Raw genomic sequence first — 47,517 nt, forward strand, 5'->3', positions numbered from 1 at the left:
TGCTTCCAATGTGCTTCCAAATCGAAAACTGAGCTAAGTCCCAAAAAGAAAAACCCCCGAAAACCTTTCGGTTTTCAGGGGCTTATTTGGGTGCGGGAAGGCGCACCCGTCAAAAAAGTACGGAAATAATTCCTTTTATTACAACAGCATAGCAAGCATCCGGCCAAGGACGCGGTCACCTGCGATTGGCTTTGTGGATGTGGATGAGGTTTCTGAGGTTTTCGACACCGAACTAAGACAATGACGCCCGCAGCGCGCCGGTCGCTCGTGCATGTTGGGGGCCTCGCTCCCGACGCGCTCGCCACACCTCAAACCATGGGCATCGGGGGCATCACCCCCGCCATGAAACTGAAACTTGCCGCTTGAAGTCCAGAAATCCGGCCGCTTAAAAATGGGATGATTACCCTCTCTCTGCGCCTGCGCAACGAATGCCGCGGCGGCCGGCCCTTATTGGCCCTTCAGAAGAACTGGGAAGGGTATGCCGGGTGAACCGGACCTCACAGCATATGAAGGAGTACTGGGGGCTTTGAGTGTGACATCGTATCAGGACCATCACAGCCCAGCCATAAGGTTATCGCCGCTGGCTTTTCCTTCGACATAAGGGAAGATGGCCCACAACCAGAAGTGCTCTTGTGGCATGGACCGAAAGGACGCGTCCGGCCCGAAATTTATAAAGTTTAAATTAAGCCCCTGGTTACCCGCAGAACTGACCAAATGCGAATTGCACAGCTCAACGATCACTTCGTCAATCTGAGGATTTTCAGAGCATATGCTCAACCGCAAAGCTTCGCAGAGGCGGCTTACATTCGAAGCCCCCAAATCGCTCAAGAACACTTTCGACACCATTTTTTCACCAAGAACAGGCCTCAGGACACCTAAAGTCTTTTTGTGCTTCGTATCGCCAGCAATACCTATGAAGCCAGCGGCCCAGTCCGCAATGAAATGCAGAGGGCGGCCAAATTCGTTCATCCTCTGTGCTCGGTATTCCCCGTCTCTTATTGTTTTGGCGATTATGGAGAGGATGTTCTTCGATCGAAGGGAGCGGCCGCGACCCCATGAACGCAACCATCCCCTGACTAGTGGAAAGGCCGATGCTTTATCATACGATTCCACGGTCCCATCTTCAGCCCCATTATTTACATATGAACTTAGCCCGAACCTTTGGAAATAGGCTCCTCTAAGTCTGTTAAGCGTTGGCTCGTACATCGTCCTTGTGGCGAGATGAATAGAAATGGAGGCATCTTCAGACAAGAAATTTGTGTATACGAACACAACGAAACAAACATTGTGGTAGATTGCTTCGTCAAGTCGACTGTCTCTAAAGGTCTTGAGGCTGAGTTCTGCAATGTCTAGCGGCTCCTCGGATTCGCACTTCAAACTGACAATGTCGATTTGCAAATCCTGTCCGAGCGCTTCGCTTAGGATCCGAAGATCACCTTCTAAGCTGGCTTGGCTCAGTGCGTTAGATTTTCTGATTGTTAGTTGGCGTTCAACAAAGAGCGCATTCATTTTGTCGGCGGCTGCATCCGCCTCTTCGATACTATTGAACGACGCGATCGCGGCAGTGGAGCACAGTTTTTCACTACCGCTCTCATCGAAAAATATCTCGAAGTGCTTTTGGACGCGATCTTTGGGGCGGGACGCTTCCAATCGCTTGGCTTCAGTCTGTACATAGGCCAACTGCAACCGCCGCTGGAGCATTGGCATTGCCCGATCCATAGCGCTGCCGAGCGCCGTTATTGCAATTTCTATCGAGGCCGGATTGCCCAGCGGGTTGGGTTTCTGAAAGCCGGTGAAGATGTTGCGATAAGGCTTGAGCTGCTCGCGAATGCGCGCCTGTGATGTGGATGAAAACAGGATGATCGGCGTCAACGGGAGGGCAAGCGCGAGCAGCCGCGGAAGCAGCAGCAAGGACTGGTCGTCCCAATGCTCTGCTTCGGGTGCGCCCCGACTCAACCAGTCTTTAAGGCCGTCGATCTCGGACTGCTTTATCGCGTCCCACGCCAAAGTTTTGAATTCGGTAAACCGCTCTGCGAGTTTGAGAAGCGTCTTGGTATCATTCAGAAAAGCCGCCCGCTTCGCACGAGGGTAGAGCCTGAAATCAAGAAAAATGATCTCGGGATGCCCATTCTTTTTTACAGAGACATTTTGGATGAAGTCGCGCTTATCGAAGACTGCCCGCTCGGACAGAAAAGATAGAAGCTTACCTGGTGTGGACTCCTCGCTTATGCTCGGATTGAGCTTGCTCAAGAAGGCAAAAAGGAAACTCCCCCACCCGGTAGCGTGCATGTCATCATAGAGGGTGACGAAGACCTTCTTGTTGAAGGGGTATTCTTTTTTGCTCTCGTTTGGCCATATTTCCCACCCAGTGCGCTCCGATGTCGCCTTTTGGCACCAAGCGACCTTCTGCAGGAAAGCAAGCGCGGTTGGAGACGCAGCCTTGTCGCTCGAACCCGAACGCTCGGATGCATCTTGCGCCAGACCGTCAGGCGCCGCAGCGAGCAGCATGCGCGCGCCGACGATGTTGTTGATATCGTGATGCTCATCACTCTCTTTCAGCGAAGCCGCCCAGAGCCGCCAGAGCATTCGGAGTGCACGATATTCTCTGTCTGCGATGCGGCGCGCAGTCCAGTCCATCGCCAGTGACCACTGATCTACGGACCGGACGAGTAGCCCGCCGGGGCTCGCATCGGGCAATACCAGCACAGGACGATGGAGGTAGCTGGCTCCATCGGGTCGAATCACCGTCGCGGCGAGCACGACCCAGGGCATGTCGGCGAGCAGCTGGCGCCGCACCTGCCAGGACCACCCCCCGCCCCAGTCATCGATCCTCGCATCGATGATTGCTATGGCAGGAATGTTCTGTGCTGACTCAGCGCGCCTCAACGACCATGCAAGCGCCCAATCAAGCGGTGTGACATGTGGCTCAAGCAAGCGATCGTCGGGGTCGGAGGACACCCCGGAGGCCCCGCGCTCCCATACGATGACCACTGGCCCGTCTCCTGGGTCGAACGCGTCAGACCACAACAGATCGAAGTCCGACGCGTAGTGACACACGCGGACAGCTTCACCAAGCGCCGTACGAATTCCATCGACGTAAGTCACTGTTTTCCAACCCCCATTTGTGAGCTCTACCTGTTTAGGGGCCAAGCCTTGTTCTGACTTACGTAGCCTCTAACACGGTCCCACGTCTGTGCAGTATTGCGGTCGCCAAACAAATATTGGCCCAACTCAATCTGTTGCAATCTGACGTTACCCAAGCGCTCGCGCAATACTGAAAATATCTTCTCGTTGACTGGGCGAAGCATGTACTTCGGAAGATCCTTGTAAAATTCGTAGCGTTCAGGTCCTTGTTCCATACTGTCAAGCTTCGCGAAGAGCCCATCGACAACAAGGCGTGCCTCAAGTTCGATCGTGGTTTGGGGTTCATTCCTTTCGTCGATCGCGTTGTTCGAGACTGGCTTCGGGTAAGGGATGACTTCAAAGTCGATATCTTCCGGCATCAGGATTTCGTTTTGTGTCCACATCAGCGCACTGGTCAGCACGTTCCTGAACTCGCGGATGTTCCCGGGCCAGTCGTGGGCGGACAGCTTCGCTAGCGTTTCTGGCCGCAATTGCGGGCTCACTGGCATCGGCGCCGATGAATTGAACTCCTCGACTATCTGGGAAAAGAGTGCGGGGATGTCCTGCAACCGATGACGAAGCGGCGGCAGCGAAAGTTCGAATTCCGCAAGACGATCTTTCAGATCGCGTCTGAACCCGCCGGTGGCGAACTGCTCGTTTAGGTCATGCTGGGTGCCCGACACTATCCTTGCATCGCTAGGCTTCGCACCTTGATTGCTTGAATCCTGCTCAGTTTGTTGATCGAGGCAAGCAATCAAGGCCGCCTGCGCTTCGATGGTGAGGTCGCCGACTTCATCGATGAACAATGTGCCGTTGCGGGCTGTATTAAGCAGGCCGGAGCCGGCAACGCTGACACTACGCATAGCACCCGCAGGATGACCGAAAAGTGAGGCCAGCATGAGATCCTTAGGCAACGCGGCGATGCGGGCAACAACGAACTCGCCGGATCGACCACTCGCTCTGTGTATCGCCCGAGCAGCAATTTCCTTTCCTGTCCCGGTTTCTCCTCGCAGCAATATGCTCTTATGCGACGGCGCTGCGAGACTGAGCCGGCGGGCAAATTCTAACATTGCTTCGGTTTGTCCAACTGGGAAACCGAGTTGGTGGGTGTAATCGTCGGCTTTGCGCCCAAACTCGGCGATGGCGCGATCAAGCCTCCGAGCGAATTCCGGCGCCCAGTTTTCGGATTCGAGATCAGGCTTGCTGACGATTGCCAAAGGCCTCAGCTCGAATGTCTCTGCCGGGATCTCGTTATTCGCCGGTCGGGTTGAAAATATCAGAACCGGGATATGGGGGAAGCGCTGCCTGAGCACAGTATGGAAGGCGCCTCCTGTGGTGCGCCTTGCACCGACCTCGTCGTCGTCGAAATGAAGGTCGAGGAGTATGAGGTCGGGGTCGAACTCCTCGACCTTCCTCTCGGCCCCTTCCGTCTTTGTCACCTGCTCGATCTCAAAGCCGAAGGGCGCGAGATAGGGTTCCATTTGTGCCGAGACCGGCACATCGTCGACAACCAGTATCTTCTTGCCCATATTTCTAACCCGTTGGTTCCGAAAGCTTTGCTTCGAGGCCTATCATAGTCTCGTATAGTTCTGCGCAGGCAGACTCCAGCCTTCGTGAAATCAATGCTAATTCCCTCAGCTCGTTGACCTCCGGATGGCGTGGAGCATTAAGCAATCGCGCTTTGCGTTCCTCGAGCGCTGCGCTGGCACAATTTAGATCCTCTAGCTGCTTGTGCAGGAGTTCCGCACGCATTTCTTCCGCTTGTTCCTGCCCAAGTTGGTGCAACGCAAGGGACAAGTTTTTGATAGAAAAGCTCTGCCTGTCGGAAAGGCACTCGGCAGGCCTGAGAATACGATCGGTCAGGACCAGACGGCCCCGTTCTACATCCGAGAAGATCCGCGCCGTCCCTGACTGCCCCTGCTTTACACGCTCGAACCAGTGAAGGACCTTTCCGATGTGGCCGAGCAATTCAGCGGCGCTCCGGCGAGGGATGGGGGTGAAACGCCCCATCAGGACACGCGCCGCAGCGGCGCGCAGGTCGTCCACAGAGCTAGGCATCTTGAGATAGGCCATGCCCGGCCAGTCTAAAATCCAGGCTGCTTCTGCATAAGATTGCACCAATTGTTCAAACTGGCCCGGGTCGTGTAGCCCGAAGAGTACGATCCCCGGAACTGGCGTTCCCGCCCCTGACCTCGAATTCACCTCATTGATGCCAGCCAAGAGGCCAGAAAATCGCTCGAACTTGCCATGCGCGTCGAAATCCACCGCAAGCAGAACGATCGAGCGCCAGTCGACTTCCGGCGCGGCGTGCCTTGCAGCGGCGCTTAGCGCTTCGAGCGTTCCAGAGACCATAGGAGCTTAATCCTGGGATCGTGACAGCCTTGCGACTTCATTTGAAATGGCTGCTTGAATTCCACCGGCCGCACCTCCTTGGCCTAGGAGGAAATCGCCCAATTCTGTGGTGCGGATTTCGGCTTCCCAAGCCCCCAGAACGGCCTCCGGGTTAAGGATTCTTGTCTGCTCAAGCATCGCGACATTATTGATGATCATCCATTCCGCGTCGGCGAATATCCCACTTTTCAGACTTTCAATTGCACTGGCTATCTCGTGGGCGTGGCTATTGCGATGCAGTATTATCTTGAGTTTCTCATAGATTTCGGCACCTGGAACATGGCTGAATATCTTTGCTCGCCTTTGGTTCGGCCATTGCCGGATTACCGTATACTGTTCATCACTTGGCGGCTTGCTACCATGCTCGACCCACAGAACCGGATGGGCGCCGTCGAAGTGCGTCGGCATTAGTTCTCTGGTGATCGTGTCCCTCATGACGATGAGTGAGCCCCTTTCGAAATCGTTTTCGAGCCGTCGTCCGTCGGCATCGAAAGCGGAGATTTGTAGATTAAGCCAAGCACCGCCAAGGGGATCATTGGGTCTGGCAAAAATTACAAGCGGGTTGGCCATGATCTAATCCTTTATCGAGCTAATCAAATTCGGGACGCGATGCGCTCCACAAGGTGCGCATGAGCCCGAGCTTACTCGGTCGCCTTACCAGATATTCGAGGAATGCGGAAACAGGCAGATAGCGAAGCACCTCGCCCTCTGCGTCCTTTTCTTGACGCGCGACCGAGCGACCGAAAGTTGCAACCCCGCGTCCCGTTACGACTGCAACAACGCAGTCTTCGAAACAGGGATTTCCCCGGATCAGTTGATGAACGGCTGCCGCAGCATCCTCCAATTTTTCATCCTTGGACAGTTGTTCCAGAATGGTCAGGTGGACGATTAGAAAATCCTGATTTTTGCTCAACCCTTCTAGCCAGTCCTTGCACGACTTCATGGTCGGATGGTCGAGGTTACAAACAGCTTTTTCAGGCACTTGCACACGCATTCCTTCCCAGTATTTTTTTAGCGCAAGCGACCGGAATTCTGTAGCTGCTTGCGCCTGAACCCGCTCATCAAGCACGACCACGCGAGGAATGCTGGCGGCTAGCAACTCCCAACCCTGTCCGCGCTTCAAAGCTTCAATCACGTGGGTCGCAGGAAGGCCCGAAAAACAACCTTCCCAGCCAATAAATCCTACGTGGTGACTCCCCTCCCCTACGATTTCATTGTGCCTGTTCAAAGCGGCCATTAGATTATCGAGGTAGGACTGCCCTACATGATCTACCCAGAAAGCCGCCTGCAGACCTGTCTGGTGGTTCAGCCAAGTCGGAAGCCTGCCTTTTTGTGCACATGACAGTGGATCCGGCCAGTTATTCCGTGCATCCTGCCCAAGCGCGACTTCCCCATTCGGCAATTCGCCAGCAGCGATTGCGAAACCTGCAAGCCGGCGTTCTGGAGGCAAGGCAGCGAGCAAATTTGCATAGGCCCTATGGAGGGGTTCCAGCAGCGCAAATGTATCCGTGTCGTCGTCGTCGGGGGCATCAAAGTGTACAGCTGACTTCGGCAGACAGCGGATCGGCAGATAATGCTTGTACCGTTTGACCCATCTGACCACCCTTTCGTTATTGTCGTCATACACGACAAAGCCGTAGCCACTCAGGTTCCGCAGGTCTGCCTTAAAGGATTGTCTATTCGGCTCTTCATCGGGTTCCGAGGGAAGTCTGAGCTCGGTGAAACCTGAGTTCGAGCCCTGCAGCCATCCGGACTTCTCCTCATCTCCGGCACTTATCGTCGCACACAACTTCGCTTTCGGCACATGCAGCACATAGGAAAGACAATATTTCCCTTCTGCGAACTCGTAGGGTTCCGCCTGCAGCACAGGATATTGCTTCAGGCTCGTGCGTATCGCATCACTGCCGCCTAGATGGAATTGGTTTTCGAGGTCGGACAGGGACACCTGCCGCAGATATTGCGCACAGATCTGGATCTCACGCAGCCCCCAGTACTCCGGCTTGGGTGCGCCGTCTTGATCGAGAAACGGCTCATGCTGAATGATCCAATTGATACGATCGGGGAGCGCCTTGAATGCCAGCTTGGTCTTTTCTTCAGTCGTCAAGCTTGCCCAGATTTTTGCCAGTTCCGCCCTTGATCGGCGCGTCCAGACTTCGTCGCCTTCCGGAGTATGCCCGCCTTGCCGAGTACCATCTTTGCGCAAGAGAGACCGGGTGTCGACGATCCGCAACTCGATCAGGTCGGCATCTGGACGGTCAGTCGGAATAACGTCGATGTTCACCATGTCTGCCTGCTCGCTATTATGACGGGCACTGTTGCGGATGATGTTCTCGAGGATGACATAAAGCGCGTGGACCCCGACCTCGCCGCCGGGGCACGAGAAGACGAAGTCGCCGACATAGCCATCGGCTAGATGGCCCTGCTCATCCAAGCGAGAGAGCCTTACCGTGGCTTTCATTTGGTCCTTGCCGGTAATGTATTCGAGAAGCGGGGGGAAACGTCCCGCTGCGTTCCCGAATATCTGGATTTGCTGGTCGTAGTTGAGTCGACCGAGCTGCTGCTTCAATGACAGCGGCTGAGCCCAGTAGGCCTTATCGGTTGTAGAGACCTCAGCCAGGAAATCCATGCGGCGCTGCAGGTAGGACAGGAAGTCGGCGCGCGGGTCGAGACGCTCAGTATCTATAGCGGTTTCCTTGTGCGATGCATAGCGAGCCAGCACGTGCGATCCGATATTATGCGACATGTTGCGACCCATGATCGCTGATACTGCATTGCGGAGTGCGGCGCGACGGGCTCGCACTTTGGGGATCAGCGCACGCATCAGATCAAGCTGTTGGCGCTGGTAGCTCTCGACCAGGAAATCCCGCGAATTCTGCTGCCCCTCCCGGGGTATCCGGCACGCTTTGGGGAACTTGAACCGGATGGATACATCCTGATACATGCCGCGTTCCTCGCCGGTGAGTTCAGGCAGATAGTAATCTGACCACAGATCAAAGCTTGGCCGCGAGCCACCTCCCTCCCGCTGACGCTCGCAGGTCCACCACATGAAGGAGTCACCATACTCGTCGACAGCGATGCTGCCACTCGGCTTATCGGATTCGCCAAGGGGGCCCCCATCCATGCTTTCGTCCAGTTTCCAAGGAACTCGAACGCGAAGATAGGACTCTGCCGGTTTGTTTCGCTCCGGCGTTGGCGCGGAATCGCGAAAATACCGATAACAGGGAACACCCGCACGATAAACGACCGCCTCTTCCCAGTCCTGAATTTCAGCCAGAACTTTGAGAAAATGGCTCAGGAGATCATGGGGCGGAGATACAGGCGTCGACAGCGCACGACGGAGCGAAATAGTTGCCAGTTCGTGGGCGAAGCTTTCGCACCTGCTTAGTATCTTGTCTTTGTAGACATCCTCCCAGCGACTGTGCCCGACAACACCGAACATTTCTTGTTCGTTGGGAGGTTTGACAAAAATCAGAAGAACTGCGTGCAAGCAGCCAAAGCCAGACCTGCCAATCCATACATCATAAATTGGAACGAGTAATAGATGGTTGAGTTCTTCAAGCCTTTCGGAAAGTCTAAGTTCATTTCCGTCTACGGAGATCATCCAAGACATCAGGGCATTTTCGAGAAACGACTCGGATAGAATACTTGCAAGTTCTACGCGGCAGGGCCTGTAACCGTATTTTTCCTTGCCCACAGGTCTACGTTCTGAAATCGTTTCTGACTCTTTGCCGTTCCAGAGCAGGAATTTCCAATCATCTCCCAAGTCTCGGGCGCACTTCCATCCCGTGAGGTCAATTCTGCTGTTTTGCAATTGTCCGAAGATCGCATGCTCAACCACTTCGGGGTGGCTGTGTCCAAACTTTTCTAGAGCCATGTAAAAGCATCCTTCAAGAGAATGCTTCCTAGGGTGCGAATAAGAGGAATATATCGAGGCAAACGAATAAAATAAGTCTTCACTACGCGGTTGATTAGACTTCAATTCATTCCTGTAAGTTACGAAGCAACCAGTTCTTCTAAAGTTTTGCAACTCTCTTGAGAATATATCTAACGCTTCGGTGCAATGGGGCGAGTCATCGAACAGAGATACGAACTCTTCTGGAAGATCAAAGTTTTCATCGTCTGGAAGATTAAAGTTTTCATCTTCCTCAAAAAACTTATGCAGTCTCGATATGATATCGACTATACGGTCGATGCTATAGTCTTGAGCGCCCTGAGAGTTAAGGTGCGGATCCGCTAAGGCAACCCAATTGAACGTCCGACTTTGCTTGTCGAACATTGCAGGAACCAACCAGGATTCCTTACTTCCTTGGGCGAACGGACTACTCAAAGGATCGCCGCCGTTGCGCCAGAAATTGCGGTAAACATCGTTGAACTGGAATACCGTGTCGTCTAGCAGACGCCAGTTTCCCTGAGGCTGCATAAGCTTCTTGGCAAAACTTTCCGCGTCAAATTTTGCTTTGCTCGACGCTTCGTTAGCCTCAAGTCCGGTTTCGTCCAATACCCATCCCCCCGAGAAATCTTGCCTTACCTTTTGCACTAGGATTCCCCAGTGCCCGCGCAAAGACAACGATTAAAACCAACATCGAAGCGGGCGCCAACGAAATCCACCAGGCAGATCCGCTGTAACTGATACCGTCGAAGATCATTTTGCCGAGGCCTGGCTCAGGTGGCTGCAACCCCAGCCCGAGAAATGACAGTCCGGCTTCGAGGGCGACGATATCGGGCAGATAAGACAGCGAAAAGAGGACAGCCGGGGAAATGCATTTCGGAAGGACCTTGCGAAAAAGGATATTCGCTTCTGACAGACCTGCAACGCGGTCGGCCGCCACCCAGTCAAGTGGCATAATCTTGATCACCTCGCCTCGCACCTGTCGCGCCGAGTTCGTCCACATCACGAGTGTCAGCAGCACATAGGCTTTCAATAGCCCGCCGCCCCAGATGGCAAGAACGCCAGCAACAAAGACCAAGAAGGGGATCGCCGACAGAACATCCGCGATCCACATGATCAATCGATCGGGCCACCGCTGGTAATAATAGCCAGCGACCGCGCCGGCGATTACCCCGATAAGCAGCGCAGAAATTAGCGATACCACAGATACGGTGACAGTGGTGGCTGTGCCCCAGAGGACTCTGCTTAGAATATCGCGTCCGAGTTCGTCAGTGCCCAGCAAGTGCTCGGGCGAAGGCGGCTGCAGTCGCGCTTCCGTGATCACGAGCAGGGGATCGAAGGGTGCGAATAGTGGCAGCGCCAGGCTCACCGCTGACAGCACGAACAAGGCAACCAGCTGCCGTATCGCCGATGATCGTTCAGACAAGGCGATGCTCCGCTATGCGCGGATCGATGGCAGGGTACGCCAGCTCTATCAGCAGATGGATCAGCACCGTAAACGCGGTCGCCACGATCACGATTCCTTGCAGCATCGGCAGATCGCGGTTGAGCACCGCCTTAAGGAGCAATGCCCCGAGCCCCGGCACCGAAAACATGATTTCGATGATGAAACTGCCAGTAAGCAGGAGCGGCAGTAGGGTCGTATAGCTCGAAAGCATCGTGATGAGTGAATTGGGAAACAGGTAACGCCAAAGGATCCCCCGCTCGTCAATCCCGCGCGCTCTGGCCGCAAGCACATAAGGCTGCTTTGCGAGCCGATCAAACTCGCGCTCCGCGATTTTTCCCAGAATGCCCATCGGATAGAACGCAAGGACGATCGCTGGAGGCAACATGAACCCCCAGCCTTCCAATGCCCAGAGTGTTCCCGGATAATATGAAAACGGATAATCTGCGAATACCCAGCGAAGCGCAAGAATGGCGATGAACATCGTCGGCAGCGCAGTGAACGCGTTGTTAAGAGCGCTGAAGATCGACGGTGTCCTGCCGTTACGCGAAAACGTGACCTGGGCCAAAAGATATAGCGCTGCAAAAGATGAGGCGAGAGTGGTCAGCGCTGCGGACAGCAAAAATTTCGTCCCGACTTCCTGAGATACTAACCGTCCGTCGATGAAGGATCGACCGAGGTCGCCCGACAGCACGCTCGTTACATAGGTTACGAACTGTTCGACCAGCGGTCGATCAAGACCGAGCTGCTGTCGGAGCGCGGTGACTTGCGCGTCGCTTGCGTTAGCTCCCAGCGCGATGCGAGCCGGGTCCGTAGGAACAAGCTGGAACAAGAGGAAGGAAAACAGAACTGTCGCCGCCATCAGCGAAGCTGCATATACGCTTCGCTGAAGGGCATGTCGCACAAGGCTAGCCCCTATGGGCCAACGGAACTCTCGGTCGCTGTGAAGTCGGCCTATCACTCTCCGGATTCAAGCGCGGCAAAATCGAAGTGACCATGCGCGTTCACCGTGACAGCTTTGCGATCCTTGCGCATCAGCAGCAGGGAATCCAGTTGAAAAAGGAATGCCGCGGGCGCTTCATTCACGACCATTTCCTCGATCTGCGCCGACTTGGCGCGAGAGTCGATCGGCTCCAGGTTTCGCAGGCCTGCCAGCTCCGCATCGATCGCCGGATTGGCATACTGCCAGAAATTGGGGACAGGCCGCTTCTTAGAATCGAACATGTTCAGGAGCACCAGTTCGGGCGTTGAGAACACGTAGTCGAAATACATGCTAAAGGCCGGCGCCTCACCTTGGACCATGCGGGTGATGGCTGTGTTGAAATCGACCTTGGTAAGCGCGATGTTAATCCCTACGCCTTTCAATTGGGATTGAACGAGTTGTCCAATCTGCTCACTGCTAGCCTGGTCGTGAACGAGTAGTTCGATCGCTCTGCCATCGTAGCTCGAAAGCGCCAGCTCGCTCTTCGCCTCGGCCGGATCAAACAGCGAATCGGACGATATAAGGGGTTTGTAGTCCTTCATGATCAGCGGCACGGTGCCGCCGCTGATCCGGGCATTGCCGTAAAACAGGGTGTCGATGATCGCCTCACGGTCTATACCGAGCGACATCGCTCGCCGCAGATGAACGTCGTCGAGGGTGCTGACATTGAAGCCGATCATGTGCGAATTGAAGGTTGCGTACTTGATCAGGTTAAGGTCCGCTGCGAGGCTGTCTTTTAGGCCGCCGCCGGGAGCGAGTGTTGCTGGAAACAGGTTTGGCGGCAAAAACATCAGGTCGACCGAACCGTTGCGTATCGCATCGAGACGGGCCTGATCGTTCTTGATCACCCGGAATGAAATGTTGCTGACGTCGCCCGAACCGCCCTCGCCCCAATAGTCGGTATTGCGGCTGAGGAGGACAGCAGACTCAGAATTGGATTCCAGCTGAAAGGGGCCCGTACCGACCACCTGCGACAGCCCCCATGCGTCCCGGTTTGCAGGATCGAGAGCCTCTTTGGGGAAAATCGCAATCCATGCGGTGGAGAGGCGATGCAGGAAAAACGGTTCGGGTTGGGTCAATTCCAGTTCGAAGGTCATTGGACCGGTCTGGCGAATTCCCGAAACTGTGTTGGCCTTGCCTGAGTTATAATCCGAGCAGCCGGCAAGAATGTCCGTAAGGAGGAAAGCAGGATACGCGTCCGCGCCGCAAAACGCTGTGTAACTGGCAACCGCGTCCTCAGCGGTCACTTCACGGCTCTGCTCGGATCCTCCGAACATCGGAGATTGGTGGAAGCGCACACCCTCGCGAATGGTGAAGCGCCACGTCCTGTTGTCCTCGGAGCTCCACTCAGCGGCAAGTCTAGGGGCAATATTGCCCTCGTCATCGAGCGCAAGAAGTCCTTCGAAAATCTGCCAGGACACGATGAAAGTTTTGGGGTTCTTGATCGTAAGTGGGTTAAGCCGTTCGACATCGGAATCGAGCGCCACTTTTAGATCTTCTTCTTTCGTTGCGTTGCCGCCTCCGTTGCCGCCGATGAGCCGGAAGACCATAAAGACAGCCACAGCCAACACGACCGCCAACGCGGCCCATTTAAATCCGCGCATGGAAGTTTAACCCCTTGACTGTAGATTATTGATTCCAAAACCCGGCCCCGCGTTCAGGCGCGGCGGTCCCAATCGGTCTTGTTTCGACTGAGAGGGCTGGGCGTCGCCGCGTCCAGGTGCACGCTCTGCATCCCACGACGCGCGCGAATCCACGACGAACGGCTTGCCGCGCCCGACCGATCCGCTGTTTGCTGCTGCCATCACACCATACTCCTCAAAAGCGAAGCTTCCTTGCGAAGCTCCGATCGGTAAAATTCGAAAGCTCGCCGTTCAGACACATCCCGAACGAGCTGGCCAGGCGCCTCGCTCAGCAGATTGCCCAGCACCATTTCGGCTGGCGGCTTGCCATAGGCCATGGCCTTGGGAACGATCACATCGCCGTTGGTATTGACGACAAGTTCACGGATCCCTGTCAATGACAATGGCGAGTACCGCATGAACAGAGGATTAGCAGCGTCCCCTTGACCGCAAAATTCGCCAAGATCCCAGTAAATTTCGTCTCTGCCGACCTTGAAGCTGTGCCACAGGTCCGGGAGTTCCGAGGCGATTTCCTCGGCATAATCGACAGAGAACAACAGCACTTCGACCCAAGCATCGTCGAGTTCGGCAACGACCTGCTGCAATTCCTTTAAAAACAAGCGCAACTGCCCCTTCGACAAGCGAAGGTCCGCGGCAGGCCCGACGCCGTCCGCCAGGGTGACCGGGGTGATGAAGAAGTTCTTGAATCCAAGAGCATTGACCTGCCGGATCATCGAGCAGACCGAACGGTAGTTCAGCGTCGTCAGGCACGTGAGGATATTCACGCGGGGCGCAAAGCCATGGTCCTTAAGGTACAGCGCGCCTCGCAACCCCTCTTTGAAACTGCCGCGCTTGCCGCGCTGGCGATCGTGATCCTCTTCGAGTCCATCGAGCGATACATCGATCCAGTCGGCCTTTACGTCAAAGAGGTCGGGCAGATGCGGAAGCATCGAAATGCCGTTGTCGATCATGCCGATCAGCGCGCTGGGAAAGCTGGCGCGGACCGAACGCATGACTTTCACGCCCTCGGCGTTGATCGACCGCCCGCCGTAAACGAACGTCTCGATTCCGGTCTCGTCAGCCAGCGACTCCAGAAGCACAATCCACTCATCCGCCCCGAGGCTGCGATTATGTTTAGCAAAGCTCGGGGGATAGATGCAGTGCGCGCACTGAAACGCACAAGCCCCGGTAAAGATCAGTTCACCTTGGGTCGGCCAAAAACCGCGATAGATATCGGCCAAGAGAAGCCCCGCGTCCCTCTCGGACGCGCGCACCGCATCACGCCAGTGCGCGATTGCGGATCCTTCCTCAGTACGAGGGGCAGCAGGTAGGGGTAGAGTAGACATTCAGCCTGAATAAAACGGCCGTCAGCAATTGGGAAGCCGTCAGGAAGTGAGCCGCGGCCACCATCATGTAATTGGTGCCTCACATGCCGGCCGGCAGCGGATATTGAGCGGCGACCAGCTGCCGGGTGTAGTCCGTGCGCGGGTTTGAGCACACCGCCTCCGCGGGGCCACCCTCCACGAACTGGCCGTCCTTCAGAACGATGATCTCATCTGCGAAACTTCGCGCCAAGCGAAGGTCGTGGGTAATGAAGACAATGGTCAGGTCGAGATCGCGCCGCAAGTCAGACATCAGGCCGATCACTTCGCCCTGAATATGAGGATCCAGCGCGGAGACGCTTTCGTCGCATATGAGAACTTCCGGTTCGGCGCAAAGGGCCCGCGCAATCGCCACGCGCTGACGTTCTCCGCCTGAAAGATCCATTGGCCTGGCGTCGATTGCAGCGTCAGGGAGTCCTACCTTATTGAGTAACGCGATCGCGCGTTCGTAACGATCCGAAATAGAGATGCCGATGTTGTTCACTTGCATCGTTTCCGTAAGCAGCATGCGGACAGGGCGTTCCGGGTCGAGCGACGTGGCCGGATCCTGAAAGATCATCTGGATCGTCTTGGCGCGGACGCTTTTGCCCGAGCGCTTGCCGATTACTGAAAATTCACCCGACGTGGGCGATATCAGGCCTACTAAAAGGCGACCGAGAGTGGTCTTGCCCGACCCCGACTCGCCGACAATGGCCGTGATCGACCCAAGGGCAATAGACAGCGATATCGGAGCCAGAGCCGCGACATCGGATCTTCCAAAAGTCTTGGACAACCCCGACGTCTGTATCACCGAAGGGGCATCGACCGGTTGGACGCGGGAGCCGACTGCCCGCGGCGCGGAAAACGTAAGCCTCCTCGTTTCGGGCTTGGCCGAGCGGATATCGAAGGCGCTGGGATCGAATACATCGGCGATGCGTCCCTCGTCCATCACGTAAACCTTGTCGGCGAAGGCGAAGGCGAGGCCGATGTCATGCGTGACCATCAAGATGGTCAGTCCGGTCTCGACCCGTTGTCGATCAAGCAGTTCCATGATCTCGCGCTGCACGATCGCATCGAGCGAACTCGTCGGCTCGTCGGCGAGCAGCAGCTTGGGCGAAGAGGCAAGCGCCAGGGCAATCGTGGCGCGCTGGTTCTGCCCGCCCGAAAGTTGGTGGGGGTAAGCGGAGGCGATCCTGTCCGGGTCGGTAAATCGCATCTTCGCCAACAGTTCCCTTGTTCTCCGACTGCGTTCGCCGCTCGGCAGCCGCCCCTCGAACCGCTCGAAGACCTCCGCGATGTGCTCCCCAATGGTCATGAGCGGATTGAGATGGGCTGCGGGGTCCTGGAAAATCATCGCCATCACCGCGCTGGTCGATGAACGATCCCGAACGCTATCGGCGAGATTGATATCCTGTCCGGCAAAATGGATACGACCGTGCACGCGGAACGTGTCTTTGGGCAACACGCCCGAGATCGCCCGCAAAGTGAGGCTCTTGCCGCTTCCGGATTGGCCGACGACCATTGTAAAGGTGCCGCGCTTTACCGAGATCGAGATCCCATCAACTAAATCAGGCTGATCGCCGTGCAAGGCAATCCCCAATGCATCTGTAACGAGAAGCGACAATCGAAAATCCTGTCTCAATGTGGCTAGCTATCAGTTTGGCTGCTAGCTGACATATCGTTGTGAAGGGAATGCAGCCATTTCCGTACGATGATCCCAGTACCGATGATCTCTTTTATACCTCATGTCTTACGAGAGTTAGCGAGAGCCTTTGTTAGAAAGTCCATACTGATTTGGTTTGATCGGCTGGTTCAGAGACGGTTGCGAGACTTGCAATTGCTACTTAGCAGTTGGTCCTGACAGCAGCTGCTGGGAGGCTATTTTCGCTCGGCCGTCGTCTGGCAGGAGACGCACATTATGGCGGCCGGCAGGAGATTGAGGCGCTCGGCACCAATCGCTTGCGAGCAAGCGTCGCACTGACCATAGGTTCCCTCATCGATTTTCCGGAGCGCCCGGTAAATCCGCCAGATCACCACACTCTTCTTGAAAGCGCCGTATTCAGGCATGCGAGCGGGGATCTTGAAGGCGTACTCTTTCAGCCTCGATCTCAGTCGCTGCTCCTGGAGCTGATCATTTTCCAAACACCACTCCTTCTAGCCAAGGGGTTATGGGTTACAGGACTTACGGCATCGCTCGGCGGACTGCGTTGGAAGTCATAGGATACATGCTTTTCTTGCAATCAAATGAGCCAACCAGCCCGAATGCAAACTTTTAGTTGCTCCAACGGTTAGCCGCACTGTCCAACATCGTCAACGAAAAGCTGAATACGCACATCTAAAGCGAGAAATCAAAACCTCCCCAAGTTTGCTTGATGCGATTTCTTTTTACAGAAGCCGGCCGGTTGCGCTTTAATCACAGGCGTACGCGGTACCAATCGATGTTGGTTTTACGTTAATGGCAAACATCAACCGCTTTTTTCAAGGCGAACAACTTTCTATTTAAGACAACAGGCCACCTCTTCCCAGCTCTGGAAACAGACCAGCTGTTCTGCCTATACCCCCTGCCAGCACATGCGACATACCGCGATAGTGGGAGGATTATTCTACAGCTTCGAAAGTCACGGTCGTTCGCAAGCACCTGCCAGATACCGGCTCTCCGCTCGTCGCGCGCCCGGATATTTGGACACCGTTCATGATCTGGACGGCTGCCTTGCCAAAGTTCCCTGCATCCAGAGCCCTGCAGTCAAGTTTGAACTTCGTGTCGACCGCACATTGCAGACGGGCCTGAACATCGGTGCTCCACCGTTCGTTCTTGAGCCATCTGTCTGTTGCGCGCCGCTTTCGCGTATCCGTCAGCCCCTTCTCGATCAGAATATCCGCATCACGCAGGCAAGTGGACGCGTAGTCGCGAATTGAGGTCTCATCATTCTGCGGCGGGGTTGCGGAACCCGTGAAGTATGGAGAGACGCCCTGCGAGGCTTGAACGGAGCCCTCCGCTACCAAGGGCTCAACGACCTGGTCTGCGTTCGGCATCTCGGCTGCAGCGGCAAGCCCTGTCCGGACGAAAACGTTCAGGACCGATCCTTTGTCGACCTGACGCTCTGCATCGGGCAAGGACATGATTGGGTCTGCGGAAGCGGCCATCGTCTCGATGACAAAGCTTCCTTCTGGGAGATTGCCCGACGCCATCTGCCGAATTTGAGCCAGGCGGCGTTCGCGGCTCGAGGCAACATTTGATCCAGATGTTTGATTGAGCGAAAGTGTAACCACGGTCCCGGGGTAGGCACGGAGCAAAGCGCCTAGGCGTTGCCAAAAGGCCGGGGCTTCAATGCTCCACTCGGGCTGAATCCAGAGTTCGAGATCGCCCGTGCTGTCAGGGCTTCCCAGAAGGTTGTAAATCCGGTGTTCCGGCCCGAAACGCAGCATCCGCAAAGTTTCTCCTTTCAGCGGAGCCACGAGATCTTTGCTGCTGCTTTTCTGTCGCTCGAACCGCGCTGAAACCGCAGCTGAAGTAGCCGCATCCGTGTAGCTGAATCGGTAAACCTCCTGGTCTTCGAGTCGCAGCAGGGTTTCCGTGCTTGCGGAATATGCGCGCTCTATACAATCAGTACCGGATCCGCAGCCTGATCTTGCGGTGAGGTGCTGGCTCCGATCTTCCGGAAGCTCATTGTCAATGCCTCCGCGGTAGGACCGCCTGTCCTTGAGCGCCTGGTACCTTGCAGCATGCTCGCGGTCGATCCGGGCCAGTGCTTCATTCAGACAGATAGCCACCTCGGCTTCCGTCGCAACGCGCGCGCATTCAAAACCCGCCTCGAAGGTCTGGCCGGCGAGTTGATAGGCGACGAATGTCAGCCCCTCCTGGTTCACAAATCCTTCTACTGGCGCCGAGATCTTTAACCAGGTTTCACCTGGGCCTGTCCGCAACTCGGAGGACACGATCTCACTTGCCGGCTCCAGGGCGGCTATGGACGGTCCGGTTTCAGACGGCGCCGGATAGACTGGAACCCCTACAAGGCCGACCTTGTACACCTGAGGCACAGTCGGTACGCCCGCGAGCGTCGGCGGCGGAGCGGAAGCGGGCTGATAATCCCCTATCCTGTTCCAGGCGGCGTAACCAAAAAATCCGAGCAGACTGATCACGATCAGACCGAAGAAGGCTGAAAGCGGGTTCCCGGAACGGGCGGGTGCGTTCGTCGGACGCGCCGGGGGCTGCGCCGAAACCACCGCAGACCGGGGCGGCATCCGCGGTGATGGCGGCGGACTTCCCGTTCCACCCCGTTCGCGGCGCAACTGCGCACGCAGCTCATCCAGCATATGTCTGTTACTCATGACCCCTCAGCATATCCCGCGAAGGTGTCGGCGCAGCATATCTGAAGGGATCATCCGCACGAGCGGCATCGCCGCAATGATCACAATCGGGGTTACGAGGCACGGAAACCCAAACGCTCTGATAGGCATACTGCCCGGATGCATTGGCCATCCAGAAGGGAAAAGACCAGAAATCCGGCGACATCGAAAAGAGTACGGCAGACTTCTCCTGCACGACAGCAGACAGCATGAACTGCGCTGCCTGAGAGTCGCGCCTCCCATTGATCAGCGCGATAAGTCCGACTGCAATCTTTACAGCGGCCGTGGTCACATGATGTATATCAGATCCGAGCGCGATTTCGCCCGACAGTCGGCGGGTGCCGTAATCCACCTTGCGCAGGACCTCCGCATCCCCGCCGACGTTCCGAACGCCGCCGGTTGCACAGGTGAAGCATCCCGTCGCGTGCGGAATTGAAAAGACAACTTCGCCGCCCTTCGCGCCGCGGTATAGGCCAATGAACAGAGCCGCCGTATCGGCCGCGACAGCGCACCTGTTGATCAGGGTCTGAGCTCTAGGGTCATCGGTGGCGGCGACCACCAGCGTCGCATCCTTGAACATAGCTCGCAGATTTTCTGGTCCGATCTGGTCGTGGGCCGCCTGAAACATTGACACATCAAGACCGGGATCAATCTCGCGAAGTCGTCGCTCGAGCGCAAAAGCCTTGCTCTGACCAACATCCTGATCCGCATACACTGTCCGGCTCAGATTGCCCGGTTCTACGGTGTCCGGATCAACCCCGACAATCCGCCGAACACCTGCGCGTGCGAGCTGTTCCGCCAGAAATGAGCCTACCGAGCCGAGCCCGAAGATCACGACCGAAGATCCTGAAAGCGCCTCAATAGTAGCTGGATCAACGCGCTCGGAGAGCGCAGATTTCAGACTTCTCTTGATTTGGTGCCCGGTCAGGACGCGCCGCCAACCCATCCTGTGTGCAACGTCGCGATCTGCCGTCAGTGGCCGGTCCGGCGAATCCCCGTAGAGGGCCTGGAAAGGCGCAGGGCCGGCAATGACATTCGAAAGCGCGGCATCGACCGATCCGACGATGTCGGCTGGATTCCACTCCATTCGGGCATAGAACCCGTCAGAACCGTCGCCCCAGCAGACGGTAAATACGGGCGGCACTTCCGGAAAGCCGTCCATGACCGTGAAATATATGTCAGCACCCGGAGGACACCTGAGCTTTATAGCGGGTCGATCTGTCGTTCCGAGGGTGACACGAACTTCACTTACGGCCGTGCCAGCAAGCTTGCGGGACGCAAGCTTTACAGCGTCCAACAGGTCGCGAAGCGCGTGCTGATAGGCCATGCAAAAAATCCTTGTTACTGGTTTACGTTCCAGGGAAACGGAAAGCCTTGCAGCGCAACGGTAATGCCGGTCGCCCAGAGGACTGACTTGGCATAGGCCTCGCCCAGCGTCTTGCGGCCTGAATTGTACGAGGTTCCGAAACAGATCCGCCCGTCAGAATAGATGTGACCGGTATGGGGGGACATCCAGCGCGCTTCCAGTTCCGGCTGCAGCAGCAAAACCTGATAATAGGATCCGTCATAGAATGCGAACATGTCGAAAGGCTCGCCATACTCATTGATGAACGCGTACCGCCACCCGGTCACACCGGACAGTGTTACCTCCACGGTCCCAGGAGGCATGTGCGTGATCGCGTAATCCCTGTCCCGGCTCAGATTCGGGTAAGCAAACGTGTCTGTCTGCACCGTGGTGACCGGCTGATTTGCGGCCTGGTCTCCAGTGATCAGACGACCGTCGCGTGTCGCGACAATCTTCTGGGCCGGATTGGACGACGCGCCGGCACGGTTAGATTGTTCCCGGTGGATCAGATCGCGCAGCGCATCGAGGCTAGGGGCGCGTGTATTGGTTGGATCAGACATCTTGTTTTCCCGTCTCCGTTTGCTGAATGGCTGCCTTGATTGAGTCCAGAAGACCTGACCAGATTTGACTGCGATCTCCTTCGTGAAGGAATGGCCAGTTGAAATGGACCTGATGCGTTGGCTGTCCGGACGCGGTCGATACAAGCGCGATAGGTGCAACCATCGGATAGCCAGAGGAAATGAGCAGGGTCAGGGAGCTATCTCCGAACTCGATTGCCTCGCTGAGAAAGGACGTTGCCCCGAGTGCGACAGGCGGACCTGTTCTGTGCCGGACCGACCCGCCAGGACACGTTTCAAGCTGGTCTGTCAGCGCGGCGATATCCTCGCCAACCGACATTATGTCGATTTGAGCCGGCTCGAGACGCACCGGTTGGCCACTGCGCGGCCGCGGAAACCAACCCAGATCCGCTTTGAGCATTGAGCCTGCTTCCTCGCTTGGACCGCCGGGCTGGCTGCGATAAGCGACATAGCTCGTCATTCGCGACGAGGCTCCAAGCGTCGTTTCGTTTTTTGCTCCGTCGTCTGCGGCACGGTCTTTGGTCACGATTGGCGCGAGGAACGCCGGCAGATGGGGATTATGATGCAGGTTGGATCTGAAAGCTTCATGATCAGGTCCAGACGGTCGGTCAGCCCCGCCGGGATGAGAGTGCACCACCCCGACGAAATGAACGCCTTTCTCTCGTTCGATTTTTTGGACCTCAGAAATGAGCCATGCGGACGGCGTGTAGGTCGAACTGGTGGTCACCGCATCTGCATCATAAAGAAAGTCCACGACCCAGTTTGTCCAGGGAAAGGAGAACAGAGCTCCGCCGCGTTCCGGCTGGTGAGCCGCAATGTTCACCCGAATGTCTTCGAGCACTCGGTCGGTGATAACAAACTGTGTCATGAAGGAATTATGCCGTATTGTACGGGCATTCCAATTCCATTTCAGGGTAGCGTCCAATCACGTGGTGTAATTCGTGCATGCCGTCTCAGCTGCGGTGATGGTTTCAATTCGAGTTCGGGATGCTCAATCCGGAGATAGCCTTCGAGGGTCGTCGAGGCTTTTGCAGGCTGCTTCCGCGCCGGGCTCAGAAAAGAACCAACGGATGATCTGTGACGACAGTGCCGCGTTTGCTACTGCGCCCGTTCTCCGACACCGGGCAACCCGCCGTAATGGAACTCCGGAAGGATAAAACTTGCGATTGTCATCTTGTTCTCCTTTAGCCGAACCAGCTGTCATTCACTCAGTTGGAATTCGACTTCAAACTGGACGGTTTCGCGGTCGACGGTGCGCCCTCCCCTTATGGCTGGAGCATACGTCGATCGTTTTCCGATCCGCTCTGCCTCACGTTTGAAGACTGAGTCGCTACACGAAGCCGTAACATCGGCCGGCTCACCGGAATCAAGAACAGTGACCGTCACGGTACATGCGCCCTCCAGCCCCCTTGCGGCGGCGCGGGAGGGAAATTCTGCCTTCGCTTGGTCGATTATCTTTGCGTCCGCGTCCTGCAACTGAGCGGCGCCTGGCGCGGCTGAATGTGACACGGCCGTTTCCGAGCGGTTGTCCGCTGCGGGACCTGCTATGCTGTCAGAATTCTCCGATGAAGGTCCTGTGGAGGCGCGGAAGGAAAAGCTCGACGAAGCAGCTTTCGCGCCTAGGCTGGTCACGCCGTTTGCAACCGTCCCGGCAAACGAGGTCTGCGCTCCAGTGAAGTAAACAGTCACTTCACCGCCTTCCGGTTCCAGCACACCCTTGTGCACCGCAGACCGGCAAACCGAGGAATCAGACCGATAGATACCGGCTCCCCAGACACCGCCTGAATAGCTTGAGAGGGGTCCGCACCCACAGGTCAGATCCAACCGCCGCTCGCCCCAGGTTTCGGGACAAGCAACCCGCGCCGAGACGGCGCCAGAAGCTGGACCTGACATTGAAACAAGTTCAGGCTCAGAGACAGATGCCTGACGGAAAGCGAAGCTTGTGTTCCAGGCGCCGTAGCTTTGGCTTTCAATACCGTTTCGGACTGATCCCGCGAATGATGTTTGCGGACCGGTTGCTTTGACTTCGACGTTTCCGCCACTCCGTCCGACGACACCGGCATGAACAGCTGCCATACAGAGGCTGGAATCTCCCGTGTAAGTGCCGGTGCCCCAAACGCGATTGGAACGTCCCTGATTTTCGCCGCACCAGCACAGCAGCGGCTGCGTGAGGTCGCCGGCCTTGGATGGGCAAACCGATGGAAAAGCACTTTGCAGCGGATCAACGCCGAAAGGTATCGTTTCGCCGGCCTGAAAACCAACCACCTGCTGATCTCGAGCGAAGACATAGCTCTCGGAAGGCTTGTCCGCCCCTCTGGAGGTGATGCCGTAGCGAACAGACGGAAGGAACAGGGAACTCTGACCGGCCGGGTGAATTTCGACGATACCTCCCGAGTTCGAAATCGCTCCGGCATGAAGTCCCGCTCGGCAGACGACGCTGCTGGGTGCATACAGGCCAGTGCCCACAACGTTTCCGACTAAAAGGCTTTCGGCTGGACAATGGCATTGGTATGGTACTTTGAGGTCCCTCACGTAAATCGGGCAGTTTGCCGGCATGAACTCGGGTAGAATGCGCGCTGCGACGGGAGCGAGTTGATCCGGATTGAAAATGAAAGCAGAGGAGCCAGCATACCCGGCCTCGGACATGATGCCATTCCTTGACGTGCCGAAAAACGAAGACTGGAAACTGATGCCGGTCGCTGTGACTTCACCGCCTGAAGGCGGAATGACTCCGGCATGCACCGCCGCTCGGCAGAAGTTCGAACTGGAGGCGTAGATGTTTGTTCCGCGCACGACACCTCCGCTGATAAGGGTCATGGTGCAGGAGCAGGTAATCCGTCCCCTGACTTCAGCGCCGGTTGGCGGACAAAGTGCCGCTCCGTCAGCTGCGCGGTCCTCTGGTGCGGATTGCCGTGTCTGAGCAGATTGTGGCGGACTGCGGGCGTTTTCTGCGGCGGAAATCGCGGGACGATCAATCGTGCTGCCATAGGTCCAGGAAAGCACCAGCACACAGGCCGCGAACGCGAACACGTGCACGAGGGGTGTGAAGAATGCAACAAAGCGGTCGAAATCCATCTGCTGCTCCAGTTTCCTTAAGGCCGGGGCGTGCCGATGAAGTCGAGCAGCCGGCCGAGCCATCTGAACGGGAACACGGCCATCCTTCCCAAAGCAGTCACAAACTGCGCGATGATGGTGCCGACCGCCGTGCTCGCGACACTCTTTCCGAACAGAGCCGTCAGCAGCGCTTGCAGGACCCAGAGGCCGAGAATCGCCGTGCCGCCAATTTTGATCCAGAGCGGAACGTCGTCGATCAGGTCAGGCGCGACCCGCAGGATCATCGGGTCTACAGAAAGTCCGATCATGGCTCCGGCGATCACGATCATCAGCAGTTGAAGCCCTTTGCGGCGCCAGCCCAGCATGATGAGAAATCCGGCGACAATGATTCCGAAGATCGCGATTTCAGAAACAACGTTCATGCTCAGCTCCGTTCAAGGCCTGCGTAAAAAACTGAAAGCGCTGTAACTAGGGCGGCGGACACTAACATGCAGGCGAGCGCGGCGATCTCAGGCCGCATGCGCCAGCCGAGGAAGTGGATCCGCGCAAGGTCCGAGTCGACGCCGCGGCTTCCCTCCCGAATGATACCGTGAAGCAGACCAGCTGACGCGGCGATCAGTACAATCACCATAACGGTGAGATAAGGATGGCCGAACAGGTAGGTCAGGTATGCAAACGCCATGCCCGGGATAAAGACGACAAGCGCTACGACAAACACGAACCCGATCAGATAATGCATGCATAACTCCGTGTAAACTGCGCGATCGTCCAACTTAGCAACCGACAGCTCATGGCCGAACTCTTCTCACCTTAAGACTGATATAAAGGACCCCGATCGGGCCGATGGTGGCCGCTGCGAGAAGCGCTGTGAGCACTCCGCTTGGGAGGGACATCGCGTTCCAGCCGATATTTGTGCAGCCTGCAGCCGAGTCGCAGTACAGGTTTGCAAAGACAGAGAAGACTGTCGAAGTGATCAACGCAGTCGTCGCATATGCGGCCCCGGCAGAAACACAGGATGCGAAACGGCGCCAGACAAGATTGGTGACTTGTTCAGCTTCCGCGCTAGCAGCCGGCTCAGCGTCTGCCGCAAGAAGGGCGGCTGCGGGGCTTGAGACGGCTTCGGCAACAAGATTTCGAAACCAGTCTGCGCAAAGCGCATTCGATGAAAACGACCTCATGCTGCGTTCCATGCGGCCAGCCGACTGAACGGACAGGATCGCAGTAGCGTGGATCCGGCTGAGCGCCGCTGGTGTCACCTCAGGCAAGTGCGCCAGGACTTCAGGATCCATCTGGGAGCGGATGCGGGTTCTGGCTTCGTGGTAGCCAGCAGAGATTTCGTCTGACCGCGCCCGAATGTTCCGGTAAAAGGACTGATCAGCGCGTGGCAGCTGTGCAGCGATGTCGATAATTCGCTGGCCGAAGACCTCTTGCAGCCATGGAGCGCGCGCGCCTCCGTCGGTGAGAGCATCACCGGCAGCAGCCATGAACGCTTGAGGTGTGAGGGACTGGCCCCGGAACACCAAAGGCAGATCAGGGGCGAGGGCACAGATCATGCTGAAATGCACGACGTGTTGTGAAACACCCGATTGCGCATCGAGCCGTCTTAGTTCGGATGCCAGATCGGTATCGCCCAGCTGATTCATGAGCCAGCTGAGAATTTCAGGAAATACAAGTCCTCTGGCTGTGATCGCATTGTCCCACTCTTCTGACATCAGCCTGCCAAGGTCGGCCGGGGTAAAGCAATTCTGCCCCAAGAACCGGAGCGGACGCACATGCCCGCCTTGCTCGGGCGCGCGCTCGAGGCTGGAATGCGCCGGGTTGTCCAGCCAGGTTTCAACGTCTCCAACGGAAAAACGGTCTTGATATCTGCGTCTGAGCAAACCTCTGAGAAGGATCCTCCAATTCGAATCAGAAACCCGGTCGGGCAGGTCACCCGCCCCCTCTCCGAAAAGGTATGCGCTGATTGCCTGAGGCGGCATGCCGGCAAACGGGTGGTCGCCCAGCAGCATTTCGAGGATAATCATGCCGACAGACCAGAGATCGGTCTTCTGTCTTGCGGGCGATCCGAAGCTTGCCTCGGGCGCAGAATAGAGCGCCGTTCCAGATACGGACGTTATCTTGACCGTATTGCGCACTGCGGAAGAGATCCCGAAGTCCGAAAGTCGGGCGCGCACCAGCTGACCGTCCGGCAACAGAATATTACCGGGCTTGATGTCCCGGTGAATGATTCCGGCCTCATCGATCAGTTTGACAGCCTGAACGAGGCGGCGCAGCAGAGACCGAACTTCGTCCGACGAAAAGGGCGCATTTCTGATGTGCAACAGGTCCTGAAGGCTGCCGCCGCCGACGAATTCCATTTCTTCGTAGCGGGTTGCAAGTTGGCCGCCCTGAGCAGGACGAAAGCGGGTAAGACCGACAACCGCAAATTCCGGATTGATCCGGCCAAGCGATTCGAGCACTTCCGGATCGGGGGCATCGGCGGAATGATAGATTTTCAGGACACGATCAGCGCCGTCCCGGCGCCGTCTGACGCGGTAGATTGCAGCCTGACCTGCAGACGTCAGTGGGCGGACGTCTTCATACTCATCATTAAGAAATGCCGGAAACCGCCAGTCCGGCTGGACATCGCTTGCAGCCTCGCCCGCGTGATGCCCTGTTCGCGTCGGCGGGACGTCCCGGTCATCCGTCATGGCTTGCTCCCCTTTCGTGGACTGATATCTGCACGAGCGAGATATTGTCTTTGCCGCCGCGGCGCAGACAAAGGTCGAGCATCTCCGCAACTGCGCCGATCCCCGGCTCGGCCAGATGCTCGCTTATTTCATCGGCCGACAAGTGCAGGAACAAACCGTCGGAGCAGACAAGGTATACGGTTCCAGGAGAGATCTGTTCACGGCCCCACCAGGCAGCCGCGTGTCCTCGATTGGCACTATCGCCGATCCAGCTTGTCAGTATGTTACTGCCCGCCGAGGCCACGTGATCAAGGCTCAGCTGCCGCAGAAAGCCGTCTCTGAGGCTGTAGATCCGGCTGTCCCCGAGGTTAAACCAGGTGCAATATCCCGAACGGACGTGCACGCCGGCAATCGTTGTCCCGAATCCTTTCAGATGCGGTTCAATCAGGCTTCGCCGGTGCATGGCTGCGCCCGCCTCTGACACCACTACCGATATATCGGGTTCGACGCCGGCTTCCGAAAGGGTCCGGCCGGCAGCTTCCGAAGCAGTCTCGCTCGCCTCGCGGCCCCCAGGCCCGCCGCCGATCCCGTCGCAGACAATCGCCGTCAGCGCCGTCTCGGGCGAAATACGAATTTCTGCGGGTTCGCGCATGTCATCGCGTCCGATATGACCATTTACCCATATGGAATCCTGATTGTCCTTGCGTGCAAAGCCGGTATGCGTCCGCCAACAGACCTTGAGATCACAGGTCATCCAGCATCCTCCTTACACCGCACGTGTGCTGTAAGTTCTCCCGCAAAGCTGACCAGAGTCCCATGCCCCAGGACAGCCTCGTCTCCTGCGACGATCGCCACTCCGTCGACAAATGTCGGGTGGGTCTGACCGACTTGCTTCAGCCACAGGAAACCGCGTTCTTGACGGATGGAGCAATGCCTCCGGCTTATGCCCCCATACTCGCTCAGTTTTGCGGCGATCGGAGAGTAAGACGGAAACCGCCCGATCCTAAGTTCGCCAAAAACAGGTTCTTCTCCCCAGGGAAACACAACCCAGGCATCCGGATGAGACGTCCCCTCGGCCTGCTGCGGCACGGATCTGTGATAACCGTCGCTTACGACGAGCCGACACAACGGGCACCGACCGACTTCCGGTGTGACATAATCAGAATGGACTTCGCAGTATATCAGTTCCGCCATGTCACCGCTCCGAACTCGACACCTTGTTGCCGGAGCAATTCTTCCAGGGCTTCGAGCGTGCCCGGCCGTGGAACACCGATCAGCGATACTGTCGTGCTCTCGATGCTGATCTGCATACTGCGCGGCCAGGCTGCCACATCGCAGTACTTGAGTGCGCCGGTGTCCGAAAGCGGGACGAGAATCTGGTTTGCTGATCCTCTGAGCGCGTCACCTTCCCCTCGTTCGCGGACATAGGGTTCGGCGATCACGGCGTCGGCTTTGGATAGGATGTCCGGAAAGAACCGCCTCACCCGTTTAAGCGGCATTCCGGAATAGATCAGAATATCGAACCGCGGCAGGCGGCGCGTTTCCTCGCGCAGGAAATCGACAATAGCAGCGAGGGCTTCGGGTTGCTCAAACGGTTCTCCGCCGGAAATCGTGATGCCGTCCGGAGCCCGCCCGAGAAGACCAGCCAGCTGGAGCTGCAGAGCTTTCAGGGACGTCGGAGTTACTTCCGTTCGGCTCCATGTATCCACCGAAACGCAGCCAGCACAGCCAATGGAACAACCTTGAAACCACAGGCCGATCCGCTGCCCCGGGCCCAACGCCGTTACCGGAAAGTGAAGTCTCGATACAAACACGTTCATTCGACGATCAGGCGCAGACCTGCCCCCTGGCCCTCGAACCGGTGGGCCGTAATCCGTCCGCCGGGCTGAAACTGTGCTGCGAACAGCGCCCGCCCAAGTGGGTTGATCAGCATTGTCTCAAGCCTGTTTCCTATCCCGCGTCCGCCGTCTTCGAGCGAGCTGAGACAGTCTTCGGTGACGGTCCGGATCACCTCGTCGGAATAGGAAAGGCTCAGGCCATGCTCGTCCTGCACGCGCCGTGCTATGTTCCTCAGCATGGTTTCGAGAATCCGGCCAGCAACCCCCCGCTCGATGAAGTTGAACACGACGATATTGTCACCAATCCTGTTGAGGAGCTCGGGACGCTGCAGCTCAGCCTTGAAGAAGTCTGAGATGGATTCGCGAATTATCCGCTTCAGATCAGTGTACGGAACGCCCCATGTGACGAGCGGTTGTTGCGTTTCGTCTCGGCTGCGCGTTCCTAGATTGGATGTAAAGATGATCACGGTCTCAGAAAAGAAGACCGTCCGCCCTTGCCCGTCCGTGAGACGGCCGTCCTCCAGAATCTGAAGAAACTTGTCAAAGACCGATCTGTGTGCCTTTTCAATTTCATCAAAGAGCAGCACACTGAATGGTCTCTCCCGAACCCGGTCAACCAGTTCACCTCCCTGTTCGAAGCCGACATATCCCGGAGGCGCACCGAGAAGCCGAGCCTGGGCGTGCTGGTCTGAGAACTCGCTCATGTCGAAGCGATGATACGCGGATTCATCACCGAACAGGACTTCCGTGATTGCCTTGGCGGTCTCCGTCTTGCCCACGCCGGTGGGCCCCGCGAAGAAAAGTACGCCTCTTGGCCTGCCGCCTCTTCGGTTCCCCTGAGCACCGGACAGCGCCGTTGCCGAACGAATAAGAATATCGACGGACTTGTTGATGGCTTCCGTCTGTCCGATGACTCTTTCGGAGATGGTTTCGGTCGCTGCAGCGATCCTTCGGTGGACCTCAGACTGGCGCCACGGGTCATCATAGATCCCGAACCTGTAGCCCCTGATTGCGTCGTGCAGCTGTGAGGGCTGATAGTCGTGGTGGAGGAAGAGATCCATGATCTGCTCGAGATTTCGAAGTCTCATACCCTCCGTCTCCTGAACGAAGTCGTCGACGAAAACATCGAGCATGTCAGGCGAGATCGTCTGCCTGAAGCAGACCGCTGCCTGATGGCGGATAAAGATGCGGCGCTCATCCTGGCCGGGATACCCGGCACTGACAAATCTTACATTATCCGTCTGTCTGCCAAACCAGGTCGGAACATCGCCCGTCTGACCAGCCAGCCAGAATACTGGATTGAAGCCGAGACTGCCGGAAGCTCTTGGCAACCGGCGCGCTCGGTGCGCGATCATATCGCACCGCGCAAAAAAACGCTCAGACGCGTCATGATCAATCTGGATATGCCCGCAGAACTCAACGATGAATGCGATTTCGTCCCGTGCGCGCGAAGCGGCTTCGAGACATTGGGCAAACGCATCGAGCCCCATCGGCTGGAACGTGCCATCCGGTCTGATCGACAGTCCCGGCAACCTGTCAGGTAGAGAGTTCAGATCTCCCCTGACAAGGCGTAGCCCGGAAAACACATCATAGACGAGAACCCACCGGATGCCCCGGCGGGTCACGATATCAGCAACAAGCGATTCGACGGTGTGTCTCGTCGGCCCGTCACCTGTGTCCACGAGATAGCAGTCGTGGATGTTTCCCGAGATGACGAAGTGAGGCTGCACATCAATAGCCTGGGCGATTTCCCGCGCCCAGCGCGGCATCTGGCGGGTCATTCACTGTCTCCGGGCCGTAGCTGCATCGCGCGTCGTTGGGGTCGCCCCTCGCGCCGGCGGCTAGCGGACACTGCGCGCAGCCCGGCAGCAGGCCCGTCTTGCGTCGCGAGGTGGCTGAGGGTTCCGGTAAGATGCTTCTGCTTCGACATGGCGATCGCGGTCCGGTAGTCGGAGCACCATTTTTCTTCGGCCTGAACATCGTTACCGGTGTCGGAATGCGGGCCGTCTACTCTTACCAGTTCGGTTCTGAGCGTCTGATCGCCGGTCAGAGATATCTCGACCGCATGTGACGGCTGGCCCGGCAGCGAGATCAAACCGGGCGTGCTGTCGCCCAGAGTTTCGAACGCATCACCGACGTCGTAGCCAAGTGCGGCGAGCGATTCGGAAAGAACACCCAACGCATACTGAACATCCGCATGCTTGCGTGCGGCGTCGATTACAGCCTCCGCATTTTTCCGAAGCTGCGGGGTCAGACTTTCCGAAGCCCAGAGCTCATCGCGGATCATCTGCGCCCGATCGAGAAAGAGACTGCCTGCAGGGTCACAGAACGGTTCGAGCTCAGCGCAGAGGCTGCGGATATCTTCGCGCTCGGTCTCCTTGTGCTTATGAAACTTGCGGCTCTCGTCAACCCGCGCACGCAAAGACGCGAGTGTCAGCTCTGCTGCCTGCTTGCCCGCGGCTGTGTCGACGTGTCCCGACGCAAGAGTGGTGAGCTGGCCCAGAATGGTCGGCGCGAGCGGAAAATCCAGACGACTGATCAGACGTTCTGCCGCTCCGGCGACTTCTGACACCCAGGCAGGCTGCGCAACTGTGCGGGCGACGCGCTGGCGCATGACCTGAAGGACACTTTGCTCGGCTTCGACGCGCAGCATGACCGCGCGAATCCCGGCAGAAGCCTCCACAATTTCCCGGTGTCGCGTGTCGGCCATGCTGGTAGAAGTTGCGTCCGGGAGATCGTCGGCGACACCAAATCTGAATTCTGCTTCAAAGAGCCCCGTTGCCTGAATGATAGCGCGGGATTCGGTCACCAGCTGATTGTAGCTCTGACGCGCCGCTCTGTACTTTGCCAGGCTTGCCTTGCGCTCGGCTTCGAGCAGCAGGGCATTACGCGCTCGGCTGACGCTTAGAGAGTATCCCTTACCTGCACTCATACGTTTCTCCCCCAAAGCACATTATCAATCGACCGTTTCAGCCGCCGTCAAAGAGATTCCACCCAATGATGAAAACTTTCCCGATCACTATTCCCTAGAACTAAGTTACCGACCGGATTTTCCGCCCCGAATGCCGGTTTATGAGCGACAGCGCCCCTTCGAGATCGCGGGCCGTGCCGACGCGGACCCGCCGGTCGTTAAGCAGGCCGACATTCACCTGACAGGCCTCGAACAGCCCAGCCCGCTCGGCAACCTCATAAAGGTTGGCCCCTCCGCCTTCCACCACCACCGTCCACTTCGTCATGTCTATCTCCATTATTCAAAAAGGCATTCTGGTTGAGCCGCGGGGCCGCGCGGCCGGGACCTGTTCATCTGCGCCGGCCTCTGGCGCAATCTATCGTCGGGCGGGGTCAGGTGAGCCCAGACCGTTGAGCACCGTTGCGCCAGACAGCGTCAGCGCGTCACGCCAGAAGGCCGTCAAAGCTTCTGTCTGGAGATAAGCGTGGCTGGCGCTTGGCAGAAGGACAATGTCCACGCGTGTGCCGTCGAGCCCGCGCCTGATCGCCAGGAATCCCGGAGCGGCTTCGAGCTTGGCCGCATTGTTCGACCCCGCATAGACGGAGCCAAGCGCACTGTTTTGTAGGAGGTCGGAAATGATCACCAACCGCAGGGGTGCATCCCGACGAACCGACAACGCCGCTTCTGCCGCCGCTTCCAGAATAGGGGACGTTTCTGCCGAAGCACCGGCCTTTAGTCTCTCCGCGAGGGTGTCCATGGGGCCGGCGAAGGCTTGGTCGTAGCGCATTCGGTCAAGTACCTCATTCTCATAGATGGGATTAGCGTCTGTGCCGTCTGAGGGCTTGCACATGTCAAATACGGGGACCGACACCTGCCCTGGCTGATCGGAAAGCACATGCACGCTTATTCGTCCGCCCACGGCAAGACTGGCGGAAACTTCGCGTATGGTCTCGGCAAAAATTTTCCGCTGAATCGGAGAATAGGGATCGGTGTGATCTACTAGAACGGCAACATGTTCCGCGGGCGCGGTTCCAACGGCACAGAGCGTAGTTTCATCATACTCGGTATGGTCTGCGAGCAGGTGGCTGGCAGCCTGGATTCCGAGAACGGCCGCGCCCAGCAGGAAAGCGCCGAAAAGGGCGAGCTGAGCCTGCTTTTCCTTGCGGGCTTTGAGGGGACGGATTGCCATGATGTTTAACCTTCCACAGATACAGGGGCTTCAAGTTCCAGGGCGAGCCGATCCCCTTCTTCGCGGGCGCGCACGATACCCTGCTCCACGATTTCAAGCTGCTCGAGCGCCGCTGATCGGATGGCCTGTCGTGCATGCTCAGCGGCCCCTTTCAGCCGCTCGGCTTCCAGCCTCAGGGCGTCCATCCGGGTTTCGAAATCAAAGACAAGCAATGCGGGCAATCCGTCACCGGGGCGCGGGCTGATGAAGAAACTGGCGGGCGCGGGCTCATCCCTAACAGCGCCGTTGGCCTCGCGGTAATCGGTCAGGCCGCGGTCCATGACGTTGACGAGTTCAGCGACAGCCTGTTCGGCCTGCTGATTGTCCACCACGGCCTTGCCGACAAGCACGATTGCCTGATCAAGTTTCGCGACGACGCTGTTGATGCGCTGATCGACCTCTGCAAGGGCCTGGGCGCTGATAACGGAGGAGCCAGCGCGGAACTGCTGCTTGGAGAGCTCGTACTCTTCCTCCGCCTCTGCAGCAGCCTTCGTTACGTCATGGTGTCCCAGGTATTGGTCTTTGTACAGAATGTACCCTTCGATAGAAAAGAGGATCAGTGAAGCACAACCCAGGAGAAACAGGACAGGTCCCTGATCTGACAACATGCTTTGAACAGGGTCCTCCGAGATAAGCCGCAGGGTTTCTTCAAAGCTGTTTCCCAGCGGGTTGAGGCGGATCGCCTCGCGGTAGACGGCGACCCAGGCATTGTAGGCAAATCCGATGCCTGTTCCGGCGACAACGACCGTCCAGCCGAGAATACGTTTGCTGAACTTCACGTGGGTCGTGTGACGCAGGCCGAATGCACCGATCACGACAAATCCGATCAGCAGGTTCACAAAGGCAAACATCAGCGCAAGACTCGCGCCGCCAACCCATGCTGTCGGGGACGCGGAAGCGAAAAGCTGACTGTTGATCACCGTTTCGACGAAGAGAACGGCGAGCACGAGTGCGAGCACTTTCCGCCAGTCTGATGATCTGGCGTCTCGGTGCAGACGGTTCTCGTGGCGGAACGCGCGCAGGTGTCTGGCGCTAGCGCGCATCCGCGTTCTCGCCAGCACAACTTCGTCCGATTCCTGACGGCTGTGCCGGGCGAGTTCATAGCTGGCTTTGCCGATAAGCCCCGCATAGTCCTGCTCTTCCTCGGTGGGCCGGTGAGCGAGAAGCGCTTCTGCAGTTTCAGCATGGCGCGCCGTCTGCCACTGAACGATCTTTTCGATCTCGCCGCGGATATGCGAAATGATGTCGACCTGAGTTTTCGACATTTCGGTTGCGTCTGCGGCCGGATGGTTACGCAACCCGTCCTCCCGCCCTGCATCGCTGACCCGGAGCTTCTTCCAGAGGTAGTCTTCCGCGACCGAGAGCGTGCTGCGGAAGTCAGGAACAATATGTCGAACAACGGTCATTTGGGTACTCCTCGAAATCGGGTTTTTAGACGTCGCGCTAAGGTTTCACCGAAGAGCCAGCCGGGATCTTCTGGTCTATGTTGCAGTTCAAAAAAACGCCGCCCTTTACGTCAGAAAGCGCAACAGACAGCGCTCATTTCACGCCGGTCGGACAGGCACAGGAGGGCGACTTTCGGCAAGTTGCCTGCAGACGCGCTGCTCATCCTGCAGCGCCCGGACGACATCGCCCTTGGCACGCCCGCTGCGGCGGGACGCCTCGCAGGCGACGCGAGCGGCTTGATCAGAGCTGCGAGCGGCGGGCAGTGCCGGTACCGTCGTAACCGTACAAGCTGTGCTGTCGGGTACGCCTGAGTTCAGCAGCCGCGCGGCGCAGACAAAATTCGGCAGCTTCTGGAGGAAGCCCACATCTGGACCCGGATCGAAGAATGGCGCAACGGCACGCGCATCATCCGGCCCCATCCGGAAAGCGAGCAGGGATGACGCGTTGGACAACATCGTCTGTCGCAGCTCCGATGGCAGCTGAGCAAGGTTCTGGTTTGCGAGCGTCAGGCTCAGACCATATTTGCGACCTTCGGCCAGCATATGGCCTGTCGTCTCGGTCATGAAGTTCTGAAATTCATCGACGTAGACATTAAAGCCTCTACGCTCGGCGGGAGCGAGATCGGCGCGGCCCAGCGCTGCAGAGAAGAGCTGACTGAGGATGACCATGCCCAGGAACTTCACGTCGAGTTCAGGCACACTGCCCTTTGGCAGCCGAACGAGAACGATCCGCCCACTGTCCATCAGCGACCTGAAGTCTACGGTCGATTTCTGCTGGCACAGCAGGTTGCGCAGGAGCGGATTGAGGGTGATCCGGTTCAGCTTGCAGGTGATGTAGGGCGCGATATTGGCCCAGGTCGCGTCGCCCTGGGCTTTCATCGAAAGCGCCATGACGTCCGATACTGCGGGATTAGTGCAGGACTTACGCAGCGCCAGATTGAACTTGTCGTCCGAGAAGACCCTTACGAGGTCGAGCAAGGTCGGCTGACTGATCAGATCGCTCGAGAACAACAGTTTGAGGCCGATGGTGAAATATTGCTCGAACATCGGGCCGAGCGCTTCAGGGATATCCCCGTAGAGCCGGTGGAAGATCGCCAGAAGTTCGCTGACCGCCTTACTCGAAGCTTCGTCCGGGTCGCTGGCTCCACGATCCAGATAATTGATGCTAAATGGATAATCTCGGTTGGCTGCGTCCAGGAGGACGAGATCGGGCAGACGGGCTTCGGGAATGTCGCAGAGGACTTCATCGACAAGGTCGCCGTGCGGGTCGAGGAGGAAGACTCCCTTGCCACCTTCAATATCCTGCCGGATCAACTGGCGCATTAAAGTGGATTTACCGGTTCCTGTGCCGCCAAGGATGTAGAGATGGCGGGCACGGTCGGTTGCAGACATACGCACGTCCGTGTCGCCACAGGTGCCGATCAGCGCGCCGTCGGGGCTGCCGGATTTGCGCGCGGCTGCCCAGATCGCCGGTAGCCCGGCAGCGGCCAGAACTGCGGCGGCGGGGAGATCGGGCAGAAACGGGCTCGACTCGTGCAGGCAGTCTTCGAGGGACAGGATGCCCGGCGAGGGCACGTCCTCGCCGCGTATCAAGTCCGTTTCCGTATTGCCCCAGACACTACTGCTGACCCGGCGGACGAGCGCTGCCGGAAGCTCTCCGGCTGAAGCGATCGAGAGTTCAAGCCGGTAACCCGCGGGCCGTCGGCGCCATGCCTTGAGCAGCGACCTGCAATAATAGGACCGCAAGGGCTCGAGCCGGACGGCGCCAAGATCCATGTCACCTGCCGCATCAACTGGGAAGTCGACCAGATGATCGAGCACTTCCTGAATGCGCTCGAGTTCTCCGGGAGCGAGCTCAGCGCGAGCCAGCCTGATTGAGACGTCGACGGCCTGCGGAGAGCACAAGAGCTCGGCCAGCGGCATAGCTATCGGCCTTACTGCCCAGGCAGGCAAGCGGACGAGCTTGCGGTCAAGCGTCCATACGCCATCGTCTCTGCGCGCTCTGGTATCGCGGCACGGCAGACTGAGACCACGAGGCCGGACGCGCAAGATATCGGGCAACGGAGGATTCTCTTCGGCGGCGCCCAGCTCGTAAAGACAGCCTGACCGTTCTGCCGACAGCGCAAATCGCAATTCTTCGGAAATCTGCGCCGCTGCTGCTTCCAGCGAAACTGTTGCCGCAACCGGTTGGGACAGCCTCACGGAGAACGTGAAGGGCGAGCGGGTCGCGGGCCGGATCTTCCAGATGAGTTCAACTGCCCCGCCCACCGGGAGCGACTGAAGAACAGGGCGCAGCACATGGACACGGTCGCGCTCGCGGAATGAGCCGGGATTTGCGGCTTTGGCGGAAGCCGCCAGACCCAGCACCTTCGGTGTTTCGTAGGTAAGCTGCGTCTCGGGGTTTTTGGTCACGCAAGTATTGTTCATGACGGCTCCTCAATCTCCAGCGGGGTAGGCGGGTGCATTCACACGTCTATGCTGGCAGCTCAAGAAACCCGCATGATAGCGTCCCATCACATGGTGTAATTTGTGCATGCCATCTCGGCTGCGGTGATGGTTTCAGTTGCCCACGACGGGCAGACTGGGAACGGAGTCGATGATCCTAGCGAGACTTTCCAGCGAAATGGAAAGCCGGGTGAGACCCCATTCGTCATTCTGCTTGACCTGCTCCCAGCAAACTGGACCGTTCAAAAGTGGAAAAATCCGGTTTAGGCTCATTGGCTCGACGGAGAACGGAATATGAAGAAGTCGAAGTGCAGCGAAGCGCAGATCGCCTTTGTTTTGCGCCAGGCGGAGGATGGCACTGCGGTGGCGGAGGTTTGCCGGAAGGCGGGTATCAGCGAGGCGACGTTTTACGTCTGGAAGAAGAAGTACGCTGGGCTTATGCCGTCGGAGATGAAGCGGCTGCGCCAGCTCGAAGAAGAGAATGCGAAGCTGAAGCGCATCGTGGCCGACCTGTCGCTCGACAAGGCGATGCTTCAGGATGTGCTCTCAAAAAAAATCTGACGCCTGATCAGCGGCGCGGTCTAGTCGATCGTTTGCGCAGCGTCTGGCAGTGCTCGATACGAAGAGCCTGCCAGACGCTGCGCGCCGAACGCTCGACTTACCACTACAAGCGGCGCCGGCCTGATCAGGCGGCTCTCAAACAGCGCATCAAGGAGATCTGCGAAACGCGGGTGCGCTACGGCTACCGGCGTGTCCACGTGCTGCTTCAGCGCGAAGGCTGGGATGTAAACGTGAAGCGCGTGCATCGCCTGTACAATGAACTGGGCCTGCAATTACGCAACAAAACGCCCAAAAGGCGGGTCAAGGCAAAACTGAGAGATGACCGCAAAGAGGCGACACAGGCGAATGAAACCTGGGCGATGGATTTCGTCCATGACCAACTCGCCACCGGCAACAAGCTCCGCATCCTCACCATCGTGGATATCTTCAGCCGATACTCACCAGCGGTTGTTCCCAGGTTCAGTTTCAAGGCCGGCGACGTCGTCACCGAACTGGAACGGGTATGCAAATCACTCGGCTATCCGAAGACCATCCGCGTCGACCAGGGCAGCGAATTCATCTCCCGCGAACTCGATCAGTGGGCGTACTATCATAGCGTTGTCCTCGACTTCTCGAGACCAGGGAAATCGACTGACAACGCCTTCATCGAGTCGTTCAACGGGAAATTCAGGGCGGAGTGCTTCAATGCACACTAGTTCATGACGCTCGCCGACGCCTCGACAAAATGCGAGGACTGGCGCAGAGACTATAACGAGCATCGCCCGCACAGTGCCATTGGCAACAAAGTGCCGGCCATGTTGCAAAATCTGGTCACGCCAACCGGCCCGGCATGACCAGAGAAGATCGGATTTTCCAGATCAGGGCGGTCCAAAGTTTGGGAGCGGTTCAGTCCGAGCTCGGACTAACTCAAAAGCCGGACCACTTTTCGGGAGCAGACCAGCGCAATCACCCTTTGCAATGATCTTTCAAGTAGAGGGTTCGGGCGAGGCCAGGGCATCGGTAAGTGATGACATCAATCATTTTTCTTGATCTTGTAACCAAGCTTGCTGACGACATTTTCTGTTGACGCCAACTGAACCTTTCGTGCTTCAAGTTCTCTGATCGCAATCGCAATGATAGACGCCGGATGCCCTGCGAGTTCAATTCGTTGCCAATCAAGATAGCGTTTAATGCCGTCTCGCCTTTGGTCAATTTCCCTTCTGAGTCGATTATCTTCGCCCTCAGATTCTGTGTGAAGGAGAGTGAAGACGATCGAACTCCCGGTGATCTTACCTCGTGGAGGGTTGCTGTCGTAGGAGCTTTCATAGGTGCTTGGCCGCAGCAGCAGCAAACTTGTGTCTCCTTTTATGGGAAGCGATACTTCTACCGCGGGCCGTGTGCTGCGACTGGAGCCACCCCGCACCATCCCAGAATCACCAACGTGATATCCACTTTGAAAGTCAACCTGTACTTCTGTTGCAAAAACCTCGATTTCATTTTCAGCAATTGTCGGAACTGTCAAAGTATTCTTCAGTGCCAATTCCAGAGCAAGTTCTTCAGTCGGTGCACCTAGTTGATCCTTTGAATACTTTGCTGCCTGCAGGCATACGCGCTGCTCTAAAACATTTACCACGTCGCTAAGGCGCTCTCTTGCAAAAAGCAGTTCCTCTGGCTCATACCGACTAAAGCTCATTTGAAGTCCCCTCTTGGTTGCTTAACTTGACCGGTACCTCGATCATTGCGGAGTGAATAAACTGAACGGCGACGGTTTGGCTGTATGCCAATTTCTTTAAAGGAGCAAAAGCAAGGCCCTATCTATGACTTTATGTGCAAAAGCTCTTCGATTGGATGCTGCTCATGATGTCAATCCGCTGCGCGTTCCCCTTGTCCGAACGCCGGGTCCGTCTGGTGAGCTTGCCTCAATCGGCGCCGTCATACCGAGTTGCCCCGCGAGCCCTCCCCCGCGCCGCACCTTTCGGGCCACCTGTTCGATAAAATACGCAAACCGCCTCTGTCCGAGCGCGTGGGCCGTTTCGCGCTCGCCCTCCGGTATCGGATCGGTCCGTGTCAGCCAGTAAAGGACGAACTGTCCGAGCGTCTCGAGGCTGAGCGCAACGTCGCGCTCGATTTCCCCTTGCCGCACTTCAAAAGCGTCGAGGCGCTCGAGCAGGCGTTCTTCGAGCCGTAACCGGATCGCCGGCTGGAAGTATTCCTCAAGGGCCTTCTCGATGACGGCATTCTTGGTCACGCCGGGCCGGCGGGTTTCGGCTTCGAGGCGTACAAGCAGCTCCGGGCGAAGTCGCAGGTTCAGACGTGGCTTGCCCATACTCAGAACCCTGGCATCCGGTCCGTGTCGCCCTGATCAAGACCGGCGACCCGTCGCACACTTCCGAGATGGGCGGCTTCCTCCGGGCCGGCCGACTCGTCCAGGTCCAGCGCCAGTTCAACGCCCTTCTCTTCCCGCATGCTGACGTCCGGCAGCTCGAGCTCCGGCTGCAGGCCGAGCCCCCCATTGCCCTCGCCGCCGGCGCCGCCGCCGCCTCCCGGCCGAATGCCGGTGCCAGCAACAACGCTCCCCCAGTCCTGGCATCGGTCGCCCGGTCTCCGCGCGACGGGCGCCGGGGCCAGTACCCGGCCGGTGAAATTCCCGTCTTCGAAATACCGCAGCTTCTTTGCGCGTATCGGCGGGGCGCCGGACACCATGACGATTTCATCCGTGGCCGGCAGCTGCATGATTTCCCCGGGTGTCAGCAATGCCCGCTGGGTTTCCTGGCGCGAGACCATCATGTGGGAGAGCCAGGGCGACAGCCGGTGGCCTGTATAGTTCTTCTGCGAGCGCAGTTCGGTCTTGGTGCCGAGGGCTTCAGAGATCCGCTTGGCGGTGCGCTCATCGTTAGTGGCGAACGCAACGCGGACATGGCAGTTATCGAGAATGGCGTTGTTCGGCCCATAGGCTTTCTCGATCTGGTTCAGAGACTGGGCGACGAGAAAGGCCCGGATGCCATAGCCTGCCATGAACGCGAGCGCGGTCTCGAAGAAATCGAGCCGCCCGAGCGCTGGAAACTCGTCCAGCATCAGGAGGAGCTTGCGCCGGGACGGGTCAGGTTCTTTTTCTGTCAGCCGGCGCGCGATCTGGTTCAGGACAAGCCGCATCAGGGGCTTGGTGCGCGAGACATCCGATGGCGGACAGGCGAGATAGAGTGACACGGGCCGTTCTCCCATCACAAGGTCATCGACAGACCAGTCACTGACGGAGGTGACTTCAGCTACGACGGGATCGCGGTAGAGGCTGAGGAAGCTCAGCGCGGTCGAGAGCACGCCGGAGCGTTCGTTCTCTGACTTGTTCTGGAGTTCGCGAGCCGCCTGCGCCACAACCGGGTGCGCGCCGTCACCGAGATGCGGCGTCGTCATCATCAGCCGGAGCGTGGCTGCAAAGGTGCGATCCGGATCCGACAGGAACCTAGCACACCCCGCCAAAGTCTTGTCCTCTTCCGCGTAGAGGACATGCAGGATCACGCCGACCAGTAGGGCGTGGCCGGTTTTCTCCCAATGGCTGCGCCGTTCGAGTGAGCCTTCAGGATCAACCAGGATATCGGCGATGTTCTGGGCGTCGCGTACTTCGCAAGGCCCGCGCCGGACGTCGAGCAGCGGATTGTAGCGGGGGCTGCGCACGTCGGTCGGATCGAACCGGATGCAATCTGAGAAGGTCGAGCGCCATCCCGATGTCAGCGTCCAGTTCTCGCCCTTGATGTCATGGATGACGGCGCTGCCGGTCCAGGAGAGGAGCGTCGGCACGACAAGGCCTACACCTTTGCCTGAGCGGGTTGGTGCAAACGCCATGACGTGTTCGGGGCCAGCATGGCGAAGGTAGGCGCCGCGATAGCATCCTAGGAACACGCCGTCCTTCCCAAGCAGCTTGTGACGGCTCAGATCCTTTTGCGTCGCCCAGCGCGCCGAGCCGTAGGTCGTCACGAACCGGGCATCCCGGCTGCGGATCACCGAGCCGGCAATGGCCACAAGGATGCCGAAGAGGCCGCCACTCGCCGCGATTAGGCCGGCCCTCGCAAAAACGTCCGGCGCGTAGGCTTCATAAGCGTACCACCACTGGAACAATCGCCAGGGCAGATAGACCGGCCGGTCAGCGACCACCAGCCAGGGCGCGCCGAGTGCCGGCTGGTGGCCGAGGGCATCAGCTGTCCACTGAGTGGCGAACCAGTGCGTCAAAACAATCACGATCAGCACAATGCCGACCTGTCCGAGCAGTATCTTTCCGGGATTCATTCGCGTTGACTCCAGCCTCAGGAACGAGGCCTCCATCATCGCTTAGCCGAAGCGGACCTGCCTAGTTGGCCGCGTTGCAAGCGCATGCAGGCTGAGACAAAGCAAAACAAAGCCTGCTGGAAATCAGGGCTCAGTAACACCCACGATCAGTCGCCGGCCATTGCCCGAAGCACCTTTGCCATCTTGTCCAGTGCAACACGTGAGGACGTGCGATCAATAACTGAATGGCATCTACGCCGTGCCCGCGTCAGCGCCGTATCGTCATCGCCGGTTTCATCGCCGCCCTCAAACAGCGCATCGACAGGCATAACGAAATACCGGGCAAGTTCGTACAGCATGCCGGCAGACACCCGGTTCGCCCCGGTCTCATACTTCTGCAGCTGTTGGTGACTGATCCCCAGAGCCCCGGCCAAATCGACGAGCGTGATCCCGGCCTCAACGCGCAGGCGGCGCACATTGGCACCCACCACGAGGTCAGCGGCAGCTGCTTTCCGGTCAGATCTCATCTTTGTCCGCTTCGCCACTGATCACCTCAGCTCAAAAAAACTGATGCAACACTACCGCTGCAAGCCCCCAGATAAACAGCCTCCGGGGTCGACGGCGCGGTTCAGGCTGAACAGTTTTGGGAATTCATTGCGAACTGCTTCGCATCGATTTTATACACCGACGAACATTATGTCAGAAGAAGTTCTCTTACAGACATGGTGCGGATCATTCCTAGCGATTGAAATCCGAGTTCGTAGGGGCTCCTGTTGGCATACCCTGCTGAATGGCATTCAATAAGTCTTCAACGAGATTTATCCATCTATCGGTGCGGTTCGGAAAAACCGCACCGATGTCGATCGAAACGTACGGCGAGAAATCAGGATTGTGATCCAGTGCTTCCTCGACACTGAGATAGCCACGAACGTTGATGATGTTTTGCATTTCTGCTGACGTGAGAAGCCAATCGTCATGATCGTATCCAAGGGGGCAATCGAACTCTCGCGCGAGTGCCAGTACATTGGCAACGAAAAGTGGTTTGAAAGTCCCAGTTTCCACAGAACGGAGAGTCATCTGCCCATAATCATGTATGCTAAGGATCTTGAGTTCTTTACCTTCAAGCATTGAGCGGACAACAATCCCGGAATTAATTTGTTCTGCCGAGTCCGTGCATCTTTTCTTTTCAAAATCAATTCGAAGTCCATGGTTCTTGAGGTGATCAACGAACCTAAGAATTTCTCTGAGCAATCCCGGATAGCTTTGTTCGATGAGCTCCTCAAATGGCGTGTTTTTAAATTTCAGTCGTTCAATGTAGCCCCCGTCAGTGTACTGTTTCTCATACTCAGGCTTCTGCCGCCTGATCTCGAGGCTTAACTCCAGGGCGTCCGCCTGCATTAGTCGCTTCACAAAACGCTTGCCGTGCAGCTCGATGATCTTCGATAGGATTTCTGGATCTAATTTCCAGAATGCTGGAGCGAGCCGTTCCAGCCCACGCACAAGGCGCCGGAGTTCTTCTGACGATCGATCAGCCATGCTGACCGTATTGGCCCAATTGACCTGGTCGAGCACTTTGCGAAGTTTTTCGGTAAGATGCTCTTCTGCCATCGAGTGCCCCTTGGCTGAATTTGTCACTCCATCTCAATATTCACCCGCCTTCAAGTGCTAGGAGAGATCCGGCGTCACTCCCCTGAAGAGTGGGAAGAAGAACGCTTCCGGACATTCTTCTGCGAGCTCTCTTATAGTTACTTGACCAGCAATAACTTTAGAGATGGTTGGATCGACAATGTAGTGGTTACCATAAAACCACGAAGCTGTTTTGCCGGAGATACGAAGTGCTTCTTCAGTGGTGCTCCAACCCGCCAAAGGCGTAGCGACCTCTATAAGCCAATACGGCTTTAAACTTTTGCTTAGCATCGTTTGCAAGAGCAAGTATTGTCCGTGGACGAGCGCGTTGGGAGTGACCGTTTCAAGCAAGATATCTCGCAGGATCGCCGGCAAGTCTTCGGCCAGCGCGTCGAGCACCGCGACAGCGGGAGAGTCTTTGACAATCAGATGGCCGATGTTTGACTGCGTCAGCGACTTTTTTGATCCACCGAGGCTCATTTTTGACCTCCCTTTTCTTGTTGTGCATTCACTCTCTGTACTTGCGGGGGAGCCGACAGACCCGGTTCCGACGGGTAATTGGCCTAATCGATATTCAACTGCAGTTTGAGCTGGCTGGAAGACTGATCAAGCAAGCCGTTGAGGAAACTTCTGAATACGCTTGGATTTTCTGCTTTTGCAACGGCCCATAAGCTTGGGGAAAGTTCTCCTGATTTGAGAATAAGATCTACCTCCCGAGCCCGCGCCCGATGCCGATTATCCAGCTGACGCCGCGCGCCGTCGGTGTGACCGTCATCTCCCTCCCCCGGTGACGCTCCATCTCCGGCCTCCATGGAACTAGCGCAAACTCCTGGCTGTTCCCGATCAGCGCAAGGCGTCCCTGCCCGAGGTCGATCGCCTTCTCGAACCGGCCCTCAAACCTTTCGCCCTGTGTGAGCTCTACAGAACCGCGCCCGGTTGCCGCTGCGAGTGTCCCGGATGTCCGGCTCAGTTCCATCGCTCTCAGGCGAATTCTAAGCGCCTCATCAACCTCGCTCACCCCATCTCCAAGCCAGCCCTCTTGCCGAAGGAAATCGAGCCGCGCCCTCCGCACTGTAGCGAGGTTATCTCCCGACAATTCGGCCGCATTTGAATCAAGCCAGGTGAGACCTGCATGCCGGACCTGATCCTTCAGAGGCAGCCATGACCTGACCTGGAGCTCAATGCGGCCGGTCCGGCTTGCGTCATATCGCATAGCCTTGTCGGCAAAGTTTTCCGGAATCGACCACGTACCGTCAGGGCTGCGCCCTGCAATACCTTCGCGCCTCAAGGCCTCCAGCCGCCTGACATGCCCCTGCCTCCAGGCCCGCGTCGAACCGAGTTCTGCATCCTCATGAAGCGCCTCGGAATAAATCCCGCCAGAGCGCTTCGCGATGCGCACAATCGAAGCGTCGATCTCCCTCAGCGTCGCACGCCGGGCGCCCAACTCGACGACAGCGCCGTCCGGCGGAATCGACCCCGGTTCTCTCATCCCGATATCCACCATCCATCGGCCGCCGTGGAAGTCTTCGACGACGAGACTTCGGCGGTCTAGCAGTTCATCCTCCGGCAATGAGGTCAGGACTGTCCCGACAAGGCGCTCCCGCCCGTGTGCGCCGGGATCGAACTGGCGCAGGTTTTCATCCGGCACATGGGCCTGGCCTTTTGCTGCCAGGGCCCGCAGCACATCGCCGCGGTGGCCCATGGCTTTCAGGGCTGCGTCCCAGCCGGGTGTCAATCGCCAAGCATCCCTGCCCGCCGGCGATGCAAATTTCAGAAATTCGAGATGGCGCAGCCTTGCCCTGCGGAGGGACTGCTCAAAACGCCCCGCCGGACCGTCCGCGTTGGGGACGCGGACCAGACCCTCCGACACGTCCGCAAGAATCGACCGGTCGAGGCCGGTAAAGCGCTCCTTCGTGACTTCGCTTTGCCTTGCCTCGGCAATCTCGAGATCACGCCTCGGCCCGAGGCGTTCGGTGACAATATCCTGCGCGCGGGTCGCAAGCCCCTCGCGGATATAGGCAGGCGCGATGACGAGGTCATTTCCGTCCGCGTCCTTGCCGCGGATCACGATGTGGGTGTGCGGATGGCCGGTATTGTGGTGATCGACGGCGAGCCAGTCGAGGCGGGTTCCAAGATCGGCTTCCATATGCGCCATCAGGGCGCGGGTCGTCTCCTTGAGATCCCCGAGCTGGCCAGCGTCCTCTGCCGACACGATGATACGGAACTGATGCCGGTCATCTTCGCAGCGCCCGGCGAACCCGTCTGCATCCGGCACGGCGCCCTCCCGGCCATAGAGCTCGCCACCTGAACCGTCCCGCTCCACACCGTCGCGCTGGATGTAGCCGAGATGCGCTTTCAGGGCGCCGGTCCCTCCGCCTTTCGGCGCCCGGGAAATATGAGTCTTCACGATCACCCGCCGCAGCCGGAAATCCGCGAGGCGCCGCCCCCTCATCTCGAGGGCGCGGGCGCTGGCGCCGCCGCGTCCGAGACCGGCGCCGGTGAACCGCGTCTTCCCGGGGGGGCGTCCAAGGCGGGCAGCGGCCTTCTTCAGCTGCTGCGCAAACCTAAGGTCGCCGCCGCGTCCCCGGTCCCTGATCCGTCCGAGCCGGGGCGTAAATTCATCGGTCATCGGCAGATTCCCTTATGGAGATATGGCGCCAGCCGGACCTGCAGCAAACACTGGCGATCCTGAAAAACCCGGCGTCTCGAACCGGTGCAAACGGCACCGAAAAATCGTTGTGCAGACAGGGCGAAAGGCAAGGCCTGGCGCCAGCTCTTTTAACTTGCCCTACCGGGTCCGCCTTCCTGATCCATGCACGCGCTTGCACTGCTTTGCCCTAGTTTGCAGATTACCCGTGAACGGATGAAATCATCACCGGTACCGCAACCCCGAGAATGTCCGCTTCGCGGACCGCTCCGAAATAGCGCCCATCTAGAGACGACGGGTGCGGCGAGAGAAGGAACAGCTCGCCATTCCTCAGCCTGACGCACCCGTTCCAGGCCGGTAGATCGCGACCTTCTTGATCCGATATGAGTGCTATCGCGACGAGCTCATCATTGATGAAAACATCCACTCCATCCCGGCAAATTTCATCTCCCGGCATCCCTGAAACCTGCTTCAGAAGTGGCCAGTCTTGACCGACATATCCACGCGCCTCAGCCCATTGCGCTGGCTCGCTCCTGGCTGAGAGAACGACCCATCTGCCCTTGGTGAATGGCTCGTCTCTCAGCCAGTACAGCCCCTCAGGCGCGCTCGCTGTCCGGTTCCAGAGGACCTTCGCCGGAGGATCAAACACGAGGCCAAATAACGCCGCTGATCCGCCCAGAACCAGAGCGAGCGCGTATCCGGATTTCATCGGGATTTCCCCGCCCGGCTGGATGTCGATGAGAATTCCCGGCGCCCGGACCAGTCGATCAGGCTCGCCCGCGTGTAGAAAACGCGGGTTCCGTGCTTGCGATAATTCGGGCCTTTTCCTTCACATCGGTAGTGATCGAGTGTCGAGCGTGTGAGCCTCAGGAAAGCAGCGGCTTCCTGCACGTTCAGGAGGACGTGTTCATCATTTGCGTCGGGGTTCGTCGGCATCATTTCGGACATCACGGGTTTCCTTTCTTCAGTTCGTTCGTGATGGGATGATGTTGCCAGCGGCTGCGCTGGATTGGAGGGGGAAAATCGCGCACGCGCATTTTCCCCCTCCCTTCAGAGCCGCGGCCTGAACACAGAAAAGCCGCCCCGGAGGTCTCTCCGGAGCGGCTCTTCGAGGCTGAATTCCTCGGCTTAGTCGCGAGGGTTCCAGAGGATCACGTGGCGGCCCTTCTTGCCTTTGACCGGGGCGAGGTTCGCGAAGATCTTCCGTGGACCGATCTGCGGATCTGCGAGCGTGATCGAGAGGTATTCCCGGCCCGAAGCTTTCGCCTTGCGCATCCAGCCGCCGCCGATTTCGGTCGAGGTTTCTCCGGCGAAGATGCGGTAGTCCGGCTGGCCTTCTCCGGCTTTTTCCGCGTTCTTCTCGATGCGGATCGCAGCTGACAGGTTCATCATTGCGAGGGTGCCTTCGAAGCCGGCTTTGGTTTCGGTGACATATCCGAGTGCGTTTGCCATGGGGGTCTCCTTTTCGTTTCCTTGGCTGTCTTCCGGGAACCCCTTGTTCCCGTCGACGCCGGACCGAAAGGACGGCCTGCGCCGGGTCTGAACCCGTCAGGGGCGAAACGAAGTGGAGCACCTGACCGGCGATGAATTTTGGTGCGCGAGGAATGCGCCGCAGGCGCAGGGGAAAATTCTTCGCCGGTCAGGTTTCAGGCCCGGCGCAGGTCGTCCAGGTCCAACGGCAAGAGACGGAAACAAGGGGTCCGCGAGAGGCAGGTTCCGGGAACGAATGAGGC

At 57.7% G+C, this 47,517-nt stretch carries 38 protein-coding genes and 1 pseudogene; 1 reads left to right on the forward strand and 38 read right to left on the reverse strand.

All coding sequences use genetic code 11. The annotated features are described in order from the left end of the window. Positions 1 to 552: 552 nt before the first annotated feature. From Q0C17_RS16480 to Q0C17_RS16610, 28 genes are all read right to left on the reverse strand, one after another. Positions 553 to 2,991: a hypothetical protein gene (locus Q0C17_RS16480; protein ID WP_291208678.1), complete on the reverse strand. Its 2,439-nt coding sequence runs from the start codon at positions 2,989 to 2,991 to the stop codon at positions 553 to 555. A gap of 140 nt (positions 2,992 to 3,131) precedes the next feature. After that, the gene (locus tag Q0C17_RS16485; RefSeq protein WP_291208681.1) at positions 3,132 to 4,652 is read right to left on the reverse strand and encodes a sigma 54-interacting transcriptional regulator; all 1,521 of its coding nucleotides are present in this window, start codon (positions 4,650 to 4,652) and stop codon (positions 3,132 to 3,134) included. A 4-nt stretch (positions 4,653 to 4,656) separates the two neighbouring features. Beyond that, positions 4,657 to 5,475 (reverse strand): hypothetical protein, encoded by an 819-nt coding sequence (locus Q0C17_RS16490; RefSeq protein ID WP_291208683.1) that lies wholly within the window; start codon positions 5,473 to 5,475, stop codon positions 4,657 to 4,659. Between the two features lie 6 nt (positions 5,476 to 5,481). Further along, positions 5,482 to 6,084: a hypothetical protein gene (locus tag Q0C17_RS16495; RefSeq protein WP_291208686.1), complete on the reverse strand. Its 603-nt coding sequence runs from the start codon at positions 6,082 to 6,084 to the stop codon at positions 5,482 to 5,484. Between the two features lie 19 nt (positions 6,085 to 6,103). Further along, entirely contained in the window at positions 6,104 to 10,012 is a 3,909-nt protein-coding gene (locus Q0C17_RS16500) for a hypothetical protein (RefSeq protein WP_291208688.1), read from the reverse strand. Further along, a complete protein-coding gene (locus Q0C17_RS16505) occupies positions 9,993 to 10,829 on the reverse strand; it encodes an ABC transporter permease (RefSeq protein WP_291208690.1) in 837 nt (278 codons plus the stop codon). Before Q0C17_RS16505 ends, Q0C17_RS16500 begins: the two co-directional genes overlap by 20 nt. Further along, positions 10,822 to 11,808 (reverse strand): ABC transporter permease, encoded by a 987-nt coding sequence (locus Q0C17_RS16510; RefSeq protein WP_366914854.1) that lies wholly within the window; start codon positions 11,806 to 11,808, stop codon positions 10,822 to 10,824. Before Q0C17_RS16510 ends, Q0C17_RS16505 begins: the two co-directional genes overlap by 8 nt. Continuing rightward, positions 11,805 to 13,433, reverse strand: coding sequence for an ABC transporter substrate-binding protein (locus tag Q0C17_RS16515; protein ID WP_291208694.1), 1,629 nt, complete (start codon positions 13,431 to 13,433; stop codon positions 11,805 to 11,807). Before Q0C17_RS16515 ends, Q0C17_RS16510 begins: the two co-directional genes overlap by 4 nt. 200 nt (positions 13,434 to 13,633) lie before the next feature. After that, positions 13,634 to 14,692, reverse strand: coding sequence for a radical SAM protein (locus tag Q0C17_RS16520; RefSeq protein WP_291208697.1), 1,059 nt, complete (start codon positions 14,690 to 14,692; stop codon positions 13,634 to 13,636). Positions 14,693 to 14,876: 184 nt separating this feature from the next. Next, positions 14,877 to 16,436, reverse strand: a complete 1,560-nt coding sequence (locus Q0C17_RS16525; RefSeq protein ID WP_291208700.1) for an ABC transporter ATP-binding protein — start codon at positions 16,434 to 16,436, stop codon at positions 14,877 to 14,879. 254 nt (positions 16,437 to 16,690) lie between these two features. Then, positions 16,691 to 16,954: a TraR/DksA family transcriptional regulator gene (locus Q0C17_RS16530; RefSeq protein WP_291208703.1), complete on the reverse strand. Its 264-nt coding sequence runs from the start codon at positions 16,952 to 16,954 to the stop codon at positions 16,691 to 16,693. Positions 16,955 to 17,410: 456 nt separating this feature from the next. Then, positions 17,411 to 19,126, reverse strand: a complete 1,716-nt coding sequence (locus Q0C17_RS16535) for a hypothetical protein (RefSeq protein ID WP_291208704.1) — start codon at positions 19,124 to 19,126, stop codon at positions 17,411 to 17,413. A gap of 7 nt (positions 19,127 to 19,133) precedes the next feature. Then, entirely contained in the window at positions 19,134 to 20,486 is a 1,353-nt protein-coding gene (locus Q0C17_RS16540) for a ThiF family adenylyltransferase (RefSeq protein ID WP_366914855.1), read from the reverse strand. Between the two features lie 14 nt (positions 20,487 to 20,500). Then, complete coding sequence (locus Q0C17_RS16545; RefSeq protein WP_291208710.1) at positions 20,501 to 21,064, reverse strand: hypothetical protein; 564 nt, start codon at positions 21,062 to 21,064, stop codon at positions 20,501 to 20,503. Beyond that, entirely contained in the window at positions 21,057 to 21,950 is an 894-nt protein-coding gene (locus Q0C17_RS16550) for a Mov34/MPN/PAD-1 family protein (RefSeq protein WP_291208712.1), read from the reverse strand. The genes Q0C17_RS16545 and Q0C17_RS16550 overlap by 8 nt, the downstream gene beginning before the upstream one ends. 332 nt (positions 21,951 to 22,282) lie before the next feature. Continuing rightward, positions 22,283 to 24,157 carry an LCCL domain-containing protein gene (locus Q0C17_RS16555; RefSeq protein WP_291208714.1) on the reverse strand — a complete coding sequence of 625 codons (1,875 nt, stop codon included), beginning with the start codon at positions 24,155 to 24,157 and terminating at the stop codon, positions 22,283 to 22,285. A gap of 17 nt (positions 24,158 to 24,174) precedes the next feature. Beyond that, complete coding sequence (locus Q0C17_RS16560; protein WP_291208715.1) at positions 24,175 to 24,501, reverse strand: hypothetical protein; 327 nt, start codon at positions 24,499 to 24,501, stop codon at positions 24,175 to 24,177. Between the two features lie 59 nt (positions 24,502 to 24,560). Then, positions 24,561 to 24,875, reverse strand: coding sequence for a hypothetical protein (locus Q0C17_RS16565; RefSeq protein ID WP_291208717.1), 315 nt, complete (start codon positions 24,873 to 24,875; stop codon positions 24,561 to 24,563). Between the two features lie 49 nt (positions 24,876 to 24,924). Further along, the gene (locus Q0C17_RS16570; RefSeq protein ID WP_291208719.1) at positions 24,925 to 26,826 is read right to left on the reverse strand and encodes a serine/threonine-protein kinase; all 1,902 of its coding nucleotides are present in this window, start codon (positions 26,824 to 26,826) and stop codon (positions 24,925 to 24,927) included. After that, the gene (locus Q0C17_RS16575) at positions 26,816 to 27,559 is read right to left on the reverse strand and encodes a protein phosphatase 2C domain-containing protein (RefSeq protein ID WP_291208722.1); all 744 of its coding nucleotides are present in this window, start codon (positions 27,557 to 27,559) and stop codon (positions 26,816 to 26,818) included. The genes Q0C17_RS16570 and Q0C17_RS16575 overlap by 11 nt, the downstream gene beginning before the upstream one ends. After that, positions 27,556 to 27,999 (reverse strand): FHA domain-containing protein, encoded by a 444-nt coding sequence (locus Q0C17_RS18220; RefSeq protein WP_366914856.1) that lies wholly within the window; start codon positions 27,997 to 27,999, stop codon positions 27,556 to 27,558. The genes Q0C17_RS16575 and Q0C17_RS18220 overlap by 4 nt, the downstream gene beginning before the upstream one ends. Beyond that, a complete protein-coding gene (locus tag Q0C17_RS16580) occupies positions 27,987 to 28,625 on the reverse strand; it encodes a 4Fe-4S cluster-binding domain-containing protein (protein ID WP_291208725.1) in 639 nt (212 codons plus the stop codon). Before Q0C17_RS16580 ends, Q0C17_RS18220 begins: the two co-directional genes overlap by 13 nt. Further along, a complete protein-coding gene (locus tag Q0C17_RS16585; RefSeq protein WP_291208728.1) occupies positions 28,622 to 30,424 on the reverse strand; it encodes an AAA family ATPase in 1,803 nt (600 codons plus the stop codon). Before Q0C17_RS16585 ends, Q0C17_RS16580 begins: the two co-directional genes overlap by 4 nt. Continuing rightward, complete coding sequence (locus Q0C17_RS16590; RefSeq protein WP_291208732.1) at positions 30,421 to 31,575, reverse strand: hypothetical protein; 1,155 nt, start codon at positions 31,573 to 31,575, stop codon at positions 30,421 to 30,423. The genes Q0C17_RS16585 and Q0C17_RS16590 overlap by 4 nt, the downstream gene beginning before the upstream one ends. A 100-nt stretch (positions 31,576 to 31,675) precedes the next feature. Next, on the reverse strand, positions 31,676 to 31,879 hold the full coding sequence (locus Q0C17_RS16595; protein ID WP_291208735.1) for a hypothetical protein: 204 nt from the start codon (positions 31,877 to 31,879) through the stop codon (positions 31,676 to 31,678). Between the two features lie 90 nt (positions 31,880 to 31,969). Next, on the reverse strand, positions 31,970 to 32,782 hold the full coding sequence (locus Q0C17_RS16600) for a hypothetical protein (RefSeq protein WP_291208738.1): 813 nt from the start codon (positions 32,780 to 32,782) through the stop codon (positions 31,970 to 31,972). 5 nt (positions 32,783 to 32,787) lie between these two features. Beyond that, positions 32,788 to 34,227: a hypothetical protein gene (locus Q0C17_RS16605; protein ID WP_291208741.1), complete on the reverse strand. Its 1,440-nt coding sequence runs from the start codon at positions 34,225 to 34,227 to the stop codon at positions 32,788 to 32,790. Between the two features lie 138 nt (positions 34,228 to 34,365). Beyond that, positions 34,366 to 36,693, reverse strand: coding sequence for a DUF87 domain-containing protein (locus tag Q0C17_RS16610; protein ID WP_291208743.1), 2,328 nt, complete (start codon positions 36,691 to 36,693; stop codon positions 34,366 to 34,368). Between the two features lie 312 nt (positions 36,694 to 37,005). On the opposite strand from Q0C17_RS16610, the pseudogene Q0C17_RS16615 reads away from it, so the two are divergent. Next, positions 37,006 to 38,105: pseudogene (locus tag Q0C17_RS16615) on the forward strand (IS3 family transposase). Between the two features lie 179 nt (positions 38,106 to 38,284). Here Q0C17_RS16615 and Q0C17_RS16620 read toward each other — a convergent pair. The 10 genes from Q0C17_RS16620 to Q0C17_RS16665 form a co-directional block, all read right to left on the reverse strand. After that, positions 38,285 to 38,944, reverse strand: a complete 660-nt coding sequence (locus Q0C17_RS16620) for a hypothetical protein (RefSeq protein ID WP_291208745.1) — start codon at positions 38,942 to 38,944, stop codon at positions 38,285 to 38,287. 162 nt (positions 38,945 to 39,106) lie between these two features. Next, positions 39,107 to 39,577 (reverse strand): CopG family transcriptional regulator, encoded by a 471-nt coding sequence (locus Q0C17_RS16625; RefSeq protein ID WP_291208747.1) that lies wholly within the window; start codon positions 39,575 to 39,577, stop codon positions 39,107 to 39,109. A gap of 2 nt (positions 39,578 to 39,579) precedes the next feature. Next, complete coding sequence (locus Q0C17_RS16630) at positions 39,580 to 41,532, reverse strand: conjugal transfer protein TraG (protein ID WP_291208750.1); 1,953 nt, start codon at positions 41,530 to 41,532, stop codon at positions 39,580 to 39,582. A gap of 146 nt (positions 41,533 to 41,678) precedes the next feature. Further along, positions 41,679 to 42,038, reverse strand: a complete 360-nt coding sequence (locus Q0C17_RS16635; protein WP_291208752.1) for a helix-turn-helix transcriptional regulator — start codon at positions 42,036 to 42,038, stop codon at positions 41,679 to 41,681. 211 nt (positions 42,039 to 42,249) lie between these two features. Next, positions 42,250 to 43,119 carry a hypothetical protein gene (locus Q0C17_RS16640; protein ID WP_291208754.1) on the reverse strand — a complete coding sequence of 290 codons (870 nt, stop codon included), beginning with the start codon at positions 43,117 to 43,119 and terminating at the stop codon, positions 42,250 to 42,252. Between the two features lie 57 nt (positions 43,120 to 43,176). Continuing rightward, positions 43,177 to 43,617, reverse strand: a complete 441-nt coding sequence (locus Q0C17_RS16645) for a hypothetical protein (RefSeq protein ID WP_291208757.1) — start codon at positions 43,615 to 43,617, stop codon at positions 43,177 to 43,179. A gap of 226 nt (positions 43,618 to 43,843) precedes the next feature. Beyond that, entirely contained in the window at positions 43,844 to 45,766 is a 1,923-nt protein-coding gene (locus Q0C17_RS16650; RefSeq protein WP_291208760.1) for a DUF3363 domain-containing protein, read from the reverse strand. 220 nt (positions 45,767 to 45,986) lie between these two features. Then, entirely contained in the window at positions 45,987 to 46,493 is a 507-nt protein-coding gene (locus tag Q0C17_RS16655) for a S26 family signal peptidase (RefSeq protein ID WP_291208762.1), read from the reverse strand. Beyond that, positions 46,490 to 46,732, reverse strand: a complete 243-nt coding sequence (locus Q0C17_RS16660) for a helix-turn-helix domain-containing protein (RefSeq protein ID WP_291208765.1) — start codon at positions 46,730 to 46,732, stop codon at positions 46,490 to 46,492. The genes Q0C17_RS16655 and Q0C17_RS16660 overlap by 4 nt, the downstream gene beginning before the upstream one ends. 180 nt (positions 46,733 to 46,912) lie before the next feature. After that, positions 46,913 to 47,236 (reverse strand): DUF736 domain-containing protein, encoded by a 324-nt coding sequence (locus Q0C17_RS16665; RefSeq protein WP_291208768.1) that lies wholly within the window; start codon positions 47,234 to 47,236, stop codon positions 46,913 to 46,915. Between the last annotated feature and the right edge of the window lie 281 nt (positions 47,237 to 47,517).

This window comes from Hyphomonas sp., assembly GCF_022844445.1.
Lineage (GTDB): Bacteria > Pseudomonadota > Alphaproteobacteria > Caulobacterales > Hyphomonadaceae > Hyphomonas.

Coding starts and splice junctions, on each gene's coding strand:
- Q0C17_RS16485 (WP_291208681.1), bottom strand. CDS start 4,652: ATGGGCAAGAAGATACTGGTTGTCGACGATGTGCCGGTCTCGGCACAA.
- Q0C17_RS16490 (WP_291208683.1), bottom strand. CDS start 5,475: ATGGTCTCTGGAACGCTCGAAGCGCTAAGCGCCGCTGCAAGGCACGCC.
- Q0C17_RS16495 (WP_291208686.1), bottom strand. CDS start 6,084: ATGGCCAACCCGCTTGTAATTTTTGCCAGACCCAATGATCCCCTTGGC.
- Q0C17_RS16515 (WP_291208694.1), bottom strand. CDS start 13,433: ATGCGCGGATTTAAATGGGCCGCGTTGGCGGTCGTGTTGGCTGTGGCT.
- Q0C17_RS16535 (WP_291208704.1), bottom strand. CDS start 19,126: ATGCTGGATGAGCTGCGTGCGCAGTTGCGCCGCGAACGGGGTGGAACG.
- Q0C17_RS16540 (WP_366914855.1), bottom strand. CDS start 20,486: ATGGCCTATCAGCACGCGCTTCGCGACCTGTTGGACGCTGTAAAGCTT.
- Q0C17_RS16545 (WP_291208710.1), bottom strand. CDS start 21,064: ATGTCTGATCCAACCAATACACGCGCCCCTAGCCTCGATGCGCTGCGC.
- Q0C17_RS16550 (WP_291208712.1), bottom strand. CDS start 21,950: ATGACACAGTTTGTTATCACCGACCGAGTGCTCGAAGACATTCGGGTG.
- Q0C17_RS16555 (WP_291208714.1), bottom strand. CDS start 24,157: ATGGATTTCGACCGCTTTGTTGCATTCTTCACACCCCTCGTGCACGTG.
- Q0C17_RS16560 (WP_291208715.1), bottom strand. CDS start 24,501: ATGCTGGGCTGGCGCCGCAAAGGGCTTCAACTGCTGATGATCGTGATC.
- Q0C17_RS16565 (WP_291208717.1), bottom strand. CDS start 24,875: ATGCATTATCTGATCGGGTTCGTGTTTGTCGTAGCGCTTGTCGTCTTT.
- Q0C17_RS16570 (WP_291208719.1), bottom strand. CDS start 26,826: ATGACGGATGACCGGGACGTCCCGCCGACGCGAACAGGGCATCACGCG.
- Q0C17_RS16575 (WP_291208722.1), bottom strand. CDS start 27,559: ATGACCTGTGATCTCAAGGTCTGTTGGCGGACGCATACCGGCTTTGCA.
- Q0C17_RS18220 (WP_366914856.1), bottom strand. CDS start 27,999: ATGGCGGAACTGATATACTGCGAAGTCCATTCTGATTATGTCACACCG.
- Q0C17_RS16580 (WP_291208725.1), bottom strand. CDS start 28,625: ATGAACGTGTTTGTATCGAGACTTCACTTTCCGGTAACGGCGTTGGGC.
- Q0C17_RS16585 (WP_291208728.1), bottom strand. CDS start 30,424: ATGACCCGCCAGATGCCGCGCTGGGCGCGGGAAATCGCCCAGGCTATT.
- Q0C17_RS16590 (WP_291208732.1), bottom strand. CDS start 31,575: ATGAGTGCAGGTAAGGGATACTCTCTAAGCGTCAGCCGAGCGCGTAAT.
- Q0C17_RS16595 (WP_291208735.1), bottom strand. CDS start 31,879: ATGACGAAGTGGACGGTGGTGGTGGAAGGCGGAGGGGCCAACCTTTAT.
- Q0C17_RS16600 (WP_291208738.1), bottom strand. CDS start 32,782: ATGGCAATCCGTCCCCTCAAAGCCCGCAAGGAAAAGCAGGCTCAGCTC.
- Q0C17_RS16605 (WP_291208741.1), bottom strand. CDS start 34,227: ATGACCGTTGTTCGACATATTGTTCCTGACTTCCGCAGCACGCTCTCG.
- Q0C17_RS16610 (WP_291208743.1), bottom strand. CDS start 36,693: ATGAACAATACTTGCGTGACCAAAAACCCCGAGACGCAGCTTACCTAC.
- Q0C17_RS16620 (WP_291208745.1), bottom strand. CDS start 38,944: ATGAGCTTTAGTCGGTATGAGCCAGAGGAACTGCTTTTTGCAAGAGAG.
- Q0C17_RS16625 (WP_291208747.1), bottom strand. CDS start 39,577: ATGGGCAAGCCACGTCTGAACCTGCGACTTCGCCCGGAGCTGCTTGTA.
- Q0C17_RS16630 (WP_291208750.1), bottom strand. CDS start 41,532: ATGAATCCCGGAAAGATACTGCTCGGACAGGTCGGCATTGTGCTGATC.
- Q0C17_RS16635 (WP_291208752.1), bottom strand. CDS start 42,038: ATGAGATCTGACCGGAAAGCAGCTGCCGCTGACCTCGTGGTGGGTGCC.
- Q0C17_RS16640 (WP_291208754.1), bottom strand. CDS start 43,119: ATGGCAGAAGAGCATCTTACCGAAAAACTTCGCAAAGTGCTCGACCAG.
- Q0C17_RS16645 (WP_291208757.1), bottom strand. CDS start 43,617: ATGAGCCTCGGTGGATCAAAAAAGTCGCTGACGCAGTCAAACATCGGC.
- Q0C17_RS16650 (WP_291208760.1), bottom strand. CDS start 45,766: ATGACCGATGAATTTACGCCCCGGCTCGGACGGATCAGGGACCGGGGA.
- Q0C17_RS16655 (WP_291208762.1), bottom strand. CDS start 46,493: ATGAAATCCGGATACGCGCTCGCTCTGGTTCTGGGCGGATCAGCGGCG.
- Q0C17_RS16660 (WP_291208765.1), bottom strand. CDS start 46,732: ATGTCCGAAATGATGCCGACGAACCCCGACGCAAATGATGAACACGTC.
- Q0C17_RS16665 (WP_291208768.1), bottom strand. CDS start 47,236: ATGGCAAACGCACTCGGATATGTCACCGAAACCAAAGCCGGCTTCGAA.